This window comes from Ruminiclostridium hungatei, assembly GCF_002051585.1.
Taxonomy (GTDB): domain Bacteria; phylum Bacillota; class Clostridia; order Acetivibrionales; family DSM-1351; genus Ruminiclostridium; species Ruminiclostridium hungatei.
Window position 1 is genome coordinate 115,343 of the sequence record NZ_MZGX01000002.1, and the last position, 57,671, is coordinate 173,013.

Consider the following 57,671-nt stretch of genomic DNA (forward strand, 5'->3'; position numbering starts at 1 on the left):
ATCTCAGAGTACATTTTTCCGGGAGTTATCCAGGGGATAGATTTCGTACTTTCGGAGCGGGGCTACAGTATTATGCTGAAAAATACCGACAACAATGTTGACAAGGAAGCACAGTATTTGCAGGAAATACTTAACAAGGACCTGGAAGGGCTTATAATCGAGCCCACAAAAAGCTCGGTTTTCACGGACAACATAGCTTTTTACCGGGCGTTGGATGAGCACAACATTCCCTATCTGTTCATACACGGGGTATACCCCCTGCTCAGTGACAAGCCCCATATAGTCCTTGACGACAAGTACGGGATGTATCTTGCGGTAAAACACCTTATAGACCTTGGACACAAAGAGATTACAGGAATTTTCAAAGCAGACGATGTGCAGGGTATTGAGAGGCATAAGGGCTATGTAAGAGCCCTTGAGGAGAGTAAAATGCCATATGATCCCGACAGTGTAATCTGGTTTCATACGGAGGACAGGAAAATCAAGCCCCAGGCTGAAGTTGAGGCTATGCTAAAGGAAGGCAAAAAAATAGATGCCATAGCCTGCTACAATGACCAGGCGGCTTTTGGAGTCTATGAAAAACTTTCCGAAATGGGAATATCGGTTCCGGAGGATATATCCATAACAGGGTTTGACGATTCCTATTATGCCACAAGCTGCCCGGTAAAGCTGACCTCTGTCAGTCATCCCAAGGAGCTGCTTGGAGAGCTGGCTGCACGGACGCTTTTGGAAATGCTGGAAAAGCCCTATTATGCAAAAAGTGGTATCAGGCAAATAATTAAACCTGAATTGATAATCCGGGATTCATCCATCAAAAGAAAATAAGCCTGCACGCCTTCTATTATTCTTTAATATGGTTAAAATATCTGTATTGACAGAAGCTAACCGTGGATATGCTTAATAAGCTATATGGAGGTGCAGCAATTGAAGGAGGATGAGTTTTCGCAGATACTTTCCTGCATGGGAATACTCAGGAATATGTATGAATATGCAAGATTTATAGATCCGTTAAGGTCCAGGATAATAAAAATGGAAGCACTGGACGGCCAGGCCGGAAGGCTGCCCGGTTTTGAGAAATCAAACTGCTTTGCTTTCTGGGGGAATAAGACAACCTGTGAGAATTGCATATCCATGCGGGCATATGTTGAAAATCAATCCTTTGTAAAAATAGAATGTGCAGCCGAAAAGGTATACATGACTACAGCCGTACCCCTTGAAACAAAATCCGGCCGCATAGTGGTGGAATTTCTCAAGGATGCAACCGGCAGTATGACCTTCAGTGATGGAACAGGCGGCGACAACGGGGAGATATATTCGATAATAGACAGGATGAATGACCTTGCTGTCAGGGATGCTCTCACAGGCGTGTACAACAGAAGATATATCAACGAAAAGCTCCCCCTGGAGCTGATGGGGGCTGTGGTCTCTCAGCAGCTTTTGTCGGTAATAATGATAGATGCCGACCACTATAAAAGAGTCAACGATACCTACGGGCATCTTGCAGGAGATACGGTTCTGATAACACTGGCAGAAACACTGCAGGAGTGTATAAGGAGGGAGACAGACTGGGTTGCCAGATATGGAGGGGAGGAGTTTTTCATTTGTCTTCCAGGTGCGACTCTTAAAATGACTCTGGAAATCGCCGAAAATATGAGAAGCAGGATTGAGCACAAAGCCATACCCAGCGGGAACAGCGAGATAAAAATAACTGCAAGCTTTGGAGTCAGTTGCAGAAGATATGCCAGGGACAGCAAGATTGAAGATGTAATTGCAGCAGCGGATGAAAAGCTGTATCTGGCTAAGAAAAACGGGAGAAACAGAGTGGAGTGGTAGGCTGTGGCAAGCTACGACGAAATAAACGTAAAAATAATCATAAATAATTATGATAATATTAAAAACAAAGCATTGCTGTATAAGGAGACATTCATGAAGCAAACAAGGAAAGCAAGTATAGCCTTACTGTGCAACCAGATGATGTTGATGGCAATGATTCTGACATCTACAGGACTGGCCTTGCCCAGACTTAAGGAAGAGATAGGCCTGACCTCGCTACAGCAGGGAAGCCTGGTCAGCATACAATACTTTGGTTTTACAATGGCAGTATTGCTGGGAGGACTTCTGTTTGACAGGTTCGGCAAGCTTGGGATATTAAGCCTGTCCTTGGGGATAATAGGCCTTTCGGCTTTTTTATTCGGCTCGGCCGCAAACTACTGGATGGCAGTGACCGGAGTTATTCTGATCGGTGCCTTTGGAAGCATCGCCCAGAATGGGATTACATATCTGTCAACAAATTACAATCCTGGAAAAGCAGAAAAGATTAACGCCTTTGTCCAGTTGTTTTTTACAGCAGGTGCGGTACTTACTCCGGTTATAATGCTCATTCTGCTTAAGCTGTTTGACAATTGGAGATATGCGTATCATATCATAGGCATATGCTGCATTGTTATAGCATTTGCAACCCTTTTATACAGGGAAGAGAAAGCACCTGAGGCAGAAGTGGGGAAGAACAGTCCGGGGGTATACCTGACAGCCCTGAAAAACCCCTCATACCTGATTGCGCCCTTTGCCCTGTTTTTTTATGTGGGTGCCGAGATAGGCATATGGGGCTTTGCGCCTATTTACTTTGAGAATCAGGGTTATGGAAGGATTTCAGGAATACTGGCCAGCATACTTATCTGGGTTTCAATGCTTGCAGGGAGGATTATTTCGGTCAGGCTCCTGAGAAAACATAATATGGTGAGGCTTCTCATTGCAAACGGTATTCTTGCAGTTGCGGCACTGACGGGGGTCATATTTTCGGGGCAGACTGCCGCAATTGTCTTAATCGGCATATCAGGCTTTGCTTTTGCGCCGTTTTACCCTTTGCTGGTTACCTGGATAACCACCATAACCGGAGATAAGAGCAGCAGTGCCCTTGCACTGACAATGGCTTTTGGCTCAATGGGTGCCGTACTGGCGGGCTGGCTTTCGGGAATGGTGGTTGACACCTGGGGAGCGGGATATATTACGGTAATACCGGCTGTTTCGGTAATGGCAGTTATAATCCTGTTATGGGTCTTCAGAAATAAAAAGGCCCTATGATTCTGCTGGTTACTGAGGTATAACTCATCAGGCGAAAAAATTATAAGTAAATTTATCAAGAGAATAATAATTGTGTATTGACTTAATTGGTAAACAAAGGTATATTATTATCAATATATTATTAAACTTATATTAATACTAGGAATTAACAGGAGGTGGCCATATGAGCCGTAAGTTAAGTTTTGATACTTTACAGGTACATGCCGGGCAGGAAGTGGATCCTACCACGAGATCAAGGGCAGTTCCCATATACCAGACAACATCCTATGTTTTTGAAAATGCTGAAAATGCAGCAGATTTGTTCGGTCTGAGAGCTTCTGGAAATATTTATACCAGAATAATGAACCCCACAAATGATGTATTTGAAAAAAGAATAGCAGCCTTGGAGGGCGGTTCTGCGGCTCTGGCAGTAGCGTCGGGTTCTGCGGCAATTACTTACTCCGTTCTGAACCTTGCCGGAGCAGGAGACAACATTGTAGCGGCAAATACTTTATATGGCGGTACTTATAATCTCTTTGCGGTCACTCTCCCCAGATACGGAGTAAAAACAACCTTCGTCAATCCGGATGAAGTTAAAAACTTTGAACAGGCAATAGATGATAAAACCAAGGCAATATTCATTGAGTCCATAGGAAATCCAAACGCCAACATAATAGACATTGAAGCTGTTGCAGCCATTGCCCACAGGAATGGGATTCCCCTTATCGTTGACAATACCTTTGGAACACCTTATCTGGTGAGACCAATAGAGTTTGGCGCCGATGTGGTTGTTCACTCGGCAACCAAATTTATCGGCGGCCACGGAACTTCCATCGGAGGCGTGATAGTGGACGGAGGAAAGTTTGACTATGCGGCCAGCGGAAAATTCCCCGGCTTTACACAGCCCGATGAAAGCTATCACGGAGTAGTATATTCACAGCTTGGCGGGGTTGCCTTTGTCACAAAGACAAGAGTCCAGCTCCTCAGGGATACGGGAGCGGCAATCAGCCCGTTTAATTCATTCCTGTTTATACAAGGGCTGGAAACCCTGTCGCTGAGAGTGGAACGGCATGTAAGCAACTCTAAGAAAATTGCCGAGTATCTGGAAAAGCATCCTCTTGTTGAATGGGTGAACTATCCCAGTCTCAAGAGCAACAAATATTACGAGTTGGCTCAGAAGTATGTTCCAAAAGGTGCCGGTTCCATATTCACCTTTGGAATAAAGGGAGGAATTGAAGAAGCTAAGAAGCTTATTGACAGTCTTGAAATATTTTCACTGCTGGCAAATGTTGCCGATGCAAAATCCCTGGTTATTCATCCTGCCACGACCACACATTCCCAGCTCTCCGAAAATGATCTTTTGGAATCGGGAGTCACACCAAATACCATACGCCTTTCAGTAGGTATAGAAGATGCGGATGACTTGATTTATGACCTTGGCCAGGCCTTGGAGAAGATAAAATAACAAACTTTACGTATTTGTCTAAAAATACAGGAGCTGCCGACAAAAAGAAAACAATTGTAATATTTGCTTAAAGCATGGATCGCGAGCATATGTTACACTTGGTGTCCTTTTGCGGCAGCTCTTTGGTTATGGGGAAAACCGGGGGCTTTTGAATTAAATGGTTATGTGTTAACAGTTGACATTTTATTTCTTAATTATATAATTTATATCATCAGTAAAAACGACCTTGTGATTTACAGTAAAAATGCAAATTTGGTCATGCCTTGCCAGGCTCACGGCAAGCGCGGTTCAGCTGAGTATTTGTGAGCGGAAAGGCCTGGGTAAGCAGCGTGAAAGATACATGTGGCAAGTCAAAGTGGATTTCACGCAGCGAAAGCCACTACGTGCCTTTCATTACTATTTGTGTACGCGCTATGCGCGTAGATGGGAGATAATATGCCTATTAGAATACCGGATAATTTACCTGCTGCTGAAATACTGAATAATGAGAATATATTTGTCATGTTTGAGGACCGTGCATATCATCAGGATATCAGGCCTCTTAAAATAGTGATACTGAATCTGATGCCTACAAAGATAACAACTGAAACACAGCTTCTGAGATTGATAGGAAATACCCCGCTGCAGATTGAAACGGTATTGCTGTATCCGGCATCCCATGTCTCAAAAAACACTCCCGAGGAGCATTTGATGGAGTTTTACAAAACCTTCGAGGAGATACGGAATGAACATTTTGACGGTTTGATAATAACGGGTGCACCAGTGGAACAACTGCCTTACGAGCAGGTGAATTATTGGGAGGAGCTTACCAGAATCATGGACTGGAGCCTGACGAACGTGTACTCCACCTTACATATCTGCTGGGGGGCGCAGGCGGGGCTCTATTACCACTACGGTATACCAAAACATGACCTTCCGAACAAAATGTTCGGAGTTTTTCCCCACAACAAGAGCAAGGAGCATGTAAAACTTCTCAGGGGCTTTGATGATATTTTCTACGTGCCGCATTCCAGATACACGGAGATAAGAAAAGAAGATATTTGCAAGGTCAGCCGGCTTGAGATTTTATCGGAATCGGAAGAAGCAGGTGTATATCTGGTCGCTTCAAAGGACGGCAGGCATATTTTTGCTACCGGTCACAGCGAATATGATCCGTCGACTTTAAAGGACGAATATGTGAGAGATGTGGAAAAGGGTCTTGAAATAAATGTACCCAGGAACTATTTTCCCGGGGATGATCCCTGCAAGCCGCCCGTAGTCAGATGGAGGGGCCATGGAAACCTTTTGTTCCTGAATTGGCTGAATTATTATGTATATCAGGAAACACCTTATGACTTGTCAAAAATCGGTAAGTAGTCGAAGGAGTTGACAGGACTTTTTATTACCTATGAGCACCTTAAGGGTTATAACAATCCAAATCATTTTCGTCTTAAGTGTCCGGTGTCAATCCAGGTCTGGTATTCCGGACACCTGGTAGTGCAGTCATTTCGACGTTGATTGCTGTGCCAGGGGGAGGACCGGTACAGGATGGGGATGGGGTGGCAATCTTTCCCGGTGCTCATAGGTCAGATAGAAATATCTATCTACTTTACATAATATTTAAGACAACACTTAAATGTTACTATTTCAGGTCACTGTTTCCTCTTATTTTTTGAATGCTTCTTATAACCGCATCCTTTGAATTTCCCCAGGGTGCATCGTTAAACCTGTAATCGAATTTCTTTGTAAACCAGTCAACTTCCTTTTCAATCCGCTCCAAATTGGCAAGCTGCATTTCCATCAGATTCCTGGTGAATATTGCAGTTTCATTGGCATTAAGATACTTTTTGGATGCGGAAAGCAATTGTTTCATATGCCTGAGACAAAAGCCCTTCTTTCCATGAAATTTCGCTCTGAATTCCGGCTCCTTGAAGTAAAGATAGAAGATAACATCAATATATCTGTCCATGGTGTGTTCAAGCTTACGGCAAATAGCACAATTGTCCTCAATATAGTCAAGCTGTGCAACAAGCTCTGCTACAAGCTTTTCGGAATCGGTCTGCTTTGAGGAAAGCCTGTTGGACAGGTTTTTCACCAGAGATGCGGAGGCATCCTTTTCCAGGGCTGATAATTTGCCTTCATAAAGCTTTTTCATAGCGCCGATTTTTTCCTGAAGAAAGGTATCTATCATCAAAGCCAGGCCAAGACGATTGACCTGTTTGTTATACATAGCCTCATAGTGCCTGGTGCAGAAGCCCAGATCGTTGGTTTCCTGCCTCTTGTCAGGTTCCATCAGGGCAGGGCCCAGGGCGTAATCCACACTTTCCTCCTCCAGCTTTTTCTCCATCACGCAGAGGGGACACTCGCAGTCTACTGCAAAGGCATCTGTTACAGGTATTGTGTAAATCTTTTCCTTCATATGCATTCTCCCAAGTATATTTTTAAACAATATATTGACATTTACTCTGTTTTGCAAGATGTATTACAATATTGAATTATACCACTTTAATTATAATTGGGGTACTATTATCAACTTACCCGTAGAAAAATGATTTAACATGTCATAAAAGGGTAAAAACCTAATAGCATTTACAACAGACGGTTTTGAGAGAAGGGGAGATTCAGATGGATTACAGGGGTTATTGGCTTGAGGAAAAGGGCGGTTGCCTGAGTGTAAAGAATATCAGGGATTTTAATCTGACACATATATTTGAGTGTGGTCAATGTTTCAGGTGGATAAGGCTTCAGGACGGGAGCTACCAGGGGGTTGTCAGGGGGAAAAGTGCCAGGGTAAGCCAGGAGGGAGATGTGCTGTATATTGAGAATTCCTGTATACAGGATTTTATTGACATATGGTTTGACTACTTTGATCTGGGTACGGATTATTCCGGTATAAAGTCAGCTCTGGAAAAGGACCCCATCATGAGGGAGGCAATAGAAACGGGCTATGGAATAAGGATTCTCAGGCAGGATTTCTGGGAGATGCTGATTTCCTTTATAATTTCCGCCAACAACATGATTCCGAGAATAATGAAGACCGTGGAGTCCTTGTCAATGCTCAAGGGAGAACGGATCGGGGCCGAAGGGCAGCATTACGGGTTTCCCGGTATGGAAGCCCTTGCAGCAGCTACCCTGGAGGAATTGCAGCAGTGCAAGGCGGGTTTCAGGTGCAAATACATTTTAGGGACTTCCCGCCTTATGCAGGACGGAAAGATTACCGCCGAAGGTCTGGGAGGTATGGATACGGATGGGGCCAGAAAAGCCCTTATGACCTTGCCGGGAGTGGGTCCGAAGGTTGCCGACTGTATACTGCTATTCAGCGGAGTGAAGTTTGATGTCTTTCCTACGGATGTCTGGGTCAAAAGAGTAATGGAGGAGCTTTACTTCAAAAGGGAAGCAGGCCTTAAGGAAATACAGCAGCTTGCAGACAGCAATTTTGGCGGGCTTAAGGGCTATGCCCAGCAGTACCTGTTTTACCATGCAAGGCTTAACAGAATAGGGATGTCTTAGTGATTCAGACGGAACTTTTTACTGTCTGCAGCTATATTATGTAGTATGGCAGCAAGAGTGGCACATAATATAATTTTGAGCAGACGGAGTGGTTTTATGAAGTGCATAGCAATATTGGAAACAGGTAATTATGTATATAAGCTGGAATCCGCTCTTGAGAGAAAAGGATATAAATTCGATGTAGTATCGACTCCATGCAATGTGGCCAAAGGCGGGTGCGGTCTGTGCCTGAAATTCCCAGAGGAGTACCTGCCGGTTGTGAGGAACGAGGCAGCATTGTGCAATATGCCTATCAAGGCCATATACAGGATTATTCCGGGCTTTAGCAAAAACAAATACCAAAGGATTTAGCAAATAAATTAAATGTGAGATAGATAACAGAAGATAGTGAGAGATAGATTCTCCTAATAATTTTTTTAAATATTTTACATTACAGGTCACAGGTGCTATAATAGGGCTATAAAGCAGTAAACAATAGGATTTGAGTTATTACGGCTTATCAATAAAGTTAATAAGTTATCCTGAAATGAGCGAATAAAACCTTTTATTTTGAACCTACATCTGTAATAAGGGAGTCTGCTGTTTGGTGTACCATGTCAGGCCTTGGGTAATTCCGACACACGGCGTGAACGATGTGCAACGGCGAAGGAAGACTGAAGATACCACCGGGACACCCACCTAGCTTGGGCTAGGTGTCAAAATACTGGGGACGCCATTTTGGGAATTAATTAAAGCATAGGGGGGCAGAAATGCCCCTTCGCTTTGCTCAAAAAACCTGACTCAACCTACTTATTTATGTACTTATTTACATAGAATTTTAAAACTGTTAAAATGTCTATAACCGATATGATGATATTCAAATTGTTGTTTAAAATACACAGGCTGATATTAAAAATATAATTTGGGTACTAATGAGAATATAATTATATGTGTATTTTTGAAAACATAAATAGAAGGAAGGTAATATGGGCAATTTACTAGATGATGCCAGATTAATAGCAAGCCGTGACCCCGCTGCAAAAAGTACCCTTGAAGTAATTCTGCTTTATCCCGGGTTTCATGCGCTGGTTTATCATAAGGCGGCTCGTTGGTTTTACAAAAAGAAAAGATTTTTTATAGCCAGGTTCATATCACAGTTTGCCAGGCTATTGACAGGCATAGAAATCCATCCGGGCGCCAAGATAGGCAGGGGGTTGTTTATCGACCACGGGATGGGTGTTGTAATAGGTGAATCGGCTGAAATCGGAGATAATTGTACAATATACCATGGAGTGACTCTGGGAGGAACAGGCAAGGACAAAGGCGCAAAAAGACATCCAACTGTGGGTAACAATGTCCTTATAGGTGCTGGTGCAAAGGTTCTTGGCCCTTTTAAGATAGGGGACAATTCCACCATTGGTGCAAATACATTTGTGGCCTTTGAGGTTGAGCCATATTCGACGGTTGTGGGTGTTAAGGGCAGGACTGTCAAAAAAGGCGACAAGAGAGTGGTCAGTCCTTCGGAATCCCTTGACCAGATACATATGCCCGACCCAATTTCGCAGGAAATATGCAGGCTGGAAAGCAGGCTTTCGCATATTGAGCAAAATTGCCGCATAACGGGAGAAGAGAGCTTGTGTGCAAAGAGGAAGACCGGTGACCGCAAGGGCGGCAATAATGACAATGAGGGCGATGCTGTTAATGCCGGTGCAGATGACAACAAGTAGTTAAGAGGACAGGGAGATTTACGATTTAACTGTTTTTAGATTATGAGGTTATTGCTTAGAAATCAATGTTTTAAGCGGCATTGTTTTAAAAGGCATGTTTTAGAAGGTTATTGTTTTAAAAAGATATATATTTTACCGCGTTAAAGCACGGGAATGGAGGTACGGATGAAGGTTTACAATACGCTTACCAGAAAAAAAGAGGAATTTAAGCCGATTAATGATAAAGAGGTAAGAATTTATTCATGCGGTCCCACGGTGTATAACTTTGCCCATATCGGGAATTTAAGGACCTATATATTCATGGATATGCTCAGAAGAGTGCTGGAATATAACGGCTATGCCTTGAAGCACGCTATGAACATAACAGATGTAGGCCACCTGGTATCCGATGAGGACGACGGTGAAGACAAAATGCTCAAGGGTGCCCGTGAGCAGAAGAAAACTCCCTGGGAAATTGCCGAGTATTACACCGGTGTATTCATGAAGGATATAAAGGCTTTAAACATAGAGGTGCCTGAGATAGTACCCAAGGCTACCGAACACATATCTGAAATGCTGGATTTCGTAAATGGCCTTGTAGACAAGGGCTTTGGCTATGAAACCAGCGACGGCATTTATTTTGACATACAAAAATTCCAGTCTTATGGAAAGCTGTCAAAGGCCAATCTGGAAGAACAGATTGCAGGAGCTAGGGTCGAAGTCAATGAGGAGAAGCGCCACCCGGCAGATTTCGCCCTGTGGAAGAAGGCCCCCAAGGAGCATATAATGCAGTGGCCCAGCCCCTGGGGAATGGGGTATCCCGGCTGGCATATCGAGTGTTCCGCCATGGGCCGCAAATACCTGGGCGATGTATTTGATATTCATACAGGTGGAGTTGACCACATTCCGGTACACCACGAAAATGAAATAGCACAGTCAGAAGCGCTTCTGGAGAAGCCTGCCGTCAACTATTGGATGCATGGCGAATTTATGATGGTCAATAACGGAAAGATGTCAAAGAGCCTGGGCAATACCTATACCATAGAGGACCTTAAAAAGAAGGGTTTTGACCCTTTGGCCTTCAGATATATGTGCCTTAATGCACATTACAGGAACAAGCTCAACTTTACCTGGGAGGTAATGCAGTCGGTGCAGGTGGCCTATGACAGGTTTGTGGAGGGTGCTCTTGCCCACAAGGATGGGGAGGAAACCGTGGAGGCTGCTGTTATTAATGAATTCCTCAATGATTTTGAAGAGGCCATAAATGATGACCTGAACATACCAAAAGCACTGGGAATAGCGTGGAATGCAGTGAGGTACGGCAGGAAGTCCCGTCAGATATATGAGTTGCTGAATAAAATGAACAAAATATTCGGGTTTGATTTCAGCAGGAAGAGCAGTGAGGAAAAAGAACCTGAAATCAGCCAGGAGGTTCAGAAGCTGATAGAGGAAAGACAGCAGGCCAGGACGGAAAAGAACTGGAAGCGCTCCGATGAGATAAGAGATGAGCTTAAGGCAAGGGGTATTGTTGTTGAGGACACAGCCTCCGGGCCAAAGGTGAAATATATATAGTTGCTTGTAATTCAAGATGAATAAGCTTTTCAAGGAAAACAGGGCAGGCTCGGATCAGCAGATAAATGCGTGAGGTGAGGGCCCTGTTTTTTTGTGCCAGGGATAATTTGCAGCTTAAAAATATCACTTTAGTAAACTATGGAATTGTAATATGGTTAAAGCTATTGTATAATATTTCCATATTAGTAATCTTAAGGTTTAAATTGTTATTTATGCACCTGTAAAGCCTATTTATCTGAAGAATATAGCATAGACCTCAGAGAAATGACTTGAAATTTTTCAATAAGGGGGTAAAACGGTGAATATAGCAGTATTCGATTGCGTTCCGAGGGACAGGGCCACACTCTCGGAATATATAAAAAGATTTTGCTCTGAGCAGCTTTGCGACTGTCATATCGACGAATACGGCAGTTGTGAGGAACTGCTGGAGGTCATCACTCCGGATGCTTATCATATGGTGTTTCTGGATATGTATGAGTCGGCAGAAAGAGGGATAGAATGTGCAAAGCGCATCCGGAAAATTGATGCCAATGTTATTCTGGTATTTCTGACAGAGCTTGAACCGCATTTCCGGGAGGGATATGAGCTGGGAGTCAGAAGCTATCTTGTCAAACCCATGGAAGAAAGCAGTGTAAGGTCGTCCATAAGGCGTTCAACAAAATCAAACAACTGCCAGAGCCTGGAGGTATTATCCGAAAACGCCGCAGTGAAAGTGCCTGTACAAAGCATACAGTATATTGAGAATTCAAGCGAAGTGAGCGTGATACATACAGATGATTTTCTCATTAAAACCAGAGCAGGGCTGGATGAACTGTTAAGCAGGCTGGACAGCAGAAAATTCATAAAGTGCCACCCTAACTTTCTGGTAAATACCAACTCTGTCATAAAACTCAATGAAAACAGCTTTATGATACGAAGCGGACAGGAGATACCTATCTGCCTGCCTGACAAGAACAGGATGCTTGAAAAATATTTCTCGTTTGATATATCCCTGCTGCTCAAGGCATGAGCAGCAGGCGGGAGCTGCAATTGACATGGCAGGTTATTAAAAATTCAATAATACGATAACATGCAGTTTGTCTTCCTCATATCATGTAGATATGAAACAGAAATCAAACAAATATGAAAAAGCAGAATAGGGGAAGGGTGGATAGCATTGAACAAGCTGCAGGAGTTTTTGGCAATAATCAATTCAAAGATAGGAGCGGGCTACGTCTATGGGGGACAAAGCGGGCAGCCCCTGACAAAAGAAGCGCTGGCAAAGCTGGTAAATACCTTTGGCAGGTCCAAATATTATTATAGCAACTATTCCGCTGAAAAGTGGATAGGTTATCAATACTTTGACTGTTCGGGACTTATAGTTTATACACTGCGCAGGATGGGTCTGATTCCCGCCGTTGCGGACTATTCTGCCCAGAGTATCTACTCTGTTTTATGCAGGCCGGTCAACAGAAGTCAACTGAGACCCGGTGACCTTTGCTTCAAAAATACAGACAACTCGGGGATAGTCCACTGCGGGGTGTACACCGGAGACAACAGGATTACCCATGCCCGGGGAACCTTTTACGGTGTTGTCAATACACAGGTTTTCGATACCTTCAATAGCTTCGGGCGGCTCAAATATTTTTCCGAGGATTATAACGATACTAAAATAAGCTTTGAGGAAGCAGTCAAAACTGTTCCTGCGGCCACAACCATATATGATTTGCCCGATGAGACCTCAGCGGCCGTCGGCAGGCTGGAGGCAGGAGGCACAGCCAACATACAGGCTGTTTTAAACGGCAGTTGGTATATGGTGCCGCTTAAGGGAAAGTCGGGATATATTAAAATCAAGCCACTTACCGACAATGAAGAGCTTATTGGGGCGCTGGAATTCATCAGTCAGAAATCAGGCATAGACAAAAATTATTGGTATAAGCAGGCTATGAATGTAAAGTGGCTGGATGTGTGTTTTATAAAAATTGCTCAAGGCTTTGGCGGGCCTGGAAAAAAATAGCCGGGAACTGGTGTTTGTGGCGGGAGACAGGCTGTGCTATACTATAGATCAGGAATTAAGTACATAACCTCATTTTTTAAATGCACCTGCTGGTGATTCACAGCCGGCATTTGTTGGTATACAATTCTGTAGTGATATTCTGACTTAAAAACTGCAACTTAAAATATAAAAATATCGGGAGATAAACATATGCTAAAGCTTATTTCATGGAATGTAAACGGCCTGAGGGCATGTATGGACAAAGGTTTTTTGGACTTTTTCAAGCAGTCGGATGCGGATATTTTCTGCATTCAGGAAAGTAAGCTTCAGGAAGGGCAGATAGAACTTGGGCTTGAGGGTTATCACCAGTTCTGGAACTATGCCGTGAAAAAGGGCTACTCAGGGACTGCCGTGTTTACCAGGACAAAGCCCATTGCATCTTCCTGCGGTATAGGCCTGGAGGAGCATGACAATGAAGGGCGTGTCATTACCTTGGAATTTGAGTCCTTTTATCTTGTTAATGTATACACACCAAATTCCAAGCGGGAGCTTGAAAGATTGGATTACAGGATGAAATGGGAGGATGATTTCAGGTCTTATCTGAAGGAATTGGAAAAGAAAAAACCTGTAATTTTATGCGGGGATTTGAATGTTGCCCACAGGGAGATAGATTTGAAAAACCCCAAGACCAACAGAACCAGTGCGGGGTTTACCGACCAGGAACGGGAAAAATTTTCCCGACTGCTGGACAATGGCTTTATTGATACCTTCAGGGCTATATATCCCGACAAGACCGGAGCATATACCTGGTGGTCATACATGTTCAAGGCCAGAGAGAAAAACGCAGGCTGGAGAATTGACTACTTCTGTGTTTCGGAGTGTCTCAAGGATATGGTTAACGATGCATATATATATTCTGAAACCATGGGCTCTGATCATTGCCCCGTGGGACTTGAGCTTCAGCTTTGATTTTACCGGAGTCAGTTGCGGTTCGGAGCCTTCGCCTTCCAAAAGCCAACAAGTTGTCTCTGAATTATGCCTTTAAGCTGGCTTTGAATTATCCTGTGTTATGCAGGTTAAATTATTCACAACGTGGATGAGCCTATTTTAAACATATACACAGATTAGTCCACATTATCCACAGATTACATGTCCACATTATGAATAAATTGTGGAAAAGGAAGGTATTATCATAGATATATGGAGGTTTGGCCTGAATTCAGGCCTTTCTCCTGTGGATAATCACAGAGGCTCCATAAATAAATTTTGTTTTAACTGCTATAACTTTAGTGTATAATAGCAAGGAAAAGAATTAGAATCTGAGTTATAGTCTGGAGACAATATGTTTGAAGATATTATAGGCAAAATGCGGGGAGATTTTGACATAAAGCCCATGGAAGTCATGAATCTTCAGCCTTTGGTGCTCGCATATATAGGTGATGCGGTCTACGAAACCTATATCCGCACCATGCTCGTTGTAAACAAAAAAACAAATGTTAACACCCTTCATAAAATGTCGGTAAATTATGTTAAGGCAAAGGCACAGTCCGACATTGTCAGGCGCATAATGGACAAGCTGAATCCGGACGAGCAGGATGTGGTAAGGCGAGGCCGCAATGCCAAGTCCGTAACTGTGCCCAAGCATGCAGAAATAACGGACTATCGTTATTCTACAGGGTTTGAGGCACTGATAGGCTATTTATATCTTATAAATCAAACAGACAGATTGCTGGAAATATTGAGGCTTTCGGTGGAAGCATAGCCGAGCTTCAGATAAAAATTCCTGGAAATCAGCAGATACAGGCACATATAGGCAGATACGAGTAGATACGAGCAGATGCAGACAGATACAAGCGGCAAGCAGATATAGACAAATATGGTCAAATACAGGCAGTAAACAGAAAATATATTACCGCTGCGGCGGATACAGTCATATGACTTGGGAGGAAACATGGCAGCAGATAAAAGACAGGGGAACAGCACAGCCGGAGAAAGAAGAGGCTCCTTTGGAGATAGAAGGGGCCCGGAAACGGATTCTGACAGAAGAAATTCCTTTGATAAACGGGGACCAAGGCCGGAGCAGAACAGGCGAGGAGCCAGAGCCGGAAAACCGGATGCAGGCAATAGAACCCGGGCGGAAAAAGGCCCCAGGGATTTTGGCGAAAAAAGAATTCCCAGAGAGCCGAAGCTGGAGGCAGAGGTTCAGGAGGAGCAGCTTGGGGATAGTGACAAGCTGGAAGGCAGAAATTCCGTTCTGGAGGCTTTAAAGGCCGGCAGGACCATAAATAAGCTATTTGTAATAAAAGGTGAACGTGAAGGTTCTATACGTCAGATAGTGGCAATGGCGAGACAGAAGGGCATAATAGTAACCGAGGTTGAAAAGAGTGCCCTTGACAGTATGTCCACCTCCAGGTCGCATCAGGGGGTAATTGCTTTTGTTGCCGTAAAGGAATATGTGGAAGTTGACGACATTCTGCAGGCTGCACGTGAAAAAGGACAGCCTCCTTTTATCATTATTCTGGATGAAATAGCAGATCCCCACAATTTTGGTGCTATTCTCAGAACTGCCAATGCTGTCGGAGCACATGGCATAATTATTCCAAAGAGAAGAGCCATCGGCCTGACTTCCGCCGTATCAAAGGCATCAGCCGGGGCTGTGGAATATGTACCAGTATCAAGAGTTACAAATATTGCACAGACTATAGAATATTTAAAGAAAAACAATGTGTGGGTGGTGGGTACCGACGCCACCGGTGATAAAGCGTTTTACGAGAGCGATCTCAAAGGCCCCATGGCGCTGGTGGTGGGAAGTGAAGGAGAGGGCATGGGCAAGCTCATCCGTGAAAAATGTGATTTTGTTGTAAATATCCCCATGCAGGGAGAAATAAGCTCCTTGAATGCTTCGGTTGCAGCAGCAATTGTAATGTACGAGATATTGAAGCAAAGGGGAAGGTCCTGACAGGTAAAAAATAACTGAATATGAAAACAGCCGGTGAGGTGTGTATAAAAACAAGCCTCTGATGAAGAGCAATACAATACGGCAAATGTTTCACCTGACATATGTAAGAAGCCGGATAGAATTTGCAAGGGGGAAGTAAAGCTTGACACAGTATGGGTAGTCTCATATAATTTAATATGAGTATCTATCTCTATTTTAACATTCTTTAACGAGCCGAAAAAGTGGGGGCAACTGCATTGAAAATTAACGTGAGGGCTGAGGCCTATCAAACCTATACAGGAATGATAGATGAGGATGTAATACAAGAGGCAAAGGCAGGCAGTGAAAATGCACTGGAGTATCTTATAAACAAATATAAGAGCTTTGTCCGGGCTAAGGCGAGAACATATTTTCTCATCGGTGCCGACCGCGAGGATATCATTCAGGAAGGCATGATCGGTTTGTTTAAGGCAATCAGAGACTACAAAGGGGACAAGCTGTCTTCTTTCAGAGCCTTTGCCGAGCTTTGCATAACCCGACAGATTATTACTGCCATAAAAACTGCTACCAGGCAAAAGCATATACCTTTAAATTCCTATGTATCTCTTAACAAGCCGATTTTTGATGAAGAATCCGACAGAACTCTGATGGATGTCATCAGCGAGGAGAATATCAGCGACCCTGAAGAGCTTTTGATAAACAGGGAGGAGTTTCTGGGCATAGAGAATAAGATGGGCGAAATATTGAGCTCTCTGGAATGGGAGGTTTTGACCTCTTATCTTGAAGGCAAGTCTTATCAGGAGATAGCAGAAGATTTGGACAGGCATGTCAAGTCGATAGATAACGCGCTACAACGAGTAAAACGTAAATTGGAGAAATATCTAGAAGAACAGAAGGCATAATCTTAAAAAACGGGCTAAAATGCGACTAGACGAGTGAACAAAAAACATGCTATAATACCCTAGTCTATTAGCCTGCTACATAAAGTGCGGGTGTAGTTCAATGGTAGAACATCAGCTTCCCAAGCTGATTGCGTGGGTTCGATTCCCATCACCCGCTCCAGTTTTAAAACAAGAAGTTTTGATTGGCAAATTCCTGACGTAATGGAAAACTGTTTAGAAATCGAACCTGAGAGGGCTCGAACGGAAGACAAAGCAGGCGTGATTCCCATCACCTGCTCCAAACAATTTGATACAGGCTCCCATAGCTCAGTTGGCAGAGCGCATCCATGGTAAGGATGAGGTCTCCAGTTCGAATCTGGATGGGAGCTCCAAAAGGAAATACCTCCGACGAAAGTCCGGAGGTATTTCCTTTTTGTGCTCTCTGTTCTAAATTGGAATGCAGACCTTAATGCGTATTGTGCTGCGCTCTGCCGGCAGAGCCAGCGAAGCAAAAAGCGAGCAATACAAGGAAAGCAAGCATGGAGGAGCGTAACGTATGCCATACGTGAGCACCGGAGATGCGCAGCATGACGAAGTAGGGCGAAGGTTTTTGAGAGCGGAGCATTCATGGTAAGGGTGAGGTCTGGTTCGAATCTGGATGGGAGCTCCAAAAGGAAATACCTCCGACGAAAATCCGGAGGTATTTCCTTTTTGTGCTCTGTTCTGAATTGGAATGCAGACCTTAATGCGTATTGTGCTGCGCTCTGCCGGCAGAGCCTGCGAAGCAAAAAGCAAGCAATACAAGGAAAGCAAGTGTCGAGGAGCGGAACGTATGAGATACGTGAGTACCGGAGATGCGCAGCATGACGAAGTAGTGCGAAGGTTTTTGAGAGCAGAACATCTATGGTAAGGATGAGGCCGAGTTCCACCGTGAATTTTATTTCTATAAAGAACTTTTTTATTACCTTTTATAAGTGGAGGTTAAAATAGGCATATATTTTTATCCCATTAGAGTGGTATAATAAGTAAAAACGAGTGATAAAGCCATAGGTGATGAATATGAGCCATTTAGAGGTTGTAGCAGCAATAATAATAAACAATGATGAAATATTATGTATGCAGCGTAATAGAGCTAAGTATGATTATGTTTCCTTTAAATATGAATTTCCAGGTGGGAAGCTTGAGCCAGGGGAAAGCAGGGAACAAGCCTTAATGCGGGAATTATCCGAGGAGATGGATTTGGACATAATTGTTACTCCAAAGGATTTTTTTATGACTGTAGAACATACATATCCGGACTTTTCCATTACTATGCACAGTTTTATTTGTAAAATGAATAACAAAACCTTCACAAGAAGGGAACATATTTCACATACCTGGCTTAAACCCAAGGAGCTTGAAACCATAGATTGGGCTGCAGCAGATTTGCCTATTGTGAAGAAGCTTAGGGAGGTTATGCCTTGAGTATCCAAAAAAATCTGGCAAGGAGTTTACATACTGGTCTTTTCGATTATCATAAGTTTTCTCTGGAAGAATATCGCCCCTCTCTGCTTATAAATAACTATAAGTCAGGTCAAAAAGTTTTAACCAGCATCGTAAACGAGTTAAATAAATGTGAGGAGTTTTTCTTTTCAACAGCCTTTATAACCAACAGTGGTGTTGCCTCTCTGATTAATGTACTGAAGGAACTTGAAGATAAAGGTGTAAAAGGGAAGATAATTGCATCTCAGTATCAAAACTTTACAGAGCCTATTGCATTAAAGCGGCTTATTAGTTTAAAAAATATTGAAGTAAAAATAGTGGTTGAAAATAATCATCATACAAAAGGCTACATATTTAAACGAGATGATATATTCACTATAATAGTCGGTAGTAGTAACTTAACACAAGATGCACTTAGCTATAATAAAGAATGGAATATAAAAGTTACATCACTGAGTGAAGGCTCTCTTTTACAGCAGACAATGAGAGAATTTAACTACACCTTTGATAATGCTGTGACTGTTACGGATGAATGGATAGATGAATATCAGAAAATATATCAAGAACGGACATACAAAGATAATACAAATGTAATTGTAAAAAAACGCGTCGCTGGTACAGAAGCAGGATATTTCATAGATAACCAGGAAAATATTGAGCCTTCCATGTTCTATAAGATATCCCCCAATAAAATGCAAATAGAAGCTTTAGCCTGTATTAATAACCTTAGAGATAATGGAAAAGACAAGGCTTTAATTATTTCTGCAACCGGTACTGGAAAAACATATTTATCAGCCTTTGATGCTAAAATATTTAAACCTGCAAAGCTGTTATTTGTAGTACATAGGGAAAATATAGCAAATAAAGCAATGGAAAGCTATCGGAAGGTATTTGGCAATAGCGTTTCCATGGGTCTTTTAAGCGGTAATTCAAAGGACTTTGAATCAGATTTTTTATTTTGCACAATACAAACCTTATCAAAAGATAATATAATGAAAACATTCGCGCAGGATTATTTTGACTATATTATCATTGATGAGGCGCACCGTTCAGGTGCCAATTCCTATCAAAATATAATAGGGTATTTTAAACCAAGGTTCTTATTAGGTATGACTGCTACACCTGAAAGAATGGATGGTTATGATATATTTAAAGCATTTGACCACAACATAGCTTATGAGATTAGGTTAAATAAAGCTTTGGAAGAAAATATGCTCTGTACATTTCATTACTACGGAATAAGTGACATTAAGATCAATGGACAGTTAATTAATGAAAATGCGGACTTCAACGCATTAACGTCTAATGAGAGAGTTGAACGGATAATAGAAAAATCGGAGTTTTATGGGTGCGACCAAGGAAGAGTAAAAGGTCTTATTTTTTGCAGCAGAGTTGAAGAGGCAAGAGAATTGTCAAAACAATTTAATCAACGAGGCTATAAAACAATAGCTCTTGATGGCAGCAGCAGTGAAGAACAAAGAGAGATTGCGATTAAGCAGTTAGAAGAAGATAATATTTCAGGGGAATATTTGGATTATATTTTTACTGTTGATATATTTAATGAGGGAGTAGATATACCATCTGTTAATCAAATAATTATGCTAAGACCAACCCAATCGGCTATTATATTTGTACAGCAGTTGGGACGTGGACTCAGGAAAAACAGAAATAAGGAGTATCTTGTAGTTATTGATTTCATAGGTAATTATTCAAATAACTATTTAATTCCGATTGCTTTATTTGGAGATAATTCATATAACAAGGATACCCTGAGAAAATTGATTAATAGCGGCAACAGTTTTATTCCAGGGTCATCCACTGTCAATTTTGACTATATTACCAAACAGAGGATTTTTGAAGCTATAAATACTGCCACATTGAATTCAAAAAAAGATCTTTTCAAAGAATACAATTTATTAAAGTATAAATTGGGTAAAATGCCTTTAATGATGGATTTTATTGAACATGGAAGCCGTGACCCATATGCATTTGTTGAATATTCAGATTCCTATTTCAATTTTGTCAGCAAGTATGATGAAAATTTTAAAGAAGATTTATCTGTCAGTGAAAGAGGATATCTTGAATTTTATTCTAAAGAGATAGGTAATGGAAAGCGTATAGAAGACATTATTATTTTGGAAGAAGTTATAAGCAACAATAAAGTGTCAATTGAAAGCATCAAGCAAAAAATACTTACTGATTTCTCATATCTTCCTTCGGATGAAACAATTGAGTCATCAATAAACAGCTTGAATTGCCAATTTGTTAAAAAACAGGATTTTAATAAGTATAATAGACCTTATAGCATTGACGTAATAAATGGCACCATTAAAATAAGTGATAAACTTGAAAGCGTACTGAAAAGACCTGTATTTAAGACTTTCTTAAACGATATTATCAGTTATGGTAAAACTGCTTTTAGTTCAGATTATAGTAAAGAGAACTTTATTGATGGCTTTAAGCTATATCAAAAATACAGCAGGAAGGATGCTTGTCGTATTCTTAATTGGGCGAGTGACCAATCATCCACTGTTTATGGATATAGAATTAAAAACAATACATGCCCGATTTTTGTTACTTACAATAAAAGTGAACATATTAGTGAAAGCACAAAATACAAAGAGGATTTTATTAATAGGCAGCAATTTAGTTGGATGACCAGGCCAAGAGTCAAAATGGATTCCAGAGAGACTATAGAATTACAGAATTGTGAAAATACTGGGCTGAGGATATTACTATTTGTAAAGAAAAGTGATAGCGAGGGTTCTGATTTTTATTATATGGGGGACGTAATTCCCTGTGAATTCAAACAGACAACTACCAAAGATGGCCATGGCAAAGTTCTTCCAATAGTTAACATTGTGTATAAATTGAAACAGCAGGTAGAAGAAAAAATGTTTGAATACATAACGAATTAGTAAGAGTAATGAGGTTTTTATGGAAAAGAATGTACACCAGGGCCACAGGCAAAGAGTTAAAACACGATTTTTAACAGAGGGTTTGGATGGATTTGAGGATCATCAAGTGCTGGAAATGCTCCTTTTCTTCTGCATACCAATGAAAGATACCAATGACCTTGCACACAAAATGATTAATGAATTCGGTTCTTTAGCAGGCTTATTTGAAGCTGATCCCAAAGATATCTGCAAAAGATGTGGAGTCAGTGAAAACACTGCTGTACTTGTCTCCTTTATACCGTCTTTATCAAGAAGGTACTTTAATAGGAAATGGGGGGACAAGCCTGTTTTGAACAGTTCATCAAAAGCCGGGGAATATTCAGTTTCTCTCTTCGCCGGAAGAACTTATGAGGTGTTTTTTGTTATATGTCTGGATTCACAAAACAGAGTCAATTATGCAGCTTTGGTTCATGAAGGAACTATCAATGAATCCCCGGTTTATCCGAGATTAATTGTTGAAACGGTACTGCGGCATCAGGCAAATAGTGTTATTCTGGCACACAATCATCCTGGAGGAAGTCTTCAGCCTTCTCAGGATGATATCGCGATTACTAAGAAAATAACATCGGCTCTTGAACCGATTTCTGTAAAGGTAATGGATCATATTATTGTTGCTGGAGATAAGTATATGAGTTTTAAAGAAAGGAACCTGATTTAGCAGGTCCCTTATATATTTTGAACAATGTCAGCAGTTCCCCACCTCTTAGGTAGCGGGTTTCCAGGTAAAGCTGTCAGTGGTGAGCTGCAATCTTCCATTGACGTTGTTCAAACACCGCGCGAAAGCGGGGTGCGCAGACGTAGTCTGCGGAGCCGTAGCCGAATCCATTTCGGCGTAGGCGATATATTAAATTGAATGGAGTTGAACAATTTGGAAGAGCTTATAAAAAGAATTTTATCATTCAGAGACCAGCGAGACTGGAAACAGTTCCATACGCCTGAGAATTTGTCCAAGTCAATCATGATTGAGGCAGCGGAATTATTGGAGAATTTTCAGTGGGATAACAACTTCGATAAAGAAAAGGTGATGGAAGAGCTTGCAGATATAATGATATATTGCGTCTTAATGGCTGATTCGGTGAATGTTGATATTATAAAGATTATGGAAGATAAGCTGAGGAAGAATTCAGAGAAATATCCCATAGAAAAGGCAAAGGGTAACAGCAGGAAATATACAGAATTCTGATAAAGTGTGAAAAGTTGAAGGGGATCGGAATATATTTCAAGGGAGGTGCCGAGCCATGCCGTTTTTTCAAGATATTTTGAACTAACTATGGGGCATGGGCATGAATATGATTGTCTATGAGGCTACTAAGCAAGAGTTTATGGATCATGTAGAAAGAGACGAAATAGCGGTAAAGATATATGCATCTTATAAAGATAAGATTGGACGTACAGCAGAAAGCGAAATAAATTCGTGGAACAATTCAATGAATTATATGTATAAGGTGCTTAATACACCAGCAATACCTTCGGAATCCGGTATTGCAATTGAATATAAGATTCCTGCATCATCCAGAAGAATAGATTTTATCTTATCGGGTCTGGACGAAGCAGACAGGAATAACAAAAAATAGTGCTCCACGAGAAGTTTATTCTCGGAAACTGCAGGATGACTATAAAAAGTCATATATTGACAATCTGTTTAAAGGATCTGGCGTTTATTACGAATCAGATAAAAACGAGTTTGATGTACTGATTGTTGATGAAGCTCACCGCCTGGGTGAGAAATCGGGTTTATTTAAAAATAAGGGAGAAAATCAAACGAAGGAAATAATAAATGCGTCTAAGTTTTCAATATTCTTTATTGATGAATACCAGAAGATTAGTATAAGTGACGATGGTAATAAGCAGGACATTATCAATTTTGCTCACTTGAATAAAGCTGATGTCGTTGAAATGAAGCTTGAATCTCAATTCAGATGTAATGGATCGGATGGATACCTCTCGTGGCTTGATGATGTACTGGAGATTGGTAATACAGCAAACTTTGATGGATTCGAGTTTGATTATGAATTTAAGGTTGTTGATAATCCAAATGAATTAAGGGAATTAATTGAGGAGAAAAATAAAATTAACAATAAAGCGAGAGTCGTTGCCGGGTACTGTTGGAACTGGATAACAGAGGGCAAAAGCGATAGCGCAGTTTTCGACATATCCATTGAAAAGTATAACTTTAAAATGAGTTGGAATTTAAGCAATACTACGTGGGCTATTGCTGGGGATTCAATTAACCAGGCGGGGTGCATACATACTTCACAGGGGCTTGAATTCGATTATGTAGGAGTTATTATAGGAAATGATATTAGATATGACGGGAGAAGGATTATTACTGATTTTACAAAAAGGGCAAAAACAGATAAATCTTTAAGCGGCATAAAAAAGATGTATAGGGAAAACAGGGAAAATGCATTGAAAGTAGCCGATCAGATCATAAAAAATACATATAGGACTCTTATGTCGAGAGGACAAAAAGGTTGTTATGTATATTGCGTTGATGAAAGGTTACAGGATTACTTAAAAGAAAGACTAAATAAATTTTATAAACCCGTGGAATACTCTTGTGCCCCACAAGATAGGGATAAGGCGGCGGAAGATAATTCGGAACTTATATGAATTTTTATTTTCTGACTGCTATTCAGAGGAAGGGTAATTGATGTCTTGTATTTTTTGTGATTATATTAATGATAAGAACTATTTAATGGAAAATGAACTTGCTGTAGCAATATATGATAAATTTCCGGTTAATAAGGGACATGTACTTATAATACCTAAAAGGCATTATGCAAGCTACTTTGATGCAACACAGGATGAAATAATCGCCTTCAATGATTTGACCAAAAAAGTTAAAGCGTTACTTGATAGTAATCTGAAGCCTGATGGATATAATATTGGGATTAACATAGGGGAAGCTGCCGGGCAGACTATTTTCCATCTCCATGTTCATGTTATTCCCCGGTATTACGGGGATGTTGACAATCCCAGAGGTGGTATCAGAAAATTAAAAAAACCTCTTGTGGAGTATGATGGATAGGAAGGAACTAAATAAATGGTAGAATATTCATCTTTACATAGTTATAATAAAAATTGTGTTACAGGTGATAGCGATCACTTGTATAAACGCCTTAAAGAGTCTATTTTAAAGGCAAATAAAATTGATATTATTGTTGCTTTTCTGATGGAATCAGGTGTACGGCTTCTGGAGGAAGATTTTAAGGAGGCTGTTGATAAAGGTACGGTTTTAAGGATTTTATGCGGCAACTATTTGAACATTACCCAACCTCAAGCTCTTTATCTTCTCAAGGATACTTTAGGAGATAAGATTGATTTGCGCTTTTATAATGTACCCAATAAATCTTTTCATCCAAAAGCATATATTTTTGAATATGAAAATAGCAGTGAAATCTATATAGGTTCATCAAATGTCTCCCGCTCGGCATTAACCAGTGGAATTGAATGGAACTATCGGATTTCCTCTGAAACAAATCCGGAAGACTGTTCTCATTTTAAGGATACATTTGAGGATTTATTTCTTAATCAATCTATTATAGTTGATGATAATGAGATGCGAAAGTATTCGAAGAGGTGGAAGAGGCCGAAGCTGTTTGAGGACTTGGAGCGGATTGAAGACGGCGAACAAGATGATAGAGGCTTAATTAAATCAAAGACTGCTGAACTGCTGCCGGATTATGCAGTTGACACTCATGAGCGGGAACAATGCCTGATACTAGATTATCCACGTCCTATAGGCCCTCAAATTGAGGCTTTATATGAGCTTAAAAAATCACGGCTGGAGGGGGCTGGGATAAAGGCATAGTGGTTGCAGCTACCGGAGTAGGTAAAACCTTTCTGGCGGCTTTTGATTCAAAGGAATTCAATAAGATTCTTTTTGTAGCTCATAGAGAGGAAATATTAGGACAGGCAGAAAGAACCTTTAAATGTGTAAGATCTGAAAAGTCAATCGGTTATTTCAGCGGAGAAAGAAAAGACAGAGAGTGCGAGATATTACTTGCTACAGTTCAAACTATAGGCCGCAAGGAATATCTCAATGAAGAATATTTTGCAATACACCGGTTTGACTATATTGTTATAGATGAGTTTCACCATGCGGTAGCTGACAGCTATAAAAATATTATTGAGTATTTCAGGCCCGGGTTTCTGCTTGGACTTACTGCTACACCGGAAAGGCTTGACAGTCAGGATGTGTTTGCTTTATGTGATTATAACCTTGTATATGAAGTCAGGCTGAAGGAAGCTATAAATAAGGGCTGGCTTGTACCTTTCAGATATTATGGCGTTTATGATGAAACAGATTATAGCAGGATAGACTATAGAAATGGCAGGTATGATGGGAAACAACTGGAGCAATTGCTAAATATAAATAAGCGGGCTGACCTGATATCGCAAAACTATCTGAAATACAATAGCAGAAGGGCTTTGGGGTTTTGCTCAAGCAGAGGCCATGCTGTTTTTATGGCTGAATATTTTATGAGCCATGGTGTAAAAGCTTGTGCTGTAATCAGTCATAATACAGAGGAGTGCCAGGAGGCATTATGTATTATGAGCAGGAAGGAAGCTATAGAGAAATTAAGGAGTTCTGAAATTAAAGTTATATTTTCTGTGGACATGTTTAATGAAGGACTGGATGTTCCTGAAGTTGATATGGTTATGTTTCTGAGACCCACAGAATCACCTACTGTTTTTCTGCAGCAGTTGGGAAGAGGCCTGCGCAGAAAAGGTGATAAAAAGTATGTGAATGTGCTGGATTTTATCGGTAACTATAAAAAAGCAAATCTTATTCCGTTCTTTCTTTCCGGGGATGTGAAAAACCTTGTGAGAAAGAGCAGTCAAACCAATGTACTTAGCAGCGTTGAATATCCAGATGGTTGCTTTGTTGACTTTGACTTCAGATTGATTGATCTCTTTAAACGCATGGCAGGTCAGCGGAAAGAATTATTTGAAAAAATCAGGGAGGAATATTTCAGGATTAAAGAGAATATCAGTGACAGACCCTTGAGACTTTCAATGTACACATATATGGATGAAAGCATATATTCTGCAATTAGCACCAGAAGGGATTTAAACATCTTTAAAGATTATATTTCCTTCCTTAATAAGATTGGAGAACTTTCAGAGAATGAAAAGGCATTGATGGGCACCAAGGCTCATGAGTTTCTTAAGAATATTGAAAATACTGATATGACCAAAATGTATAAGATGCCTCTTCTTTCGGCTTTTTATATTAATGGTAAAATGAGGCTTACCATTAATGAGCAAGACATATATGAAAGCTTTAAGGAGTTTTACTCTCATGGATCAAACGCTGTTGATTTGTTAAAGGATAACAGTACCCGTAATTACAAAGCTTGGGACAAAAAGGAATATGTAGAGCTGGCCCGAAGGAATCCAATAAACGCTTTTTTGAGATCTTCCGCTGAATTCTTTTATAAAGAAGATAAGAACTTCTGCCTGAATCCAGAACTTAAAGAGTATATAGATAACCCGGCATTTGTCAAGCATTTTAAAGACATTGTGGACTACAGAACCAGAAAGTTCTATAGGGAAAGGCTTGAAAAAACGCTTTGAAGAGAATGAAAGATGAGTTGCTTCATAAATTAAAGACCAGTAATTAGGAGTGATTAAAATGGAAAATAATAATTCTATAAAGTATGATAAATTAATCCGTGACAAAATTCCTGAAATAGTAGAGTCTAAAGGTAGCAAGGCCATAGTTGAGCTTCTGGATGCCAGAAATTATGAGAAGTATTTGGACATAAAGCTTGGTGAGGAATTAAAGGAATATTTGGAAGATGGAAGTGTAGAGGAACTTGCCGATCTGGTTGAAGTAGTATATGCTTTGCTTGACTGTAAAGGGGTATCTCTTGAAGAGTTCGAAAAAATAAGGATTGCTAAAGTTGAGGAGAGAGGGGCTTTTAAAAAGAGGCTTTTGTTGAAGGAAATAATAGGTAAAGCAGATAAAAAAAGAGGCTGAGTAAAATTAAGAGTACTTCGTCCACTTCTTTGTTTGGGAGAAGACTTGCACAAAGTAAAAGTATTCTAAAATTTCTATAAAAGATAAAAGGTAAGGAGTATCGCTAGCTGCTATTTAAGTAGTTTTGCGACACTCCTTTTTTGAATTTTATACAGAACTGCACGGTATTCAGTTTCAATATATTAACGAGTATTAAAGGGCTTGATAAAAGTGAGTTTTCATGTACTACTCTTTCATGGATGTCCGTTTTTTCTTCTTAAGTGTAAATCTCCCACACAAATACGCTGAGCTTTTAAACAAATAGGAAATATTATGAAATACGCATTATAAAAGCTTTATTATCTTAATTGTAAGATAAATCAAATTAAAAACCACTTAAATATTATCAATAGTCAATAAGTTGACTTGAAAGATTAATTAAGAAACAAATTGAAAGGAGATGTTCAGTATGGAAGACATTATTTTTGAGGAAATATTTTTAGAGGATATTTCTAATTCTGAGGCAAACGGTTTTTCTTTAGGTTTTGGCTGCGGAGACAGTGGGCTGGGATTTGGCTGCTAAAAGATTATTAAGGCTAAGATGCAATAGAAAGACAAGGAGAGATCATATGGGGAATTCAAAGATGATTTTTAACCACGAGATAGGAAAAGCAGACTGCCGCACTCAATGTATAAGAGATATTGTTGAATTCTACGGACTGAAGTTGTCAATACCAATGAGCTTCGGGCTGGGAGAAGGACTTGGGATAGATTACTGGTTAGAACGTGAAACAAAGGTCCCGTTTATGGTTCTCAACGGAAGAAAACTTCAAACCGAATACAATCTCTGCAGAAATATAGGACTTAAAATTATGTGTTTCAAAGAACCTGACAATGCGGCAGCCGAGGAGATATTAAAGCAAAGAGTCCTGAGTGGGCAACCCGTTATGCTGGACACAGACCGTTACTACCTTTCCTATATAGGTGACAGATTTGGAAAAACGCATTTCGGACACCATTCGGTTATTGCAGCGGACTACCGTGACAAGTGTTTTGGACTTTATGATTTCCTCTATCCCAATATGATATGGTGCCCCAGTACAGAATTGGCTCAGGCAAGAAGCTCGGATTGGAAACCCTTTACGCCTCAAAACAAATGGTATGAATTTTATTCCGAAAATATAAAATTGAGGCTTGAGTATCAGGACTTTGCTAAAAGCATAAAAAATGTATGCAGCAGGATGCTTTCGGATAATAAAAATACCGGGGTGAGCGGTATCAGGACATATGTCGATGAGATCAGCAGCTTTGAACCTCTGATTTCAGAAAGCAAAATGAGACATTATTTAAACCTTCAAATTAATTTTCTTGCAGCGTACATAGGCCAAATGGATGCAAGCGGAACAATGTCCCGGCAGATATATGCCGAATTTCTGGATGAGCTGGGAGATATGTTTGATATGCCTGAATACAGGAAAATATCGGAACAATTAAAAGATTTGGCACAGAACTGGAAGCAAATTGTAAGCTTTTTGAGTTCATCGAATGATCTGAAGGAAAAACTGCAATTCCTGAGGCATCAACTTTTAAAGATGGCCGACCTGGAGGCGGAATTTTTCTTGCAATTGATGAAATTTGCAGAAGACAGCGTAGTGCTGACTGCATAATGTCAAAAACAAATTTCTGGATAGAGCATGGCTAAGGATACTGAGAAGGGGGTGAAGGAAATGGATGAAAAGGAACTTCTAAATCTTTTGGATAAGATTGAAATATCTGAAATTGAAGAGCTTGAGGGTATGATGTCAGCAGCATCTGGTTGTGGCCATCTCATTGAATAAAAGGTGAATCGATCATAAGTGTTTGAATTTGTGTAAAGCTGTACTTTTAGCGGGTGCAGTTATATAAATTAAAATTTTATGTAATTACCGAAGGAGTTCAGGGTGAATTCCAAACAAGGAGAGGAGGTGTACCTGATGGACAATAAGAAAATACCTGTAGAAAACCTTATAGAAAAGGTTGATGTATCGGAAATCGACGAACTGGAGAGCACAGTAACTCCGGCATGCGGCGGCGGCTGTGGCGCAGGGTGTTAATGTAAGTCAAATAAAAAATATTTTATATGGAGGTCAAAAAACATGGATAACAAAAAAATACCTGTAGAGAACCTTATAGAAAAGGTTGACGTATCGGAAATCGACGAATTGGAGAGCACAGTAACTCCGGCATGCGGTGGCGGCTGCGGCGCAGGGTGTTAATGCAAGTCAAATAAAAAATATTTTATATGGAGGTCAAAAAACATGGATAACAAAAAAATACCTGTAGAGAACCTTATAGAAAAGGTTGACGTATCGGAAATCGACGAATTGGAGAGCACAGTAACTCCGGCATGCGGTGGCGGCTGCGGCGCAGGGTGTTAATGCAAGTCAAATAAAAAATATTTTATATGGAGGTCAAAAAACATGGATAACAAAAAAATACCTGTAGAGAACCTTATAGAAAAGGTTGACGTATCGGAAATCGACGAATTGGAGAGCACAGTAACTCCGGCATGCGGCGGCGGCTGCGGCGGAGGGTGTTAATGCAAGTCAAATAAAAAATATTTTATATGGAGGTCAAAAAACATGGATAACAAAAAAATACCTGTAGAGAACCTTATAGAAAAGGTTGACGTATCGGAAATCGACGAACTGGAGAGCACAGTAACTCCGGCATGCGGCGGAGGCTGCGGCGGAGGGTGTTAATGTTAGTGAATAACTTATAATATAGGTTCAAAAGGAGAGGGTAGCATCAGGAACAGACATTTATAAAAAAATCTCTTTCCTGCTTAAATTCGGTGAGCCAACCGCTTTCTGGATTTAAGCAGGAACCTTTATTAAACATAAAACTTATTTTACTTTTTAATTAAGTGAAGGATGGGAATTTGTATGCAAAATAGATATAAATTATTCAGGACAGATGACAAATATGTACTTTATGATATAGAGACCATGCATTTCTACCGCTTACCAAAGGAAACCGGAGAAAGGTTTTCTGCAATGGAGCCTGTTGAGATGGGAAATATCATATCTGAAAGACTCCCGGTGGAGGAACCCGCTAAAATTAGAAAAACAACAGAAGCAAAGGTTTGTAAAAGGCTGGTACTGGTTATTTCTCAAAAATGTAATCTTGCCTGCCGTTATTGTTATGCAGACGGCGGTGAATACCAGGAATTCAAACAGGCCTATATGACTAAAGAGACTGCGATGGCTGCAGTGGAATATTTTCTTGAGAAATTTCCGGAAGGTATTTCAAATATACAGTTCTTCGGGGGAGAGGCATTAATGAATTTTGATCTGATGGAGGAGGTGTGTTCCTGGGTTACCGAGACCTTTGAAAACAAAGGTTTGAAAAAGCCGAACTTCACTATTGTTACAAACGGAACTCTTATTGACCAGAGAGCTATAGATCTGTTTAATCAATACCAGTTTTCTGTGACCATAAGCCTTGATGGGGACAAGAAAATAAACGACACCAACAGGATATTCAAAACTGCCACAGGCAGTGTTCACGACAGCGTTGTTGATGCCATAGAGAGAATGAATGCCGAGAGAAAGTTCCCTCTTTTGGTAGAAATGACTGTTACCTCGGCTCAAGTAAAGGATTTTGAGAAGAGCGGCATGTACCCGAGAGTTATAGAATATATACATTCTTTGGGAGTTGACGGTATACACCTGGCTCCTGTTATAGACAGAAATAACAAAGAACTGTCTGCATGTGGCGGAGGCAGTTGTACCGATTCATTGAATAGCTTTTTTGATGCCTATGTCAAGTATGGAATTGATTCCTTGGCAACTTCAAAGCCAATAACTATTCCAAAAGTACTTGAAGCAGCAGATAGGCTGAAAAAGCATGAAAAGCGTGCAAATTTTTGTATAGCGGGAATTATAGATTTTTCAGTAAATACCTGTGGAGATATTTATCCGTGCTTTACTTTTATCGGGCATGAAGAATTTATTATGGGGAATGTATATAACCCTGCAGCGCAAGAAAGTTTCAACAGGGTTAAAACAATGGTAGCGGAAAATACGGTGGATAAAATCGACGATTGCAAAGATTGCTGGATAAAAGGCATTTGTACAAATTGTATAGGGGGTGCTTACTTGAATAATGGAGATATAAGCAAGCCGGTTACGGAAATGTGCGGTGTTGTCAGAGCAATGACTGAAAGGCTGGTGGTAGAATTGTCAACCGGTGGAATAAGCAAAAGGCTTCAAAAAAGGAATGCTGTTGAAAATGAAATGGTGCGGGTCAGTAATGCCGGATAACCGGAAATTAAAAGTATTCGTACCTGGATTGGAGTGGGATAAATATTGAAAAAGGATAAAACAGAGTACAGTAAAATACCTGAAGCTTTGGACCCCGATACTTACAAACCTAAAATATACAGGGACATAAGTGTCACAGTTCTATATGAAAAAAAAGAGGGCAATGAATACTGTATTGGCTCCGTGGAGAGGGATGCATACATCAAGGCCACGCAAAGCCAGGTAAATAATTTATGGAACTGTATTTCAATAATGAACGGAGCATTGACTATTACTGAGATTCAAGGCGAAATGGAGATGCAAGGGATAAAAGTTGACGTATACCAATTAGTGATGAAGCTTCTAAGAGTTGGTTTGCTGGAGGACGAAAATTACATGGGAAGGCCTTTTGACGAAGCCAGCAGACTTACATTTCCACTTTGTGCTGTTGACATAAAAAGATTGTCGGGATTAATTCAGCCCTTTTCTCGCATTATTGTTTCATGTGTACTTGTTCTGCTGGGACTGGGAATTGTTATTTTCTCGTATTTATTGCTGGAAAATAAGATATCTATTATAGAATTAATAAGATACAAAAATTCATATATAAAGAGTTTCATTTTTTCCAGCCTGCTGGCGATTCCTATTTTTATAACTCATGAATTTGCCCACGTAATTGTAGCCGGAAAGTATAAACTATATGCAGCTAAAATGAATTTCGCACTCTATTTCGGCTTTATACCAATGGCATATGTGAGAATTTCCGGGATATACACGCTTCCAAGGAATAAAAGAATAAAAATAATGTCTGCAGGAATAATTTGGAATATTACTTTGGGTATAACCTTGACTGTGGTGAGTTACCTGTTGAATATAGAGATATTAAAAGTTATTGCCTTGTCCAATTTCCAGATCGCGCTGGTAAATCTCTCCCCTTTTTCGCTATCGGATGGCTATTTCCTTATGTGCAATTTTATGAAAGTATCAAATCTGAGAATGAATTTTTTTAAAGCTGTTACCATGGGAAAGCAAGGAGGTGCTAAAGCTAAATATTCATTAATTACATGGGTTTACATAGCCTGTACTTCCATATTTATGGGAGTGATGAGTGTCACCTTTGGAAATTCATTGTTGCGAAAGATTATAAAATACAGGGTACTGCCGGAGATAGAACCTTCATCTGTTGTATTTACCATACTCCATATAACAGTAAGCATAATATGTATCATTCTTTGTTTCGTATTGGTACGTCTGCGCTTTAAGGTATTAAAAAAATCCTTCTAAAAGAAAACAATAATTATAACTTCTACATATATACCTGATGCTGAAAGGTTAAAGGTATTATATATATCACGACTTACCAGGCTCATGGCAGTACGTGAATTATAACATAAAATATGTGAGCGAGAAAGGTATGGTGCTAAATATGAATTATGCAATTAAAGTGCAAAACATGAGCAAGTCTTATAATAGTGGTATTTTGAAGATGGATATCCTCAAGGATATAAATCTGACCATTAAGCAGGGTGAATTTGTATCAGTTATGGGGCCTTCAGGGTCGGGGAAAAGCACACTCCTATACATTATGGGAGGGCTGGATAAGCCTACTGAAGGAAGTGTTGAAATCAACGGCAAGGAACTGTTCAAGATGAATGATGGTGAGCACAGCAGATTGAGGAGACGAAACATAGGCTTTGTATTCCAATTCTATAATCTTGTACCTAATCTGAATGTTGAGGACAATATAATGCTTCCCATACTTCTGGATGGAAAGAAAGTAAAGGAATACAGAAACAAGCTGGATGAAATATTAGAGACAGTCGGTCTGTCAGACAGAAGAAAACACACTCCCCGGGAATTATCAGGCGGACAGCAGCAGAGAGTTGCCATAGCCAGGGCTCTGATCAATGAGCCGGACATTATCCTGGCCGATGAGCCTATAGGTAATCTGGACAGTAAAACCGGTACGGAAGTGATGACGCTGCTCAAGAAAATCAACAAGGAAAAAGGTAAAACAATAGTCCAGGTTACACACTCAGATGAAGCTGCCGGTTATGGTGACAGAATTCTGAATGTTAAAGACGGATGTCTTTGCTCCAATGTTTTTTAAAGTAGAGTCCCAATGCGGTAATTTGTTAGGAGGTAAATAACATGAGGGTTTTTGTAAAATATATGCTTAAAAACGTATGCGAAAAAAAGATGCGTACTTTTCTGATTCTGATGTCAATTATTATGTCCACAGCTTTCTTTTTCTCGTCCGGGGCTATTTTTGACACAATGGTTAATATGCTGGGGGATAATGTTAAGAGCTTTTATGGTACGGCGGATATTGTAATACAGCCTGATGAGAATGTTCAGGATAATAAGGCCCCCGGTTTTTTTGATATCCGGTCCATAGAGCATAAAATGGACAAAGTTGATTATCTGGCAGGAATTATTACTGTCACAGCCAGGTGCCGGTTTAATAATCAGGATGTAAGGGATATAGCTATTATCGGAGCAAATCTTAACAGGTATCAAGAAATTAATACTGTCAGTTACATTGAAGAGGACGAAACTTCTCCTTTTGAAGGAGATAAGATTGTAATTAGCAGCAACACCGCGAAAGAGTACGGTTTGAAAACCGGTGACAAGCTGGAACTGTCCTTTAACGGCATTGAAAAAAGTTTTACCATAGCAGGTATTGCAGTTCCAAAGGGTCTATTCCTTAATGAGAGCAGCAATATCTATGCTCTGATTCCAATTGACGTATTATGGTCATTGAGCAACATAAAAGACAGCTACAATATGGCTTTCATAAAACTTAAAAATCCTGCCGACAAACCGCAGGTTTTAACTGAGCTTGGCAAGGATTATGAAAACTTTACTGTAAAGGAACCCTACACTCTTAAGGATATCGAGAACGATGCTAGCCAGATGTCCTCCACCTTTATGCTAATGACCATCGTGGTATCCATGATGAGTATTTTTATCATATTTACGTCCTTCAAGGTTGTAACTATTGAAAGAATACCTGTAATAGGTACCTTCAGGAGCATAGGGGCAACGAGAGGGATGACAAACCTGGTTTTGGCTGCGGAAAGTCTTATATATGGTTTGCTCGGGGGAGTTCTTGGCTGTGTACTTGGAACGGGAATTCTATATATCATGGCTGTCATTTCAAAACCATCGGGAATGGGAAATTATAAGCCTGAAATAGAGTTTTCGCTTGTGCAACTGGCCCTTTCACTCCTGTTTGCTGTGGGGTTGTCACTTGTAAGCTGTTTGATACCAATAAGCAAGGTATCCCGAATACCAATTAAAAATGTGGTATTGAATTTAATTGACAATAATAAAAAGAAATCACTATTGAGACCGTATATAGGGCTATTGATACTTGTTTTGGCATTTGTGATGCCTGTGGTGGCAAACAAACAGACGGCTTTCATTGCAGGAGCAGGTAGCCTGATTTTTGCCGTGGCGTCAGCAATATTACTGGTTCCCTATATAGTAATATTGTTTGTCAAATTATTCGGAGGTATATACGCTTTGACCGGTGCAAGCATTGGAAGCCTGGCTGTAAAGAACTTAAAGGACAATAAAAGCATTTTAACAAATATAAGCCTGTTGGCTATAGGAATAGCCAGTTTGCTGACTATTAATGCAATAAGTGAAAGTATAGTTAATGAGGTTCTCAACTACTATAAAAATGTAAATTACGATATCAATATATCAAAACTTTCCCAGGCTGACTCAAAAATCGAACAAGATATCAAACAGATCAGTAATGTCAGCCAGGTTTACTCAAACTACCTGAGCAGAAGCGTAGAGCTTTCAGACAGAAAAGGTGTAAAGCTGCCTATAATTCAAGGTGTCAAAAGCAGTGACTTCCAAGACTTCTGGAAACTGGATTTTCTGGGAGACGGGGAGCAAATGCTAAAAGTACTGGATAGCGGAAGAAATATAATTGTATCAACCTTTATCAGGGATAAACTGGCTCTGAAAGAAGGTGATATATTGACTCTTAAACTAAAGGGAGGGGACTTTAAGTACAAGGTTACAGGCTTTATAAATTACACCATGAATAATGGGAATTATGCACTGGCATCTGATAAATACCTTGTAGCCGATAACCAGTTGAAATTCTATTCCTCCATTTTTATTAAAACCTCAGGTAGTACCGAAGAGGTAATCAAGAAGCTCAAGGACAAATATGGCAGCAGCAATGCGTCTATTTCCTCTGTTGCTGAAATGCAGCGTAAGGACAGGCAAATGAATGAAAGTATATTTATCATCCTTAGAGGCTTTTCTATTATGGCTTTGCTAATAGGGCTGCTGGGTGTGGTAAACAATATTATAATCAATCTTATAGAGAGAAAACGGTCTATTGCTGTGATGAGGTCTATAGGCATGGATCGGAAACAAGTAAGAAAAATGCTGTTGACTGAAGCTGCCTTTGGTGGATTTATCGGAGGAGTTACAGGAGTATTTATAGGTTATGTAATGATATGGGGGGTACCTTATCTGATGAGTTCGATGGATATGCCTATGTCGGTCAAATATCCGTTTCCTTCACTGCCTGTTTATATAATTGCAGCAATAGCATGTACAATTATAGCCTCGATTACACCGGCTTTCAGTTCGTCGAAACTGAATCTTATTGAGGCCATAAAATATGAGTAGGAATCAACTGATGATTCTCATCCATACCTCAGCTTTAAAGCTGCCGTTGTCAATCTCGATATTAAGAGTACAGTTTTCATAGCTGTTTATGATTCCTTTAATGTTGACAAGTCCAAGTCCTCTGCCCGGGCCCTTGCTGGAAAATCCTTTTTCAACAACCTTGAATACCGGCGGTGTACTTGGACGGCAGGTGTTTTCAACAATAAAAATCAAGCTGTTGCCTTTATAGACAGCACCGAAGTTTAAACGTTTCTCATCGGTATATATGGCTTCTTCAATGGCATTATCAAGTAAATTGCCTAAAACCCTTATGGCATCAATTATATTAATAGGGATATCTTCAATGTTTTCTCTGATATCGGTGAAAACATTGATTTGGTTATTCGAAGCATGGATAAGCTTCGAACAGATCAATGCTTTCAGGGAGGGGATTTTCAGATTGGCCAGTTTTATGGCGTAATCGTTACTGGTTACGAAGCTTTCGGTCTTCAGAATATTATCCCTGAAATATTCCTCCAGCTCAGCATAACGTTTTCCTTCTATGTATTCATTCATTGAAATAAGAATGTTTTTGTAATCATGCTTGAATTTTCTGATACTGTTATAAAGGTCCTCGATAGTACGGGTATATTCTTCTATTTTCTTCATTTCAACTTCTCTTATGGACAGTTCCGCTTCTTTGACCACAAACCTGTTAAATATGGTTAAGGTGAAAATTGATGATATTATATAGGCCAGAAATATAGCGATATTCACTATGTATATCCTTGTGTCCGTTACATTTAGCGCTTTATTTACCACTATACTTACCGAAGCAATAATAAAAGAAAATATGACGTTCCCTATGATGATATATTTGCGTATGTCTTTGGTATTACTTTCCCAGTAATCGGTTTTAATGACTTTCCCAAGGGTTTTTGAGAACAGAACTGTGATCAAAGCTCCAAAAATGTAATAGCTGTATTGAAACAGCCGTCCTTGTGCATTATCACTACCTAAAAATATGACACACAGGTTGCGTACTACTGCATCAACTATAAAATAGGTGAAAAGCACCAGGAAGACATTAAAAATACTCCATAGCTTTGAGTTCCTGTTCTTAACAATATCAACTGCCAGGAAAGTTACAATTATAATAAATAGATTCAAGAAGTCAGAAGTAAAACGTGAGATTGTTACACTGAAGAATAGAATGCCTGATAGTATTAATTTATTTTTCAATATTAAATGTTTTTGTGTTATGTTTTCGAAGGAGAGAACAAAAGTAATTGCTAGAATAATGTAAAACACAACATTATCAAAGGTCATTTAACAAGTCCTCCTATTGACCTGAATGAAGCAAGACACTCTTCACCATTTTGCATATAAATAATTCTGTCCTTTTTATTTATTTCTCTTATTTTGGGCCGGTTTACAAGATAAGCCCGGTGGCATCTGTAAAAATTTTCATCCAGCTTACTTTCAAGCTCGTTGAGGGCACCATAGACTTCTGTATGCCTATTTTCCTCATGCACGATGACTTTATGTGCATTGGGGGAGGCTTCTATAAACATAATATTATCAAATGGAATGTTTATTACCATCTCGTCCTGCTTTAGCGTCAAAACAGATTGCTTCTGACCCAAAGAGTTGTAATTTTCATGGATATATGCAAGACATTCTGCCAATTTGCTCCTGATTGAATCAAAATTATCCTTAAGTATGTAGTCAAGAGCCTCGACCTTGTATTTAAAAGTGAGATAACTCATTTCGGAATGGGTGGTTATGAATATGATATGTCCTGAGAAGTCTTTTTTTCTTATAATTTCAGCCAGCTTGATACCATTTATTTCATTGTGCAGGTCAACATCAAGAAAATAAATGCCTTTGAAATCCTCCTGAGAATTTACAAGATTTAATACTATACCTGGGTCATCAGTGGAGAGTACAACCTCAAAGCGGTAGTCTTCTTTTGCAATAATCTGTTTTATTAATTCTTTGATTTTCTCTCTTTGAATACGGTTGTCCTCACAAATAATAATTGGAAGCATTACTTTTACCCCGCAAAATATTTTGAATAGCATGAAATCACCTATACAATTATGTACATGTATAACTGGTAATCAATGTAAACTTAAATATATTTTACAACATGATATGTTTTTATTCAACATTTTAAAGAATACAGATGAAAATGGTATACTTACTTGAACGTCAGTTTTTTATACCTTAACGTAAGGACTTATACAAACAAGATATTAATTAAGCAGGTTAAGAGTAAAAAAGCTTGTGAATATAAATAAGGTTTATTATATAGATATAAACATTTCTAGAAGGCTGGAGTTTTATATGGAACCTATAATAAGAATTGAGAACTTGTCAAAAACTATAAAAAGAAACCCCATAGTAGAGCATATGAATCTGGAAATTTACCAGGGAGATGTATTTGGCCTTTTCGGGCCTTCGGGTGCAGGAAAGACAACTATTGTAAAGTTGATGGCTGGTAAACTCACTCCTACTCAGGGAAGAATAATAATAAACGGTTATGATATAAAAACTGATAAGAAAGAGGCTGTTAAATGCCTGGGGGCTGTGATAGATCCTCCTAAATTTTATAACTACCTGAGCGGACACAGAAATCTGTCCATTTCTGCCGGATACACTGAAGGAATGGATGAAAGGATTAAAGAGATTATAGAAATTGTCGGTTTGAACCCGGTAAAGGACAATAAGGTATCGGTCTATTCCCTGTGTATGAAACAAAAACTTGCAATAGCCAGGGCATTTTTGAAAAGGCCTAAAGTATTAATTCTGGACGAACCGATACATGGAATGGATCTCCAAGGTGTGGTTGAAATAAGGAACCTTATAAAAGAACTGGCCTACAGAGAAAATATAACCTTATTCCTGACCTCCCATATAAGAGATGGCATAGAGAATATTTGCACCAGGACAGCATCAATCTATGACGGAAGATTGGAAATCGAATAACAGGGTGTATTAAATGAATAGCATTTAAAATGGGGCTGTTGTGCAATGAATAATTTTTTTCACTGGGATTTACTAACTTCTCGGAACCTCAATATCTATTAGCATTTTATTTGCATTTATGACAAAATTTAATTGATACGTAAAAAATAATGTGGTATTATCTGTTGATAAAGGATAACTATTAATTATCCTTTTTGAAAAAGAGACATTAATTACCTCTTTATAAAGGAGATACATTTTATGCCAAAGACTTGTTTTGTTATAATGGGTTTCTCTTTAAAAAAGATACCAAATACAAATATTACAGTTAACTTAGATGATACGTATAAATATTTAATTAAGCCCGTTTTAATTCAACAAGGATTATCGGCTGTTTCATCAAGTGAAAGGAATAAACATTCATTTAGATGTGATGAGATTTATACAACACAGGAAATCAACAAAACGTTTATTACTAATTTATTTAAAGCCGATATTGTGATTGCCGACATAACTGCGTTAAACCAAAATGCGATTTATGAGCTTGGAATGAGGCACGCAATGAAACCTAAATCAACAATAATTTTGTGCGACAAAAAAACAATGCAGCATAATAAGTTTTTTGACATTACATTCAATCCCCAAATATATTATGATTCGAATAAGCAACGAGACTCAGACGAGATTCAAAGAGTTTCACAACTTTTGGCAGATATTATAGAAGTTTGTAAAAATTCAGATGACGACTACATAGATAGTCCGGTTTTCAGCTATGGGATATATAATAATATCTCAGAAGCTGTATCCCAAATTGATGAAGATGTAAACACCTCTCTGCGGGCTGATATTGATAACGGTAACATGTTATTAGAAGATGAAGATTACGTAAATGCCGAAATTGCGTTTGAAAAAGTAATTAAAGATTATAAATTCTTAGATATTGATATCATTTGTTCATACATATTATCAATTTATAAAAAAGAGGCCTCTGAATTTAATCTCATTCGCGCCATGAATGAACTTAATAAGTTTATAGATATCGAAAACACGACATCAGAGAATGTATTAGGAATTCTAGCATCCATAAATCTCAAATTATTTAATTTATTGAGAAATCCCTCCAATCTGTATACAGCAATTGAATTCTATAGAAGAGGGTCCAATTATGAAAGCGGCAATATTTATTGTGGAAGAAATTATTGTTCTACATTATTAAAGCTGCATATGATTGAAAATGACATTGAAATTCTTAAAGAATATTACTATACATCTGTACATACAGCAAAGTTACTAATAAACCGTGCGCAGATAATGCGGCGAAAATCTGATAATTATAACAATTCATGGTTTTTGTCCAATCAAAATGATTTAATGATTATCTCGAACGTTGTGTCTAATCCTCCATTTAGAATTAATTATACAACCAGACGTCAACAGACAACAATAGAAGAAGGACAAAAATTACTTATTAATGATTTGAAAATTATAAGGGAAAAAATACGAAATTAAGAACCCGATTTTGAGATACAAACTAGCAAATAGTTCTTGTAATAAAGCCATGTAAATCAATAACTTTTTGACTCCATTCGTGGAAAGATTTAATAAAACATTTATTGAGGAAGTAAGTATAAGTGTCTTTTTTTTCTATTAATCTAAGGGAAGGACACTTTATAGCATGGTCCCCATTTTTTAAAATCCCTTCAATTTTTACATTATTTTGTTCTATTACTAAAAGCGGTAATTTGTTTGAAAAGGCGATAGCACCTTCGATATGGCAAAATGGACTGGTTATCCAAAGATTTTCTAATTCTTTTTCTTCGGAATCGAAAAAAAGTTTATTACTTACTGCCCCCTTTTTAGAAAAACCTTTTTCAACATAAGATTGTCCAAACGCAACAATTACCATTCCATAACAGCGCTTTATTAATTCATTTAAGCAAGTTAGGGATTCATATGGATTATAATCTTTCGCTTTCATCGTAATACTTTCCATACCATGTAATAATAAAAATTCTGTTAATTCTTTCAGAAAAAGGTCTTGGATATCAATAAATGGATTGGGTCTACTTAAAAATATAGGTATCATTTTATTATCTCCGTTTTTTAGCATCATATATATTTAAATTAATAAAAGGATAATTAATAGTTATCCTTTATTCAAAACAACCTTATTCCTTGGGTGCTTGGTAATAAGTATGGACTTTTGCTTGTTTGACGTGACATGGGTATAAATCTGGGTTGTGACGATTGAGCTGTGTCCCAGTATTCGCTGGATGTAGCGTATATCCACATCCTCCTCCAACAATAAGGTCGCCAGGGAATGCCTGTACATATGTGGGGTTATGTGCACAGGCATTCCGGATTTGCTTGTATATTTATTGATCATGTATCTTACGGACTGTTCGGAAAGGCGATTCTTTAGCCGGTTGATAAAGAAAAAGCCGGCAGTGTTATCGGTTATAGAAAAGGCAGCTTTGTAGTTTTTGAGTGCAAGGAGCACATCTTCATTGCCTATTTGCACAATTCTCTCTCTTGAACCTTTTCCATATATCTTGATAAACCCTTCAGCCATATTAACGTCGCTGACGGTCAAGGAGCATAGCTCCGATACTCTGACGCCGGTAGCAAAAAGCAGCTCAAGAACTGCTATATCACGTAGTATGGAGCTGTGCGAATATTTGGTTTTGTGGATTGTTGGCAGTTCTTCATAAGCAGCCGTCAGAACAGCTTGAATAATACTGAGTGAGATTGTTTTGGGCAGAAGAGAGGGTTCTTTAAATCTAATTTTCATTTTTGTGAAAGGGTTTTTGTCTATAAGCTCATCAAATTCGAGAAAATTACAAAAGGCCTTCAAGCTGGCTATTTTCCTTTTAATTGTTTTTGGTCTGTACTTCTTGTACAGGTAGCTGATGTAATTTGATATGTGCTGTTTGTTAAGTTCACCTCCATTCTCTGCCAAAAAGCAGGAAAACTGTGTCAGGTCGATTTTATAGGCCTTTAGGGATTTGTCATTCAAGTTTTTTTGATACCTGCAAAATTCAAGATAATTTTGACATAAGGCGTCCATGCTATACATTCTGCTCACTCCTAATAATTTTATATTCATAAAATATTATGAATGAGTATGAAAATAATGTCGAATATTTTAATAATAAACTATCTCCCGAGGCTTCCATTTCTTTTGAATTTCTTCATCAAAACCAGAGTATCCACCACGTCCAGTACGAAGCAAAGCTGGAGAAGCAGGTGGAATAAAAAGCAGCCGGCTTTAAGCTTCTTTTCCTTCAATAGCAGGGCTAGCAGGCCTATACCATATGCTGATGTGAATATTACACCCAGGTATGTAAAAAAGATGACAAACATAAAAAACAGAGGTATTGGGGTAACTGTGGCAGTGCCTCTTGAAGCCACAAAAAATATGATGAAAAGCAGATAGTATATAATAAAGTTTATAAAAAGATAAGGAATGGATGAAAACTTAAGGATTTTCATATTATGACGCAGAATGCCGTATTCCTGCTTTTGAAACAGCCTGCAGGCAGCAAAGACACTTATGACTCCAACAACGATACAAAACAGACCGGAACCCAAGGCGGTTACAAAAACGGCAAACAGTAACAGAACGCATATCCTGTTGCCTGACAGACTTATAAAAGTGAGTATTACCAGCAATAAAACCAAAAAAATGTTTACATACAACCCTAATAATAAATTTCTGACCAACTTCATTTTATGCCTCCGCAATCCGGACCATATACCGGGAGATGTACTTTCAGGAAAGATAATTCGACTAATAATTGGTAAATTCCTCTATAGTAGATTAATTTAAAATCATTTCTTGCATAAATATGGTTAAAGAGCTACAATAAAGTAAAAAAATGTAATTCTTATTAATTTATTTTTAAACCGAAAGAAAAAACCGGAATATTCCAAACGGAATGGCCCGGTGCATGGACCAAGGATTAAATAGACTAAGGATTAAGAGGTAAATGAGTATGAATAATACGGCTTTTGGCGTTCAGCTTGTGGGGTGGGGGCTGGTTATATTCGGGACGGTGTTCAGTATTGCGGTTGCTGTCAACGCCGGAAACCAGGTAACAGGTTTGGCAGGAATTATTGTTTCAGTGGCCCTGGGAACCTTGCTTATAGGCTTTGGAGAAATAATTTACCTGGTAAACAAATTGGTTGAAAATAAAATAGCCCCTGCTGACAGTATGATAGCCCCTGTGAACAGTACGGATGAGGCGGAAGCCCCAGAAGAAAGCAATTGATTCTCTGAACTTAAAAGCAGGTAATGTCCGTGAGATTTTCCAGGTTGTCATATGTCCTATTTAGGGCAATATCATTTTTTGTCTGAAAAACAAACGCAAATACTCTCTTTCAAACTATCATATGCCATCGGATTACAGTATAATAAAGCTGTTTTAAAAACATGTCATGCACGGGTGCGGCCGCTTAACCTCCGGCTATACCCATGATTGGACTGTATATCGTTAATTTTTGAAAGGGAAAATGTCATGGGAAAATTCACATTGGATATGAAAAAATATGCTGCACTTGGAAGAGCAGTGTCGGCTGAGAGCGCTGTACTTCTGAAAAATGACCATCAGGTGTTGCCTGTGAAAAAAGGCCGGAGGGTTTCAATTTTTGGCAGGATACAGTTCAACTATTATAACAGTGGTACAGGTTCCGGAGGGATGGTAAATACCACATATGTTACCGGGATTCTGGATGCGCTGAAAGCGGCAGATGTTGATATAGATTGGGAATTGACTGAAGTTTATAAAAAGTGGGTGCATGAGCACCCCTTCGACCAGGGACGAGGCTGGGGGCAGGAACCCTGGTCTCAGCCCGAAATGCCCATTTCCGATGAAATAGTGGAGGCCGCGTCCAGACGCTCGGATATGGCAATAGTCATTATAGGCCGTACGGCAGGAGAAGATCAGGACAATAAAGAAGAAGGCGGAAGCTATCTTTTAAGCGACCTTGAAGAACAAATGCTCGGAAAGGTCTGCAGATATTTCAAAAGAACTGCAGTAGTACTCAATGTTGGAAACATCATTGATATGTCCTGGGTTGGGAAATACAATCCCCAGTCGGTGCTTTACGTATGGCAGGGAGGCATGGAGGGCGGAAATGGGGCGGCTGACGTGCTCACCGGAAAAGTGAATCCCTCAGGCAAGCTGACAGATACCATTGCCGGGCGTATACGGGATTATCCCTCCACAGCCAATTTCGGAGGCGAAAAGGAGGCTGTCTACGCTGAGGACATATATGTAGGCTACCGCTATTTTGAGACGGTGGCAAAGGACAGGGTGCTGTATCCTTTCGGCTTCGGCCTTTCCTATACCCGCTTTTCTGCTGCCACAAGGTTTGAGGAGGAAAAAGACAGGATACTTCTTTCGGTGGAAGTCACCAACATAGGTCAGTATGCCGGCAAGGAAGTTATACAGATTTATGCGGCCGCCCCCCAGGGGAGGCTGGGCAAACCCTCAAGGAGCCTGGCTGCATTTGACAAGACAGGTCTGCTTCAGCCGGGAGAGAGCCAGAAGCTTGAGTTCTCAGTTAAAAAAAAGGAGTTGGCCTCCTATGATGACAGCGGCTGTACAGGATACAAGGCCTGCTATGTTCTGGAGGCGGGAAGATATGAGTTGTACGCAGGCAGCGATGTCCGAAGTGCTGTTCCGGCAGGAGGCTTTGAGGTTGCCGAAACAATTGTTACAGAGAGGTGGCAGGAGGTTCTTGCACCTGTCAGGCCCTTTGACAGGTTGAAGCCTGTTCCGGCAGATACGGCGGTTGGATTGGAAATGGGTGAAGAGGCTGTACCTTTGAGAACCATTAATCTCCAGGAGAGAATAAAAGCAAATCGTCCGGCAGAAATACCGTACAAGGGGAATCTTGGAATAAGGCTGGAGCAGGTATATGACGGCAGCGCCTCACTGGAAGCTTTTATAAGCCAGCTTACCGAGGAAGACATGGCCTGTATGGTCCGGGGAGAGGGCATGTGCTCGCCAAAGGTTACTCCGGGAACTGCCGCGGCATTCGGGGGAGTGACACACAGACTGCAGGAGCTGGGCATTCCGGTGGGCTGCTGCGCGGATGGCCCCTCCGGAATACGTATGGACTGTGGGACTCACGCCTTTAGCTTGCCTATTGGAACGGCGGTGGCAGCTACCTTTAATATTCCGCTGGTTGAAGAACTATTTGAAATGCTTGGCTTGGAGCTTCGGAAAAGTCACATTGACACCCTTCTGGGACCGGGGATGAACATACATCGGAATCCGCTGAATGGAAGGAATTTCGAATATTTCTCTGAAGATCCTCATCTGTCGGGGAAAATGGCTGCAGCCCAGCTCAGGGGCATGCACCGCAGCGGTACCACCGGGACCATAAAACACTTTGCGGCCAATAATCAGGAATTCAAGCGGAATGACATAGATTCCATTGTTTCAGAAAGAGCACTTCGTGAAATATATATGAAGGGCTTCGAGATAGCCATAAAAGAAGGTGCTGCCTTTCTTGTCATGTCCACCTATGGTGCACTGAACGGCCTTTGGACTGCAGGCAGCTATGACCTGCTTACCACAGTACTTCGAAATGAGTGGGGCTTCGACGGAATTGTAATGACTGACTGGTGGGCAAAGATAAATGACGAAGGGGAGCAGGGGCGGCTGGACAACACTGCTGCCATGATAAGAGGGCAGAATGATGTGTATATGGTTGTTAACGACTCCCTGTCCAACAGCGGCGGTGACAATACCCTGGAAGGACTGGCAGCAGGGGTAATAACCAGAGGAGAGCTCCAGAGAGCGGCAGCGAACATATTAAAAGCGCTTATGAGGCTTCCCGTTATGGAAAGATTCCTTGGAAGGCTTTCTCAAGATGACGTGACGGTCACCGGACAATTGGAAGCAGGACAAAATGAGGCTTTGCTTTCAAGTTTCAGTGAGGTGGGTGAGAAATTGATTCTGGATGTATCGGCTGTAAATACCGACAGGGGCTCGGAGGCGCTGTTCGGACTGGAGCTTTCAGAACAGGCGGAATACACCATAGCCATAAAAGTCAGGGCAGTTTCATTTGAGCTTGCGCAGCTCCCTCTGTCAATCTTTATTAATCAGCATCTGATAAAAGTAATAACCATTAACGGCAGCAAAGGTGAATGGATTACAAATTCCTTTGATTTCGGGCCGTATAAGAACAAACATGCCTATATGAGGCTGTTTTTCGGACAGAGCGGAATGGAGCTGGGGGAAATAAAAATTTCCTTGAAAGACGCTGCAGAACAATAACAGCAGTCCTGACAGACGGACAGACTTTTTTTATAGCTGAATGCTGACTTGAGGCTCCCAGCGGGATGTTTTATAATAAGGCTGTACACAAAACAGTGTACTGCGGTAACCGGAACCGAATCCTACAGGAAAGGAGTGGTTTATTTTGAAGAACTCAATGGAGGTGGCTGTCCTCTGACAGCCGGAGGGTGCGTTGACCTGAAAGGGTTGGCGCCCTTTTATTTTTGATGGTTTTTCTCTGAATGGATAGGTATAGGATTAGTTAAAGTACAAATAACTATAATTGTTTTTTATCTTGACTTCAGGTAAAAAAAGGGAATACAATTATTGCAGGATTAGCTTTCATGGGTTAATCAAAATATCAGTTGGAAGGAGTGGTAAAATTGAAAACAATAGCATATGAGGTGGCCTTCAAATAACTGAATATTTGTAAAAGAGATTCTCTTTTTGCAGGCTGGATTTGCACCGGTCTATTTGGGATATCTTTTACGCAAAACCTGAAATAACCCTTAACCCAGAATATTATTGAACCAGCAGTACGGTAATAAGGTTATCGTACTTTTTTTATGTCCGCAAGGGGTTTTTCCCTGCGGCTTTTTTATTGTCTGGGAAAGTATAAATTTTTAAGGGTATAAATATATGCACCGCATTAAAAAATGCAACGATTGAAGAACAAATTACTTAAACCACAAGGAGCATCCATAATGTTAAAATATAAAAATGCAAAAACCATCCTGCCCCAGGGGCTGCTAAAGGAAATACAACAATATGTAAGAGGGGAAATGATATATGTTCCGGGCGATGACCTTCCTCGTGCCGGGTGGGGTGAAACCAACGGCACAAAAGAAAAATATGCCGTCAGGAATAATGAAATCATAATGCTTTACAAAAGCGGAGTCAGCAAGCAGGAAATCGCAGATAGATACCACCTGTCGGAATACAGCATCAAAAGGATTATACATGATGCGGGAGCCTCTGGGAAGAAGTGACAGAGGCCCCGTTTTGCTGCTTATTTATTTTCCGCATCGGGATTCAGGGAATTCCGTCCGAAGTTGTGTCTGAATTCCAATGGCGTCATGCCGGTAAATTTTTTAAAAACATTGTTAAAATGGTTCTGGTAATTATAGCCCAGAGTAAAAGAGATTTCCTGGATTGATTTATTTGTAAAAATAAGAAGGTTTTTTCCTTCTTCTATGCGAATTATATTTATATTGTCCAGAAGAGAAAGATTGGTCTCCTTTTTGATAAGGCTGGATAAATAAACAGCATTGAGATTTACAAATTCAGCAAGTTTTTTCAGGGTTATTTTTTCTTTATAATGCAGCTTGATATATTGCATTACGCGTTTTATGTGCAGCGAGTAGTTGCTGCTGCCTGAAATGGATACCAGATATGCAAAGGTTTCAAGAGTATAGGTGGCTTTCAGTATGATTTCCTGGGGTGTATTCATGTTTGTGATATTTGAGGCAAAGTTGGCCATTAGTCCGATTATTCTTTTGTAGGGAGCATTTCCCTGAATGGCAAAAACACATGAAACAGCACAGAGAACTATACATTTGTTTTTCAAAGGCCTGAAGTTGTCATCTATGGACAGGGTATTCCAAAAAATATTGGAATGATTGTTGAGAAGGTCAATCACACCGTCAGTATTGCCGTGTATGATTTTGTCCTTCAATTTCAGGCAGAAGCCATAGAATAGGTTATACTCATCGTTTTCCAGCATAAAATGACTGTCCTCGTCCTTAAAGGGAAGGGGAGTACGGGATAATTCCTTGCTGACATGCTCTTCGGCTATGGAGGAGTACCAGATTTTTTCCTCGGACCTGCACAAAACAAAAAGCAACTGGCCAAGATAATTGAGCCTTTCCTCTGAGACAAGGGGAGTGGTTCTCAACAAGCTTTCAAATTTAACTTTTTTGTGGAGAGGAAGAGTACTGCTGCTTAATATGTCATCTATAATTTTTTTATCCGGAATATAGGGCAGCATCGGGCCGGCTATGAACGCCCCCTTGTTTACCTTGTCGGTTAATACGGGTATAATGAGATATACCAGATTCTTTTTTGTATAAAATATATTTACCTTCCGGAGGCTGTCTTCAGACTGGTTGAACAATGTCGAAAGAAAGCTGACAATTTCATCAAAATCAGCATATTCGTGAACAGAGGCGTAATCATAATTTTCGGAGGATATGTAGGGTATCTGCATAAGAGCCTCAATGTATATTGCAGGTATTTGGGTGGTTGAGGTAAATGTATTTATAATTTTGCCTATGGTACTTTTTTCATGCATATGTATTCCTTTCTCATGTTGAATTAATAAAGTACATTGATTTTAATTAAAAAATCTTTATTTTAATTATATACGATAATATGCAAAATGCTACAATAGTTACAATATTTTAACTAAATGTGACATAATTTGCTTATTAATAGATAATTTGAGGAGTTTTCTATGACTAAATTGCGGGTTAATGTATTTGATTGCAGATGCGGTGACGTTCTTGCCAAGGATGTAATCAGCGACAAAGGATTGATTTTGGCTGCAGAAAATTTAGTACTCAATGATTTCATTATATCAAAATTGAAAACAATAGGAATACAGTCTGTCTGGATCTATAAGGAATCAGGTGCCACCTACAGCTACTATGAAAAAAAGGAAAAAATCGCTCAAGAGTACAGGGACACGGTTTTAACTGTAAAAAACATACTAAACAGCATTGTAGCGGGGAAAAAGCTGCAATATCACGATATGCGGCAAATTGCCGAAGCTATCTATAATAACATTGAAGGCACCGATATTTTAATTCAACATTTAAATGAACTCAAGGGCTATGATGACTACACTTATTCTCATTGCGTCAACGTAGGCTTTTATTCCATGCTCATAGGAAAAAGGCTTCACATGCCGGATTTAAAACTGATAGATCTTATACAGGCCGGTCTGCTTCACGATATCGGAAAAATTAAAATTCAAAGCGAGCTTCTTAACAAGAAGGAAGAATTAACGGATGAAGAACTTGGAGTTATACGAAAGCACGCAATCTGGGGCTATGAAATACTTGCCGAATCACCTAATATTTCTTCCGACATCAAGGAGGCAGCTCTCATGCATCATGAGAGGCTTGACGGGTCAGGATATCCTCTGGGCTCAAAAGGTGATGATATCGGGGAATATGCCAGAATTGTGGCAGTTGCGGATGTATATGATGCCATGACCTCAGACCGTCCATACAAAAAGAAGGTAACGCCCTTTGAGGCCTTCAATATGTTTCTTACCTCGGGAGTATGCACCTTTGATACAGTAGTCACCCAGACATTTTTACTGAACTTTTCTACTCACCTGGTAGGGGCCAGGGTTCAATTGGATAATGGGCAGGTGGGGGAAATAGTATATATTCCTCCTCATGCAATTATTAATCCCATAGTGAGAGTGGGTTCAACCTTTTTAAAGATTGCTGGAAACGGAAGTCCGCGGATTGCAGGCTTTGTCTAGCTCCTGATATTTTTTGCAATATATATGAAGAGGGCTGTAATTGGCTATTTCCTAATAGCCAGTTGCAGCCCTTGCCAGTACAGCATTCGGTAAATCCTGGCACATAATTTGGGTATATTTTTTTGAACTGCATTGTTGTCGCCGATTGGAATAAAGCAATTATTCCGCACTCCTCTGCCTTGTATTTCCAAAAAATCTCATCCAAATTTATGCACCTATTTATCGAATGTTGTACTAGTGTTGGATTTAATTCACATTGACAGTAGCAGGCTTGCTTTCATTTCCATAGAGATCCATAGCAGTAACCGTGAGGGTACACGGGGTCTTTACAGGTGAAATACTTACACTGAAGACTCCTTTTTCATCTGCCATTTCCTGCCCAAGAACGGTGGTTCCCTTCTTGACTGTAACAATAGAGAAGGCTTCCGCCGTACCTGTTACGGTTTTTGAGGTCTTCAGAACCTTATCCACCACAGGCGGAGCAGGGGGGACCGTATCCTCTTCAAATTCCTCTCCCACATTAGTAGGCAGACCGGAATTGAAAAGGCCCAGGTCGCTGAACTTGTAAGAGTTCTCAGGAGTCAGTAACGGGAAGTCTATAGCCACGTCTTTATTTATATTTGAGTAATCTGTATTAAAAGTAAAACCAAGTTTGATGATACCCTGATTTACGGAGGAATCTTCCGCATAGTCAAAATCTTCAATAGAAGAATAAGCCATAAGAGCATTTGTTATTGCTTTTGTATCAATTACGAAGTCAAGGCTGCCGTGCTCATTTACTATAAAGCCCTGTCCGTTAACTGTAAAATCAATATCGATACCCTTGTCTCCAAGTATTTTTACATCCTTGAGAGCCCCCATGATTGTATCCCAGGATTTAAGATAGCCGGGAATTTCAGCCTTGAATTCCTCAAAGGACTCATCTATCTCGGAGGTTGCCTCCAGCTTTTCCTGATCCGAAATATCAGACAGGGTAATAGAGCTCTTGATCAGGTCCTTGACAAAATTCAAGGCCGTCTCACTTTGGGCAAACTTTGTCACCGTATAGGATAGAAGTTTCTTGAAGGTATCGTCGTCCAGCTTAAGGTTATAAACATTGTAAAGCTGATAGTCAACTATTTTTGTTTCCTTGCGTGTTACAATAGAGAAGCCTGGGTCCATTTCACCGGCAAAGCCCTTAAGAAAACCTGTCAGTTTGGAAGTTATACCTTTGCTGAACTCCAGGATTTCCTTGGTGGAGCCGGTAGATACAGGAGTGCTGTCCGCTGCCGTCAGGTCCTCCATATCCAGAACCAGGTAATCCTTGCCTGCCTGCTCTGATGCTGCCAGCATGGTCAAAATAGCGGGAAGCTTTATTACTTCTTTCACCCTGGGGGTGTCTCCGCTTAAATCAACGTCAGCCCATAATGAAGCAGAAGCGCTTATTCCACCCAGATCCACCTGGAAGTCGGACTGGGATTTTGAAATGGTTTTTTCGGGATTGCTTTTCATTTTCTGATTGATAACCAACTTTGTGCCATTTATTAGTGTTGCCAGCTGGTTAAAGGTTTCCTTTTCACTACCTTTTAAACCTTCAGAAGTGAGACTGACTGTTAATTCTGTCTTACTTTCACAGGATGTGATGTCGGCTTTTCTGCAAATAGCGTTTAACAGTGAAAGTTCATCCACGGCACATCCGGCTAAAATACTCGAACTTAAAGTTAAAACCAGAATCAGGGAAAGAATCTTTGTTAATATTTTCATATTACACCTCCAATTTAAATTTATTTTAGCATACATAAAATAATATGTAAATTTTGCCATGTAAAAAAAGTAATATTTATTTTGTAATATACCTCAGTTGATTACTGAGGTATAAGGCCTGCAATTACCTTTGATTTAATTGTCGAATTATGTTATTTTAAGTACATTGAAATGTTTATAAGTCTTTTGGATATCAAAACTGGAACAGGGGGCTTGAATATGGCAGAAAAGCGGTTTTTCAGCCTGCAGTATAAGGTTTTACTTTTTTCATGTGTAATTATAATAATACCCGTAATAGTCCTGGGAATTATTTCATTTGTAAAGTCCTCCCAGATACTTCAGGAAAAAGTTGCAATCTCCAATATGAACACTGTAAAACAGATAGGGAACAATATTGAGTATATTGTAAAAAACATAGGAGATACCTCCCTCTATCTTATACAAAACGAAGATGTACGGGAATTCCTGAAGCTGAAGGGAAATGAACCTGCTGATGTCATATCCAAAAAGAAAATAAAAATTGAAACTGACCTTATGCAGCTAATGGCCTCAAAATCCTTTGTGGATTCCATATATATAAAGGGCTTTAACAATTTCGAACTGAATACCACAGGAACCATGAATATAATTGATGTCAATACAATTGAAAAGGCCGCCGGGTTAAGGGGAGGAACCATGTGGTATCTGAATAAGGTATTTAACTATAATAATAAAAGTGCTGATGTTTTTTCAATGGTCAGAATCATAAACGATATTGCAGATGTTTCCAATAAGCTTGCAGTACTAAAAATAAGCATAGGAAATAACGCATTCTACAACATTTATAAAGATAAAATACTGGGAAAAGATGATGATTTCTTTATTATAAACGAAGAAGAGCTTATAATATCAGCTACAAATTCCGCCAAAATAGGGCAGCAATTCAACTATGAGGAGTACGGGGAAAGCTCCTTTGACACTTCCGAAGGCTATTTCAAATTTAATACCCTGGACAGGCATTGCCTTGTTACGTACTATACAATTGAAAGCCTGGGGTGGAAGGTCGTGAACATAGTTCCTACAAATGAACTTTTAAAGGAAAATATAGCGGTTCAGGGCGCAATACTTGCTGCAATGCTTATAAGCTTTTCATTATGCCTGCTGCTGGCAATCGTATTTTCCAAAAGGATACTGCGCAGAATAAAACTGCTCAATAAAATGATGGTCAGGCTGGAGCATGAAGATTTTGATGTCTACATAGAGCCCGGAGGAAATGATGAGGTTACCCTGTTGAGCAGGAGCTTTAACAAAATGTCCGGAAAGTTAAGGGAGCTGATTCAAAAGGTCTATTCTGTGCAACTGAAGCAGAAGGAAGCCGAATTGAAAGCTCTTCAGGCCCAGATCAATCCTCACTTTCTTTACAACACACTTGATAACATCTATTGGATGGGAAGGATGGAAAAGGCCTTCGAAACCTGTACGCTGGTGGAGGCACTGTCAAAGCTCTTCAGACTGAGCTTGAACAGCGGTAATGAGATAACCACCGTAAGAAGTGAAATAGAACATGTAAAAAATTATATTGTCATACAACAGGCCAGATATAAGAATATGATAAATTTCACCCTGGATATTGCTCCGGAGGTATTGGACTGTACAACCCTGAAATTGGTATTACAGCCGCTTATTGAAAACTCCATTGTCCATGGAATAGAACAAAAGGGTGACAACGGGCAGATTGACATAATTATCAAACAGGAATACGAAAAGCTTATATTTATTGTAAGCGATAATGGTTACGGAGTGAATCTTGAGGAAATAGAAAGACTTCTCAATGGAAATACGGTTAACAACAAGGGACTGGCAATAAAGAATGTCAATGACAGAATAAAGCTGTATTTTGGAGAGGACTACGGACTTGAGTTTTTTAACCGTAAAAGCGGAACTACTGTCATAGTTATTCAACCATGTAAAAGGGGGAGTGGTGCAGAATGATAAAGATAATGATTGTAGATGATGAATTTGTAATACGTCAGGGAATAATAACCTCCATTGAATGGGAATCCATGGGCATGACAATTGTAGGTGAGGCCGCAAACGGCAAGGAAGCCTATGAAAAAGCCCTAAGCCTTGAGCCCCACATCATAGTCACCGATGTCAAGATGCCCATAATGGACGGACTGGAACTGACAAGGCTTGTAAGGGAAGCTATGCCCAAGGTAAGGATAATAATTATAAGCGGGTATGATGAATTTCAATATGCCAGGGAAGCTTTAAGGATGGGAGTCAGTGAATATCTTCTGAAACCCATAGGTGCCGATGAACTTGTGAAGCTTATGCTGAAACAGTGCAACGAAATTATTAAAGAATGCAAGGAAACGGACAGGGAAACAAAAATAAAGAGTATTTTTAACGAAAACTTCTACTTCATGCAGGAGAGGTTTGTAAATAACCTGGTACGGGGCGAAAATAGCGATTGGGAGCTTATCCTTGAGAAGTCCAGGGAATTGAATCTGGATTTATGCGGAAAGGATTATCAGGCGGTTATTATAGATATTGATGATTACCTGCTGATAACCGAGCAGATGTCCTCTGCCCGGAAAAAAGCAATAAAAAATAATGTAAAAACCATAGCTGACAGGATAATATATCCTTCAACAGGCAGTCTGTTCTTTCTGAGTGAAAATGGTTATTTGTTTTCAATTATAAATGTAAAGGATTCAAACAGGTATGATCTTAACAACCTGTACAGAGAAATCCAGTACGAGGTCAGGAAAAGCCACGGCATAACGGTTACCATGGGATTAAGCAGCATACATAAGCATATATGCGGCATACCTCAGGCATTCAGCGAGGCTGTTCAAACCATAAGCAACAAGGCTTTTAAAGGCAAAAACCAGATAATCAGCATCAATGATGTAAACAGGGCCCAAGCGTCAGCTCCGGTTATTTATCCTGCTTCTGAGGAAAAAGAAATAATGGACTGCATAAGAACCTTGGATTCTGAAAAGCTAAATAGTGTTCTGGACAGGATGTACGTAAAGCTTGCCGGTTCAGAGGCGGATTATAAGGATATAAAGAATATTTGCCTGAGACTTATCACTATCGCAGAAATCCAGTTGGAGGAATTGGGTGTTGACTATGGGAACCAGAACAAGAAGCAGCTTGACCGCTATGTGGAGATAGAAAAATATGAGACGGTAGAGGATATTAAAGAGTGGAATAAAGGGATTTTCCACACCATTATAAACGCCATACAAAGCAGTAAAAACGACAAGTTCAAGGGTATTGTCAAGGTGGCGATGCAGTATAGCCATGAACACTATTATGAGGATATAGGCGTTGAGCATATAGCGGCAATTACCTATGTAACTCCAAATTATTTCAGCAGGGTTTTTAAAAAGGAGATGGGCAGGAGCTATACGGAATGGTTGAATACGGTAAGACTGGATAAGTCCAAGGTTTTATTAAAGGATTTAAAGCTTAAGGTTTATGAAGTGGCTGAAGAAGTGGGGTATAATGATTATAAAATTTTTACCCACAATTTCAAGAAATATGTTGGCTGCACACCCAAGGAATACAGGGAAAGCATCATAAAATCAACTTAAATTAACCTGTAGTGCTAGTTATAAAGTCTTTAAGAGACAAGTTTGCCCACGCGAGGACGACTGACTTTAAAGAAATGCGCAGTATGCTGTAAGGTATACAATTTCGCAAAAAGCGTTATATACAAGCATTTATTTGAAGCTCGTCCGGGAGTGAGTGGCATTTTCTGACTGTTACTACATTTTTAATTAGCACTACAGGTTAAATCACATTCAGAATGCCGGAATAAGTATATTTCGGCAATTATATTTTGGGTCCATAATTTTTAATACAACACAAATTACGATATTTGTATAGATATAACCACTGGTTTTTAGTCCGGGACGGTCCTATAATTCAAATATAATCCGGTGGCCGCCGATTTTTCTATTAAAATTTCAGGAGGAATATATATGAGAAAAGCCTTAAAATGTTTAAGTCTGCTTATCGCAATCACAATGGTATTTTCCCTGGCAGCATGCGGTTCGACTAACGGAGGGGAAACCGGTCCCACCGATTCATCAGCCGTGCAAGGAACTGGCGGAGCTAAAGCGCCTGTAACACTGTCCTTCACACATATGTTTCCCACAGAGGACACTGAAGGTAATTCCATAGCTTTTCATAAGGCCTTGGAAAAGTTTAAAAGTGAAAATCCAAATGTAACAATAAATGAAGAACCTTTAAGCCATGACAACTATGAAACAAAAGTCAGGACACTTGCAGCCGGAAATGAGCTCCCTGACATATTTATTGTCAAAGGTTCCATGACAAGCATGTTTATACAAAATAAACTTATAAATCCTGTGGACGATGTAATCAACAGTGATCCTGAGTGGAAGGAAGCTTTCCTCCAGGGGGCTTTCGATGACTTTGTGGTTGACGGCAAAAGTTATGGCATACCTTTCCAGATGCTGAATACCCATTTGATATATTATAACAAGCAGTTGCTCAATGATGCAGGTATAACTGCCTTCCCGACTACGTGGACAGAGTTCCTGGAGGCTATAAACAAGCTGAAGGCAAAAGGTCTTACGCCGATATCTTTAGGAAATAAAGGAAACTGGGTGGCGGAGTCTTGCATCCTGAGCACTTTAGGTGACAGATATACCGGAACCGATTGGTTCAGGAGTATAAAAGAAAAGAAGGGTGCCAAGTTTACAGACCCTGAATTTATCAGTGCCTTAAGAGCTTTGCAGGAGCTTGCCAAAATGGGAGCCTTCAATACGGATTTGAACAGTATAGACAACATGCAGCAGAAAACTGCCTACTACAATGGCAAGGCAGCAATGTTCATGGAAGGCAACTGGGCTGTAAGCAATGTAATAAATGACGCTCCAAAGGAAATACAGGATAATACCGAGCTGGCTCTTCTGCCTGCGGTTGACGGCGGCAAAGGAGATGCCATGGCTAATTCAGCCGGTGCTGCCTGGGCGTATAACGTCAATTCCTCACTTACAGGTGATAAGCTTGCAACAGCATATAAAGTGTTAAAGGCAGTTACCGATGCCGACTACGCCACAATCTCAGTGGAATCCAATGCCTTCCCGGCAAGCAATCCTAAGACAATTGACAAGAGCAAGCTGGCGCCGCTTTCAATAAAATATCTTGACCTGTCGGCAAAAATAAAGCCTGTTCCAATATATGATGCACAGCTTTCCGCTGATTTGATCCAGGTAATGAATACCGGGTTGCAGCAATTGCTGATTGACTCTATCACACCTGAAGATCTGGCCAAAAAGATTCAGGCAGAGTACGAAAAATAAACAACTCAAATCATATGATCTGTTTATTCCGGAGGGCCTTTAAGCGGCTCTCCCGGAATAAAGCAGGCAAGGAGCGGACTTAATATGACCAGTAGAACTCTCAGGCCCAAAAATCGTGTTATCGCAGCATACCTTGCTCCCGGTTTGCTTATATATTGTTTTATAGTAATAGTTCCGCTGATAATATCGTTGATTTACAGCTTTTTTGATTACAGCGGCGGGATAAGTATGAAATTTACCGGATTGAAGAATTACCAGCACCTCATAAGGGATATCGATTTCTGGAGCTCTTTTAAAAACAATCTGGTGATTATATTGCTGTCCATGGTGGGGCAAATCGGAATTGCACTTGTAATAACCATTTTCATGATGTCTAAATTACTAAAGCTGAAAGCAGTCCACAGAAATATTATCTTCCTTCCTGTTGTTGTATCTGCAATTGTTGTAGGATTTCTC

49 protein-coding genes, 2 tRNA genes and 1 other RNA gene (2 of these 52 running past the window's edge) are annotated in these 57,671 nt (G+C 39.9%); 44 read left to right on the forward strand and 8 right to left on the reverse strand.

Annotated elements, in window-relative coordinates:
- The 5 genes from CLHUN_RS01955 to metA form a co-directional block, all read left to right on the forward strand.
- Positions 1 to 825: the 3' portion of a GntR family transcriptional regulator gene (locus CLHUN_RS01955; protein WP_080062886.1), read on the forward strand. It extends 276 nt beyond the left edge of the window; only the last 825 of its 1,101 coding nucleotides appear in the window; its start codon lies off the left edge, out of view; the stop codon is at positions 823 to 825.
- Positions 826 to 924: 99 nt separating this feature from the next.
- Positions 925 to 1,833, forward strand: coding sequence for a GGDEF domain-containing protein (locus tag CLHUN_RS01960; protein ID WP_165755627.1), 909 nt, complete (start codon positions 925 to 927; stop codon positions 1,831 to 1,833).
- Positions 1,834 to 1,836: 3 nt separating this feature from the next.
- Positions 1,837 to 3,081, forward strand: a complete 1,245-nt coding sequence (locus CLHUN_RS01965; RefSeq protein WP_242656410.1) for an MFS transporter — start codon at positions 1,837 to 1,839, stop codon at positions 3,079 to 3,081.
- A 163-nt stretch (positions 3,082 to 3,244) separates the two neighbouring features.
- The gene (locus CLHUN_RS01970; protein WP_080062888.1) at positions 3,245 to 4,525 is read left to right on the forward strand and encodes an O-acetylhomoserine aminocarboxypropyltransferase/cysteine synthase family protein; all 1,281 of its coding nucleotides are present in this window, start codon (positions 3,245 to 3,247) and stop codon (positions 4,523 to 4,525) included.
- Positions 4,526 to 4,960: 435 nt separating this feature from the next.
- The gene (metA, locus tag CLHUN_RS01980; RefSeq protein WP_080062890.1) at positions 4,961 to 5,881 is read left to right on the forward strand and encodes a homoserine O-acetyltransferase MetA; all 921 of its coding nucleotides are present in this window, start codon (positions 4,961 to 4,963) and stop codon (positions 5,879 to 5,881) included.
- A gap of 265 nt (positions 5,882 to 6,146) precedes the next feature.
- On the opposite strand, the gene CLHUN_RS01985 is transcribed toward metA, so the two are convergent.
- A complete protein-coding gene (locus CLHUN_RS01985; protein WP_080062891.1) occupies positions 6,147 to 6,923 on the reverse strand; it encodes a DUF6062 family protein in 777 nt (258 codons plus the stop codon).
- A gap of 206 nt (positions 6,924 to 7,129) precedes the next feature.
- Between CLHUN_RS01985 and CLHUN_RS01990 the strand changes: the two genes are divergently transcribed.
- The 29 genes from CLHUN_RS01990 (at position 7,130) to CLHUN_RS02115 (ending at position 36,417) form a co-directional block, all read left to right on the forward strand.
- Positions 7,130 to 8,014 (forward strand): DNA-3-methyladenine glycosylase family protein, encoded by an 885-nt coding sequence (locus tag CLHUN_RS01990; protein ID WP_080062892.1) that lies wholly within the window; start codon positions 7,130 to 7,132, stop codon positions 8,012 to 8,014.
- Between the two features lie 96 nt (positions 8,015 to 8,110).
- The gene (locus CLHUN_RS01995; RefSeq protein ID WP_080062893.1) at positions 8,111 to 8,365 is read left to right on the forward strand and encodes a putative Se/S carrier protein; all 255 of its coding nucleotides are present in this window, start codon (positions 8,111 to 8,113) and stop codon (positions 8,363 to 8,365) included.
- A gap of 164 nt (positions 8,366 to 8,529) precedes the next feature.
- Positions 8,530 to 8,742: non-coding RNA, 6S RNA (gene ssrS / locus CLHUN_RS02000), on the forward strand.
- Positions 8,743 to 8,979: 237 nt separating this feature from the next.
- Positions 8,980 to 9,720 carry a serine O-acetyltransferase EpsC gene (gene epsC / locus CLHUN_RS02005; protein WP_080062894.1) on the forward strand — a complete coding sequence of 247 codons (741 nt, stop codon included), beginning with the start codon at positions 8,980 to 8,982 and terminating at the stop codon, positions 9,718 to 9,720.
- Positions 9,721 to 9,885: 165 nt separating this feature from the next.
- Positions 9,886 to 11,271 carry a cysteine--tRNA ligase gene (cysS, locus tag CLHUN_RS02010; protein WP_080062895.1) on the forward strand — a complete coding sequence of 462 codons (1,386 nt, stop codon included), beginning with the start codon at positions 9,886 to 9,888 and terminating at the stop codon, positions 11,269 to 11,271.
- A gap of 298 nt (positions 11,272 to 11,569) precedes the next feature.
- Positions 11,570 to 12,280, forward strand: a complete 711-nt coding sequence (locus CLHUN_RS02015; protein WP_080062896.1) for a LytR/AlgR family response regulator transcription factor — start codon at positions 11,570 to 11,572, stop codon at positions 12,278 to 12,280.
- A 147-nt stretch (positions 12,281 to 12,427) separates the two neighbouring features.
- Positions 12,428 to 13,267, forward strand: a complete 840-nt coding sequence (locus CLHUN_RS02020; RefSeq protein ID WP_080062897.1) for a C40 family peptidase — start codon at positions 12,428 to 12,430, stop codon at positions 13,265 to 13,267.
- A gap of 189 nt (positions 13,268 to 13,456) precedes the next feature.
- Positions 13,457 to 14,215, forward strand: a complete 759-nt coding sequence (locus CLHUN_RS02025; protein WP_080062898.1) for an exodeoxyribonuclease III — start codon at positions 13,457 to 13,459, stop codon at positions 14,213 to 14,215.
- Positions 14,216 to 14,588: 373 nt separating this feature from the next.
- Positions 14,589 to 15,008, forward strand: coding sequence for a Mini-ribonuclease 3 (locus CLHUN_RS02030; protein ID WP_080062899.1), 420 nt, complete (start codon positions 14,589 to 14,591; stop codon positions 15,006 to 15,008).
- Between the two features lie 189 nt (positions 15,009 to 15,197).
- Entirely contained in the window at positions 15,198 to 16,205 is a 1,008-nt protein-coding gene (rlmB, locus tag CLHUN_RS02035) for a 23S rRNA (guanosine(2251)-2'-O)-methyltransferase RlmB (protein WP_080062900.1), read from the forward strand.
- Positions 16,206 to 16,441: 236 nt separating this feature from the next.
- Positions 16,442 to 17,086 carry an RNA polymerase sporulation sigma factor SigH gene (gene sigH / locus CLHUN_RS02040; RefSeq protein ID WP_080062901.1) on the forward strand — a complete coding sequence of 215 codons (645 nt, stop codon included), beginning with the start codon at positions 16,442 to 16,444 and terminating at the stop codon, positions 17,084 to 17,086.
- Between the two features lie 86 nt (positions 17,087 to 17,172).
- A tRNA-Gly gene (locus tag CLHUN_RS02045) sits at positions 17,173 to 17,246 on the forward strand.
- Positions 17,247 to 17,381: 135 nt separating this feature from the next.
- Positions 17,382 to 17,457: transfer RNA gene (locus tag CLHUN_RS02050), tRNA-Thr, on the forward strand.
- A 353-nt stretch (positions 17,458 to 17,810) separates the two neighbouring features.
- A complete protein-coding gene (locus tag CLHUN_RS22345) occupies positions 17,811 to 17,975 on the forward strand; it encodes a hypothetical protein (protein ID WP_207559124.1) in 165 nt (54 codons plus the stop codon).
- Between the two features lie 149 nt (positions 17,976 to 18,124).
- Positions 18,125 to 18,529, forward strand: a complete 405-nt coding sequence (locus CLHUN_RS02055; RefSeq protein WP_080062902.1) for a (deoxy)nucleoside triphosphate pyrophosphohydrolase — start codon at positions 18,125 to 18,127, stop codon at positions 18,527 to 18,529.
- Positions 18,526 to 21,465, forward strand: a complete 2,940-nt coding sequence (locus CLHUN_RS02060; RefSeq protein WP_080062903.1) for a DEAD/DEAH box helicase — start codon at positions 18,526 to 18,528, stop codon at positions 21,463 to 21,465. Before CLHUN_RS02055 ends, CLHUN_RS02060 begins: the two co-directional genes overlap by 4 nt.
- Positions 21,466 to 21,484: 19 nt before the next feature.
- Complete coding sequence (gene radC, locus CLHUN_RS02065) at positions 21,485 to 22,162, forward strand: RadC family protein (RefSeq protein ID WP_080062904.1); 678 nt, start codon at positions 21,485 to 21,487, stop codon at positions 22,160 to 22,162.
- 210 nt (positions 22,163 to 22,372) lie between these two features.
- Entirely contained in the window at positions 22,373 to 22,687 is a 315-nt protein-coding gene (locus CLHUN_RS02070) for a nucleotide pyrophosphohydrolase (protein WP_080062905.1), read from the forward strand.
- Positions 22,688 to 22,826: 139 nt separating this feature from the next.
- Positions 22,827 to 23,078: a hypothetical protein gene (locus CLHUN_RS22460; protein ID WP_242656411.1), complete on the forward strand. Its 252-nt coding sequence runs from the start codon at positions 22,827 to 22,829 to the stop codon at positions 23,076 to 23,078.
- Between the two features lie 28 nt (positions 23,079 to 23,106).
- Positions 23,107 to 24,117 carry a DUF2075 domain-containing protein gene (locus tag CLHUN_RS02075; protein ID WP_242656419.1) on the forward strand — a complete coding sequence of 337 codons (1,011 nt, stop codon included), beginning with the start codon at positions 23,107 to 23,109 and terminating at the stop codon, positions 24,115 to 24,117.
- Positions 24,118 to 24,157: 40 nt separating this feature from the next.
- Positions 24,158 to 24,535: an HIT family protein gene (locus CLHUN_RS02080; RefSeq protein ID WP_117387013.1), complete on the forward strand. Its 378-nt coding sequence runs from the start codon at positions 24,158 to 24,160 to the stop codon at positions 24,533 to 24,535.
- Positions 24,536 to 24,550: 15 nt separating this feature from the next.
- Positions 24,551 to 25,318, forward strand: coding sequence for a phospholipase D-like domain-containing protein (locus CLHUN_RS22765; RefSeq protein WP_340148316.1), 768 nt, complete (start codon positions 24,551 to 24,553; stop codon positions 25,316 to 25,318).
- Entirely contained in the window at positions 25,318 to 27,087 is a 1,770-nt protein-coding gene (locus CLHUN_RS02085; RefSeq protein WP_340148317.1) for a DEAD/DEAH box helicase, read from the forward strand. The genes CLHUN_RS22765 and CLHUN_RS02085 overlap by 1 nt, the downstream gene beginning before the upstream one ends.
- Positions 27,088 to 27,145: 58 nt before the next feature.
- Entirely contained in the window at positions 27,146 to 27,493 is a 348-nt protein-coding gene (locus CLHUN_RS02090; protein WP_080062907.1) for a nucleoside triphosphate pyrophosphohydrolase, read from the forward strand.
- Positions 27,494 to 28,101: 608 nt separating this feature from the next.
- Complete coding sequence (locus tag CLHUN_RS02095; protein WP_080062908.1) at positions 28,102 to 29,139, forward strand: BtrH N-terminal domain-containing protein; 1,038 nt, start codon at positions 28,102 to 28,104, stop codon at positions 29,137 to 29,139.
- A gap of 1,257 nt (positions 29,140 to 30,396) precedes the next feature.
- Positions 30,397 to 31,776, forward strand: a complete 1,380-nt coding sequence (locus tag CLHUN_RS02100) for a radical SAM/SPASM domain-containing protein (RefSeq protein WP_165755628.1) — start codon at positions 30,397 to 30,399, stop codon at positions 31,774 to 31,776.
- 45 nt (positions 31,777 to 31,821) lie between these two features.
- Positions 31,822 to 33,039, forward strand: coding sequence for a zinc metalloprotease (locus CLHUN_RS02105; protein WP_080062910.1), 1,218 nt, complete (start codon positions 31,822 to 31,824; stop codon positions 33,037 to 33,039).
- A gap of 142 nt (positions 33,040 to 33,181) precedes the next feature.
- Positions 33,182 to 33,865, forward strand: a complete 684-nt coding sequence (locus tag CLHUN_RS02110; protein ID WP_080062911.1) for an ABC transporter ATP-binding protein — start codon at positions 33,182 to 33,184, stop codon at positions 33,863 to 33,865.
- Between the two features lie 41 nt (positions 33,866 to 33,906).
- The gene (locus tag CLHUN_RS02115; protein WP_080062912.1) at positions 33,907 to 36,417 is read left to right on the forward strand and encodes an FtsX-like permease family protein; all 2,511 of its coding nucleotides are present in this window, start codon (positions 33,907 to 33,909) and stop codon (positions 36,415 to 36,417) included.
- A 3-nt stretch (positions 36,418 to 36,420) separates the two neighbouring features.
- Here CLHUN_RS02115 and CLHUN_RS02120 read toward each other — a convergent pair whose 3' ends face one another.
- Together CLHUN_RS02120 and CLHUN_RS02125 are read right to left on the reverse strand one after the other, a co-directional pair.
- Positions 36,421 to 37,725: a sensor histidine kinase gene (locus tag CLHUN_RS02120; protein ID WP_080062913.1), complete on the reverse strand. Its 1,305-nt coding sequence runs from the start codon at positions 37,723 to 37,725 to the stop codon at positions 36,421 to 36,423.
- On the reverse strand, positions 37,722 to 38,447 hold the full coding sequence (locus tag CLHUN_RS02125) for a LytR/AlgR family response regulator transcription factor (protein ID WP_165755629.1): 726 nt from the start codon (positions 38,445 to 38,447) through the stop codon (positions 37,722 to 37,724). Before CLHUN_RS02125 ends, CLHUN_RS02120 begins: the two co-directional genes overlap by 4 nt.
- 298 nt (positions 38,448 to 38,745) lie before the next feature.
- Here CLHUN_RS02125 and CLHUN_RS02130 point away from each other — a divergent pair, with 298 nt between their 5' ends.
- The gene (locus tag CLHUN_RS02130; protein WP_133051081.1) at positions 38,746 to 39,387 is read left to right on the forward strand and encodes an ABC transporter ATP-binding protein; all 642 of its coding nucleotides are present in this window, start codon (positions 38,746 to 38,748) and stop codon (positions 39,385 to 39,387) included.
- A 240-nt stretch (positions 39,388 to 39,627) separates the two neighbouring features.
- Positions 39,628 to 40,875 (forward strand): hypothetical protein, encoded by a 1,248-nt coding sequence (locus CLHUN_RS02135; RefSeq protein ID WP_080062916.1) that lies wholly within the window; start codon positions 39,628 to 39,630, stop codon positions 40,873 to 40,875.
- 22 nt (positions 40,876 to 40,897) lie between these two features.
- On the opposite strand, the gene CLHUN_RS02140 is transcribed toward CLHUN_RS02135, so the two are convergent.
- The 3 genes from CLHUN_RS02140 to CLHUN_RS02150 all read right to left on the reverse strand — a co-directional run bounded on the left by CLHUN_RS02140 (position 40,898) and on the right by CLHUN_RS02150 (position 43,095).
- Positions 40,898 to 41,452, reverse strand: a complete 555-nt coding sequence (locus tag CLHUN_RS02140) for a hypothetical protein (protein WP_117387014.1) — start codon at positions 41,450 to 41,452, stop codon at positions 40,898 to 40,900.
- Between the two features lie 60 nt (positions 41,453 to 41,512).
- Positions 41,513 to 42,442: a tyrosine-type recombinase/integrase gene (locus CLHUN_RS02145; RefSeq protein ID WP_080062917.1), complete on the reverse strand. Its 930-nt coding sequence runs from the start codon at positions 42,440 to 42,442 to the stop codon at positions 41,513 to 41,515.
- An 80-nt stretch (positions 42,443 to 42,522) separates the two neighbouring features.
- Positions 42,523 to 43,095 carry a DUF6652 family protein gene (locus tag CLHUN_RS02150; RefSeq protein ID WP_080062918.1) on the reverse strand — a complete coding sequence of 191 codons (573 nt, stop codon included), beginning with the start codon at positions 43,093 to 43,095 and terminating at the stop codon, positions 42,523 to 42,525.
- 266 nt (positions 43,096 to 43,361) lie between these two features.
- Between CLHUN_RS02150 and CLHUN_RS02155 the strand changes: the two genes are divergently transcribed.
- From CLHUN_RS02155 to CLHUN_RS02170, 3 genes are all read left to right on the forward strand, one after another.
- Complete coding sequence (locus CLHUN_RS02155) at positions 43,362 to 43,637, forward strand: hypothetical protein (protein ID WP_080062919.1); 276 nt, start codon at positions 43,362 to 43,364, stop codon at positions 43,635 to 43,637.
- Between the two features lie 246 nt (positions 43,638 to 43,883).
- Complete coding sequence (locus CLHUN_RS02160) at positions 43,884 to 46,655, forward strand: glycoside hydrolase family 3 protein (protein ID WP_080062920.1); 2,772 nt, start codon at positions 43,884 to 43,886, stop codon at positions 46,653 to 46,655.
- Between the two features lie 704 nt (positions 46,656 to 47,359).
- The gene (locus CLHUN_RS02170; RefSeq protein WP_080062922.1) at positions 47,360 to 47,644 is read left to right on the forward strand and encodes a helix-turn-helix domain-containing protein; all 285 of its coding nucleotides are present in this window, start codon (positions 47,360 to 47,362) and stop codon (positions 47,642 to 47,644) included.
- Between the two features lie 20 nt (positions 47,645 to 47,664).
- On the opposite strand, the gene CLHUN_RS02175 is transcribed toward CLHUN_RS02170, so the two are convergent.
- Positions 47,665 to 48,945: a helix-turn-helix domain-containing protein gene (locus tag CLHUN_RS02175; RefSeq protein ID WP_080062923.1), complete on the reverse strand. Its 1,281-nt coding sequence runs from the start codon at positions 48,943 to 48,945 to the stop codon at positions 47,665 to 47,667.
- A gap of 162 nt (positions 48,946 to 49,107) precedes the next feature.
- Between CLHUN_RS02175 and CLHUN_RS02180 the strand changes: the two genes are divergently transcribed.
- Complete coding sequence (locus tag CLHUN_RS02180) at positions 49,108 to 50,148, forward strand: HD-GYP domain-containing protein (RefSeq protein WP_080062924.1); 1,041 nt, start codon at positions 49,108 to 49,110, stop codon at positions 50,146 to 50,148.
- Positions 50,149 to 50,394: 246 nt separating this feature from the next.
- Here the strand turns inward: CLHUN_RS02180 and CLHUN_RS02185 are convergent, their stop codons facing one another.
- Positions 50,395 to 51,891 (reverse strand): Ig-like domain-containing protein, encoded by a 1,497-nt coding sequence (locus tag CLHUN_RS02185; protein WP_080062925.1) that lies wholly within the window; start codon positions 51,889 to 51,891, stop codon positions 50,395 to 50,397.
- A gap of 219 nt (positions 51,892 to 52,110) precedes the next feature.
- Between CLHUN_RS02185 and CLHUN_RS02190 the strand changes: the two genes are divergently transcribed.
- From CLHUN_RS02190 to CLHUN_RS02205, 4 genes are all read left to right on the forward strand, one after another.
- Positions 52,111 to 53,862, forward strand: coding sequence for a sensor histidine kinase (locus CLHUN_RS02190; RefSeq protein ID WP_080062926.1), 1,752 nt, complete (start codon positions 52,111 to 52,113; stop codon positions 53,860 to 53,862).
- A complete protein-coding gene (locus CLHUN_RS02195) occupies positions 53,859 to 55,475 on the forward strand; it encodes a response regulator (protein WP_080062927.1) in 1,617 nt (538 codons plus the stop codon). The genes CLHUN_RS02190 and CLHUN_RS02195 overlap by 4 nt, the downstream gene beginning before the upstream one ends.
- A gap of 390 nt (positions 55,476 to 55,865) precedes the next feature.
- Entirely contained in the window at positions 55,866 to 57,215 is a 1,350-nt protein-coding gene (locus CLHUN_RS02200; RefSeq protein WP_080062928.1) for an extracellular solute-binding protein, read from the forward strand.
- Positions 57,216 to 57,299: 84 nt separating this feature from the next.
- On the forward strand, positions 57,300 to 57,671 hold the beginning of the coding sequence (locus CLHUN_RS02205) for a carbohydrate ABC transporter permease (RefSeq protein WP_080062929.1). Its footprint extends 519 nt past the window's final position; only the first 372 of its 891 coding nucleotides appear in the window; its start codon is at positions 57,300 to 57,302; the stop codon falls past the right edge of the window.

Coding starts and splice junctions, on each gene's coding strand:
- CLHUN_RS01970 (WP_080062888.1), top strand. CDS start 3,245: ATGAGCCGTAAGTTAAGTTTTGATACTTTACAGGTACATGCCGGGCAG.
- metA (WP_080062890.1), top strand. CDS start 4,961: ATGCCTATTAGAATACCGGATAATTTACCTGCTGCTGAAATACTGAAT.
- CLHUN_RS01985 (WP_080062891.1), bottom strand. CDS start 6,923: ATGAAGGAAAAGATTTACACAATACCTGTAACAGATGCCTTTGCAGTA.
- CLHUN_RS01990 (WP_080062892.1), top strand. CDS start 7,130: ATGGATTACAGGGGTTATTGGCTTGAGGAAAAGGGCGGTTGCCTGAGT.
- CLHUN_RS01995 (WP_080062893.1), top strand. CDS start 8,111: ATGAAGTGCATAGCAATATTGGAAACAGGTAATTATGTATATAAGCTG.
- epsC (WP_080062894.1), top strand. CDS start 8,980: ATGGGCAATTTACTAGATGATGCCAGATTAATAGCAAGCCGTGACCCC.
- cysS (WP_080062895.1), top strand. CDS start 9,886: ATGAAGGTTTACAATACGCTTACCAGAAAAAAAGAGGAATTTAAGCCG.
- CLHUN_RS02025 (WP_080062898.1), top strand. CDS start 13,457: ATGCTAAAGCTTATTTCATGGAATGTAAACGGCCTGAGGGCATGTATG.
- CLHUN_RS02030 (WP_080062899.1), top strand. CDS start 14,589: ATGTTTGAAGATATTATAGGCAAAATGCGGGGAGATTTTGACATAAAG.
- rlmB (WP_080062900.1), top strand. CDS start 15,198: ATGGCAGCAGATAAAAGACAGGGGAACAGCACAGCCGGAGAAAGAAGA.
- CLHUN_RS22345 (WP_207559124.1), top strand. CDS start 17,811: ATGCGTATTGTGCTGCGCTCTGCCGGCAGAGCCTGCGAAGCAAAAAGC.
- CLHUN_RS02055 (WP_080062902.1), top strand. CDS start 18,125: ATGAGCCATTTAGAGGTTGTAGCAGCAATAATAATAAACAATGATGAA.
- radC (WP_080062904.1), top strand. CDS start 21,485: ATGGAAAAGAATGTACACCAGGGCCACAGGCAAAGAGTTAAAACACGA.
- CLHUN_RS22460 (WP_242656411.1), top strand. CDS start 22,827: ATGGATCATGTAGAAAGAGACGAAATAGCGGTAAAGATATATGCATCT.
- CLHUN_RS02080 (WP_117387013.1), top strand. CDS start 24,158: ATGTCTTGTATTTTTTGTGATTATATTAATGATAAGAACTATTTAATG.
- CLHUN_RS22765 (WP_340148316.1), top strand. CDS start 24,551: ATGGTAGAATATTCATCTTTACATAGTTATAATAAAAATTGTGTTACA.
- CLHUN_RS02090 (WP_080062907.1), top strand. CDS start 27,146: ATGGAAAATAATAATTCTATAAAGTATGATAAATTAATCCGTGACAAA.
- CLHUN_RS02095 (WP_080062908.1), top strand. CDS start 28,102: ATGGGGAATTCAAAGATGATTTTTAACCACGAGATAGGAAAAGCAGAC.
- CLHUN_RS02100 (WP_165755628.1), top strand. CDS start 30,397: ATGCAAAATAGATATAAATTATTCAGGACAGATGACAAATATGTACTT.
- CLHUN_RS02110 (WP_080062911.1), top strand. CDS start 33,182: ATGAATTATGCAATTAAAGTGCAAAACATGAGCAAGTCTTATAATAGT.
- CLHUN_RS02115 (WP_080062912.1), top strand. CDS start 33,907: ATGAGGGTTTTTGTAAAATATATGCTTAAAAACGTATGCGAAAAAAAG.
- CLHUN_RS02120 (WP_080062913.1), bottom strand. CDS start 37,725: ATGACCTTTGATAATGTTGTGTTTTACATTATTCTAGCAATTACTTTT.
- CLHUN_RS02125 (WP_165755629.1), bottom strand. CDS start 38,447: ATGCTTCCAATTATTATTTGTGAGGACAACCGTATTCAAAGAGAGAAA.
- CLHUN_RS02130 (WP_133051081.1), top strand. CDS start 38,746: ATGGAACCTATAATAAGAATTGAGAACTTGTCAAAAACTATAAAAAGA.
- CLHUN_RS02135 (WP_080062916.1), top strand. CDS start 39,628: ATGCCAAAGACTTGTTTTGTTATAATGGGTTTCTCTTTAAAAAAGATA.
- CLHUN_RS02140 (WP_117387014.1), bottom strand. CDS start 41,452: ATGATACCTATATTTTTAAGTAGACCCAATCCATTTATTGATATCCAA.
- CLHUN_RS02145 (WP_080062917.1), bottom strand. CDS start 42,442: ATGTATAGCATGGACGCCTTATGTCAAAATTATCTTGAATTTTGCAGG.
- CLHUN_RS02150 (WP_080062918.1), bottom strand. CDS start 43,095: ATGAAGTTGGTCAGAAATTTATTATTAGGGTTGTATGTAAACATTTTT.
- CLHUN_RS02155 (WP_080062919.1), top strand. CDS start 43,362: ATGAATAATACGGCTTTTGGCGTTCAGCTTGTGGGGTGGGGGCTGGTT.
- CLHUN_RS02160 (WP_080062920.1), top strand. CDS start 43,884: ATGGGAAAATTCACATTGGATATGAAAAAATATGCTGCACTTGGAAGA.
- CLHUN_RS02170 (WP_080062922.1), top strand. CDS start 47,360: ATGTTAAAATATAAAAATGCAAAAACCATCCTGCCCCAGGGGCTGCTA.
- CLHUN_RS02175 (WP_080062923.1), bottom strand. CDS start 48,945: ATGCATGAAAAAAGTACCATAGGCAAAATTATAAATACATTTACCTCA.
- CLHUN_RS02180 (WP_080062924.1), top strand. CDS start 49,108: ATGACTAAATTGCGGGTTAATGTATTTGATTGCAGATGCGGTGACGTT.
- CLHUN_RS02185 (WP_080062925.1), bottom strand. CDS start 51,891: ATGAAAATATTAACAAAGATTCTTTCCCTGATTCTGGTTTTAACTTTA.
- CLHUN_RS02190 (WP_080062926.1), top strand. CDS start 52,111: ATGGCAGAAAAGCGGTTTTTCAGCCTGCAGTATAAGGTTTTACTTTTT.
- CLHUN_RS02195 (WP_080062927.1), top strand. CDS start 53,859: ATGATAAAGATAATGATTGTAGATGATGAATTTGTAATACGTCAGGGA.
- CLHUN_RS02200 (WP_080062928.1), top strand. CDS start 55,866: ATGAGAAAAGCCTTAAAATGTTTAAGTCTGCTTATCGCAATCACAATG.